Below are 57,671 nucleotides of genomic sequence, written 5' to 3'. Positions count from 1 at the left end.
TCTTTATTTTAAGTACCAAATCTACACCACTAATATCTGGCAGGTTTAAATCGGTAATTAAAAAATCTACTTCGTTATTTAGAACAATTTCTAAAGCTTCTTTTCCTCTAGTAGCTGGTGGTAACAAAATTAGACCTTCATAAGATTCTAGAATAGATTCTAGACCGTCTAAAAACAACATATGATCATCTACTAATAGTGTTTTTAACATTCTTTTATACATAGTTTAGAGATTAACGTATTTTAAATCTTAAATTAAAAACAGCAGTAATTACAGGAGAAAGAAATATTTTTTTATTGCACTAAAGCTTTACTCAAATGTAAGAAATATATCTCATATTTTTTATAGGATTTTTGGCAATTTAACAAGAAAAACAAAGAGATTTTACAAATTTATAATGATTAAAAAAACATCTTAACGTTAAGAAATTATTCTTAAGTAGTTCACTAACTTAAAAATCAATTTCTATCATAAAATGGTCTTATAGTGGAAAACCATGAGGCAAAATCATGGTTTAACACTATTCTTTTTGTCGTCATAAAGCTTCAATTTTACACCAAACAAATAAACAATAATTAACATGAAAAAACTTTTTTTAAACAAGCTTAACTTAGTGTTAGCTTTAGTCGTATTAACTCTGGTGAGTTGCGAAAAAGAAAATGATGAAACTACTTTGGCACAAGAGCAAACTACAGCTTCTATTGAAAATTTAAAAGCTTCTTTGTTACCACCATCTACTCAAAATTTACCACAACCAGTTAGTGAACAAATTACTAGTAGCAAAGCCAATCTTTTACAATACACCGATAAAAACATCGAAATTGTTGGAATTACAGTTTTAGGAACAATCGAAAGTACTGAGGCTTTAAATTTATCTAAAGAAATTGTATCTAGCCCAGAAACAGTTGTGGCTACAGGAGACATTACACAACCTACATCAGTAAGCGCTGGAAAATTAAAAAATTTATATACTGGAAGTGCGTTATTAGATATTCAGAAAAACATAACAGAGGTAATTAATAATGAAGTAAAAGTAAATGATCAAATCCTTGAAATTACTTGGAATATCAAAAATCAAAAAGTAAAATCTTTATGTTTTTATAGAAACGACGGTATCGTTTGGGATAATGTAATGGGTGGTTTAATCATCATGGAAAAACCACAAATTGAAGAAAGTAATACGACAGATTCACAATCTAAATTAGCATCTAAATGGAGAAGTTTAACTTGGACAGCAAACTGGCTTTGGGGTTCTAAAAGAGGTGAAATGGGTGCTAAAATAACCATCTACTATTCAGGTTCAACAGTAAGTAGTACAGATCGTTCTGATTGGGGATACATTTCTCTTGGTAAAGCTAAAAGCGAGAGTAAAACAGTTAAAAATAGTGGTTCGTATGGTAAAATACAGTACGCTTTAGGACTTTGTACTCCTGTAGGCTCCTTAAGTTTCAATAGTAGTAACTTCACAGTAAGCTTCTCTGGTTTAGGAAGTAATGTGGTTGCAAACGGAACAATAACGCTGTATCCATAATAATAAAAAATAGTATAAAAGGGCTGTTTAAAAGATATCTTTTAACAGCCCTTTTTTAATAGTACCCACTTTCAAAAATAATATTGATTTTATGCAAAAGCTTTGGTATTATTTTATGGTTCTCTCTAAAAAAGCTATATATTTATTCTTTTCAAATTGATAAAGCAACTGTATGATGCTTTTGAATTGTTACACTAGAAAAAAGCTGCTTCACGACCATTTAGTAAACAAGATTCTATAATTCTAAATTGTATGAAGAAATTATTTTTTTGGTTGATTATTCTCTCCTTTTTTTCTGGTTTATCCCAAACGAACGTCGATAAAAGCACCTTGTATTTAGACATTGACTCAATTAGTCATTTAATAAAAGAAAAACACATTGTAGAGGCGAATACTTTGAGTGAAACAGTGTTAAAAAATGTTCTTTTATTTGATACAAACACGCAATTAGATATCTATTATAAACTAAGTTTATCCTATTTACATTACAGCTATAATGACGAAGCTAAAAAAATATTACTAGCTGCAATTCCAAAAATCAAACAAAATAACAATCCTGAAATAAAGGGCAAATTGTACAAACAATTATGCTACATAGGCATGATCGAATACGACATTCCCTCAGCTACAAAATATTACGAACTTGCCAAACAAGAATTTAGTAAAACAAAACAATCAAACTTACTTTTTAATCTGGATTTATTAGCCTTTAAAATGTATTTGAATCTCAAAAAATACGATTCTGCTCTTGAAATTGCTACAAATAGTTATGCTAAAAGCATACAATCTAAAGATAGTGCGCAATCTATTAATGCGATATCAACCTTTATCGACTATTATAAAGCCATAAAAGATTACAAAAATGTGCTATATTACACTAAGAAAGGAGTAGAAATAAGCTCTAATGGCTATCAAAATTCCTATTCCTATTTCCTTGAAGAAGAAGCCAATGTATACATTCATCTCAAAAAATATGATTCTGCAACTTACTTTTTTAAGAAAGCGTATCGAGCTGTAGCAAACGATTCTTCATCTTTTCACGATTATAAAACTTGGCGAATTAATAAATTAGGAGCCGAATTGTATGCTTTATTAAACGATAAAGAAAACGCATTAAAATACCTTGCTTTAACTCGGGAATATCCTTTTGAAAATAACTTAAAAGAACAAAGTGAATATCTCTTTTTTAAAGCTAGCGTATATGAAAAAATAGGTGATTATGACTTAGCGTTAAAAAATTTAAGAGTATACCTTAATTTAAAAGAAGAAATTGACAAAAAAGAAGCGCAACGTTATTTAATAAAGTATACTTCTTTATATGAAAGTATTGAAAAAGAAAAAAAAATTAATACCTTAATAAAAGAGAATCATGAAAAAGAAAATCTAATTTACAAAAGCGATTTAAAGAGAAAATTTATCTTATTTTACTTTTCTTTACTTTTCCTGTTTTCCATTTTATCGCTATTCCTTTGGTATCAATTTAAGACAAAAAAAATAGTAATTAAAGCTGAAAATTTACGTTTTCAATCGGTAATAGACGCTCAAGAAAAAGAACGAATTCGAATTGCAAAAGATTTACACGACAGTTTAGGGCAAAATATTTGTGCCATAAAAATGATGTGTTCCAACAGTCTGAATCTAGAAGATAAATCTAACCAAAAACTAGTTCATATTATTGACGAAACATATGAAGAAATTAGAACTATTTCTCATAATATGATGCCCAATGCTTTTATCAAGAAAGGGTTAGTACCTGCTATAAAAGAAATGATACAAAAAATAGAAGATAGTAGTACCATTCATTTTAACTTTGAGTATGATTTTCCAGATACCATTGAAGAAAACATTGCTATTTCAGTTTATCGCATTATACAGGAATCGCTTTCTAACATTATAAAGCATGCCAAAGCAAGTCAGGTAAAAATAATACTAGGAAAAGAAAAAAAGAATTATGTATTACTCATTAAAGACAATGGAGTGGGTTCAAAAGAACTTTCTATGACTACTTTAATTAATGAAAATGAGAATACATCACAAAAGCTAGGCATTGGTTTAAAAAATATTTTATCTCGTACCAAAATGATTAAAGGCTCTATTTATATTGATAGTACTACTAAAGGAACGACGCTCAGAATCATCTTTTAAAATTGTTTAATTTCCTTCTTAAAAACGTTAGTTCGAGTATTTATGTAAAATAAATAGAACAAAATTGTATCGAGACCTGCTTTAATAGTCATTTTTCTTATTCTCGATATATTTTTCTAACGAAAAACACTCGAACTGACAAAAAAGTTTCATAAAGATAACAGGCCATGCTTCTTTAAAAATATAAAAGGTATAAAATACTATTTGAAACAGTACTTTATACCTATATATATAATTTGAAAGTAAAAGAATTATACCAATAATTTCTTTACAATTCCAGAAATTACTTTTCCTTCAGCTTGTCCACCAATTTGTGCTGAAGCTAAGCCCATTACTTTTCCCATGGAAGCAATTCCGTTTGCTCCTGTTTCCGATATAATTTTAGACACTATAGCTTCAATTTCTGCTTCAGATAACTGTGCTGGTAAAAACTTTTCAATAACTGCAATTTGTGCTAATTCTGGTTCGGCTAAATCTGCACGTCCTTGGCTTGTGTAAATTTCTGCACTGTCTTTACGCATTTTAACCAAACGTTGCAATAATTTAATTTCATCTGCTTCAGACAATCCTTCTGATGCTCCTGCCTCTGTTTTAGCTAAAATAATGGCTGCTTTAATGGCTCTTAAGGCTTCTAATGCTACAGCATCTTTTGCTTTCATGGCTTCTTTCATTTGATCCATGATTTTTGCTTCTAAACTCATGTTTTTATACGTATTAAATTAGTATCTTTTTAATTAAGTTAGTATTATTTAATTCTATTTCTGAACTATTTTCTCTTTGTACCCCAGATAGAAGTGGCATCCTTTTATTGCAAAAATGGCTATTTTTTTTACCCATTTTACTATTTTTTGCAATAAAAGATAGAACGAATAGCTGGAAATAGGTCCTAAAAAATTATGTGCAAAAATAGTAAAAAAAATCCCGAAAATGTTACTTCTCGGGACTAAGGTTAGGTTAGTTATAGCAGATTTTAATCTACATTGTCATGCAAGAATGAATTATTTGATCGCAATTGTAAATCATCATTGCTATCTGTCCCCAAAGACATTCTTGATTTAGCATTAGAATCGGTTGGTGCAGATGTTACATCAATTCCCATTCTCTTATATGCTGGTTGCTTCTCGATTTCATCGATATAAGTTGTACTATTATTGAACTTATAGTTGAACTCTTTCATTTTGCGTTTGCGCTCTTCAGAACGTGCTTTTAATGTTTCTTCAATCGTCATTTCGAAAGGAGATTCATTTTCCAGTTGTGGTGTTTTTTCTACTACTGGTTCTGTTTTTTTAACGGCAAAATTTAATTCTTCATCAACGGGTTCATTTACTTCGGCTACAGGCTTAGATGATAATAATTCATCTTCTTTTTGCAAGTAATCCTCTAATGAATATTTAATAACTCCTTCTTTATTTACTTCAGTAACAGGAACCACATTAATAGGATCTTTTACTTCCATTTGTTTGGTTTCTTCTGTTAATTGAAAGGTCTTTTTAGGAGTTTCTTCAATCGTTTCATTAGCAAATAAATCCAGTGAAAAAGAGAATTTATCTTCTTTCACAACAACTTCAGGATCTACTACTTCCATATTTTTAATTTGAGGAGTAATAATCTCGAAAACAGGATTTACCATATTTTCTTTTGGAGATACTACCTCAAAAGTAACATCTAAATCTTTTATCCACTCAGTGGTAGGAACTAAATCCATAGCAGGAGTTACGTTCTGAATTTCAAACTGAACTTCTTTTTCTGCTACTTCCTCTTCTTCTAAATTGAAAACAATTTTATCTGTTGCTTTTGTTTCTGCAATAGGTTTTTTTTCTTCTTCCTTAGGAGCATTAGTTTCAAAAACTGGATCATTAACTACCATATTTGCAATGGTTTTACTAGTTAAATCGTGCACAATTTTTTGATCGTCTTCTAATGAGTGAATAATTTTTTTAGGCTCCGAATTTACAATTTCTGCTTGTTGTTCTATATTAAAACCTGTTGCAATAATAGTAACAGCTACAGCATCTCCTAATGTTTCATCTTCACCCACACCCATAATGATGTTTGCATTGAAACCTGCTTCAGTTTGAATGTAATCGTTGATTTCACCAATTTCATCAATGGTAATTTCAGATGTTCCTGAAACAATTAACAATAATACATTTTTAGCACCTGTAATTTTGTTATCGTTTAATAATGGTGAATCTAAAGCGCTCATAATAGCTTCTTTGGCTCTGTCTTCTCCTGAAGCCATAGCAGAACCCATAATTGCTGTACCACTATCTGCTAATACTGTTTTAGCATCTTTTAAATCGATATTTTGAGTATAGTGGTGAGTAATAACTTCTGCAATACCTCTTGCTGCTGTGGCTAATACTTCGTCTGCTTTAGAAAATCCGGCTTTAAAGCCAAGATTACCATATACTTCTCTTAATTTGTTATTATTAATTACAATAAGCGAATCTACTTGTTTGCGTAGTCTTTCTACACCTAACATAGCTTGTTCTGAACGTACTTTTCCTTCAAACTGAAAAGGAATGGTAACAATTCCTACTGTTAAAATATCTCTTTCTTTAGCTAACTGGGCTATTACTGGTGCAGCACCGGTACCAGTACCACCACCCATACCAGCAGTTATAAATAGCATTTTTGTGTTAGTATCCAGCATTTTTTCAATGTCTTGGATACTTTCTAATGCAGATTGCTGCCCTACTTCTGGGTTAGCTCCAGCACCAAGACCTTCAGTTAAACTAACTCCTAACTGAATTTTATTTGGTACACCACTATTTTCTAGTGCTTGTGAATCAGTATTACAAACAATAAAATCTACTCCTTTTATTCCTTGCTTAAACATGTGGTTGATGGCATTACTACCACCTCCTCCTACTCCAATAACTTTGATAACGTTGGATTGGTTTTTCGGTAAATCGAATGATATGCTTTTAAAATCTTCCATAGTTGTACTTTTTATTCTGCGTTATCTAAAAACTCTTTAATTTTTTCTATATACTTATCAAAAAAAGATTTTTTGATTTTGTTTTCAGTTGTTTCTATTTTTTCTACTTGTTCTTCTTCCTGTTCTTCGATTGTTTCCACCACATTTTTTGGTTCGAAAACAGGCTCTTCTTTTTTCATCTCAACTAATGGTGTAGCACTCTTCGTATTGTTTCGAATACTATTCATAACTAAACCAACTGCTGTTGCATATAACGGACTAGATAATTCTTCATCAGAATTACCTGCTAAATGTTCGTTTGGATATCCTATCCTTGTATCCATTCCTGTTATATATTCCACTAATTGTTTGATATGTTGTAACTGAGAACCGCCTCCTGTTAATACAATACCAGCAATTAATTTTCTTTTAGGGTCTTCATGACCATACAATTTAATTTCTGCATAAACTTGTTCCACTATTTCTACGACACGAGCGTGAATAATTTTAGACAAGTTTTTTAACGAAATTTCCTTTGGTTCTCTTCCTCTTAATCCTGGAATAGAAACAATTTCGTTATCTTTATTTTCTCCAGGCCATGCTGAACCAAATCGTACCTTTAATAATTCGGCTTGCTTTTCTATAATAGAGCAACCTTCTTTGATATCTTCCGTTATTACGTTCCCTCCAAAGGGAATAACTGCTGTATGACGAATAATGCCATCTTTAAAAATAGCTAAATCGGTAGTTCCACCTCCGATATCAATTAAAGCAACACCTGCCTCTTTTTCTTCTTGACTTAACACTGCATCAGCCGAAGCCAATGGTTCTAAAGTAAGTCCCGATAATTCTAGTCCAGCACTTTTTACACATCGCCCTAAATTGCGAATAGAAGCAGCCTGTCCTACTACAACATGAAAACTCGATTCTAATCGCCCGCCATACATTCCGATTGGCTCTTTAATTTCGCCTTGACCATCTACTTTAAACTCCTGTGGTAAAACGTGAATAATTTCTTCTCCAGGCAACATGGCTAATTTGTGAACTTGACCAATTAAGGCATCGATATCGATATCGTTTATTACTTCCTCAGCATTAGGTCTACTGATATAATCACTATGCTGAATACTACGTATGTGTTGTCCTGCTATACCTACAACTACATCGTTTATTTTATATCCTGAATCGCTTTCTGCTTCTAAAATAGCTTGTTGAATAGACTGAATTGTTTGTGTAATATTGTTCACAACCCCTCTATGAACACCCAAACTTTTGGATTTTCCTACTCCTAGAATTTCCAGTTTTCCGTATTCATTTTTTTTTCCAATCATTACTACAATTTTTGTAGTTCCGATATCTAACCCTACTGCAATATTATCTTTGTTCATAATTCACTTCTATTTCTTACAAACTACTTGCTCAGTAAACATAACGTTTACTTCTTTATAATTCTTAATCAATGTATCTTTCACAGCATGCTGAAAAAAAGCTTTATAATTCTTTAGTTTTTTTTCAACATACACTGGTTTCCCAAAAATTATTTTATAATCATAATTTCTGTTTGTCATTATAACGTTACCAGATGGCAAAATCTTTATTCCAGTGATATTCTTTTTCAAGAAATCATCTTTATAAATTTCGTTACACAATATCATATATTTACCCATGTCTTTCTCTTCTAAAGTTCCCATAATAATAGGAACCCTTGCAGAAAAATTTTCAGACAAAGGTATTTTATAGCCTTTATTATCAAGATAATACATTGTATTTCCTGATACATATCGTACAATTGGGGTCTTTTGTGTAATGTTTGCATTTAGAGAACCATCTATAGTTGAAAAAATTTCACATTTTTCAATCATCTTGTGATTATTAAGAGCAGTTTCTAAAGACTTCAAATCTACCTCTTCTTTTTTAATTGTTAATGTACCTCCCAAATTTTGTTTCAACAAGTTATTAACCATTTCGTGAGTTATGAACAAATTCTCCTCTCCTCCATAAAAAGAAATGGTAATGTTTTTAACCGCTCTTTTAGCATTTCTATGCGTAGAAAAAGAGTACAAAAACACCATTACAAATAGTATTACTATTAACCGTATATTTTGCCAATTAATATTTTTCATGTAACGCTTTTTTTATGTCTTTGACCATCTCTCCTATATCTCCTGCTCCGATAGTTACATATACATCTGCAGAAGTTTCTACTAAAGTTTCTACTAAAGTTTCTTTAGTTACTAAACGCTTGTTTTTATTGGTTATTTTACCAAGCAACCATTCCGAAGTAACCCCTTCCATAGGCAACTCTCTTGCTGGATAAATATCCAATAATACAATTTCATCAAACTGAGATAAACTAGTTGCAAATCCATCAATAAAATCATTTGTTCTTGAAAACAAATGCGGTTGAAAAGCTGCGACAATTTTCTTATTAGGATACAATTCCCTTACCGCTTGATGCACTGCATTTATTTCTGTAGGATGATGTGCATAATCATCTATATAAACTAATTTTTCTGTTCGTATTTGAAAAGAAAAACGCCTTCTTACTCCTTTAAAAGAAGCCAAAGCCTCAATAATTTTTTGGTTTTCAACACCATAGTTTTTAGCCATGGCAAAAGCAATTAAAGCATTGGATAAATTATGGTGTCCTGGTAATCCAAATTTAACATTCGTAATCAATTCATTATTCGTTTTTACATCAAAAACATAAAAACCATTTTCGATGCGAATATTTTGAGCAGAAAAAGTAGCTTCTTCTTGTATACCTATAGTATTTCCTTCCAAAGACAAACCTTTGGCTACAAATAATTGTGAAGCTGAAACTTTATGTGCAAACTCTAGGAAAGAGGCCTCAATAGTTGCTGTATCTCCATAAATATCCAAATGATCTGCATCCATGGAAGTCACACACGCCAAGTTAGGATGCAAATGCAAAAAAGAACGATCAAACTCATCTGCTTCAACTACTGTTACTGATTTACCTTCCCCAATAAGATTGGAATTGTAATTTTCAACTATACCTCCTAGAAAAGCGGTTACATCTACACCACTTTGAAATAAAATATGTCCCAAAATACTAGATGTAGTTGTTTTTCCATGTGTACCTGCAATGGCAAAACAAAATGTATCTTTAGTAATTAAACCTAATACAGCTGCTCTTTTTTTAACCTCAAAACCATTTTCTAAAAAATAATTCCATTGTAAATGTGATTTTGGTACAGCAGGTGTAATAACCACTAAAGTTGTTTCCTTATTTAAGAATGCGGAATTAATTAACTCCAGTTTGTCTTCAAAATGAATAGGCATACCTAATGCTTCCAATTCATCCGTTAGTTGTGTTCTTGTTTTATCATAACCTGCTACATTTTTTCCTATATTCATAAAATAACGAGCCAGAGCACTCATTCCGATTCCTCCGATTCCTATGAAGTATATGTTTTGTATTTGGCTAAGATTCATTTTTTTTATTTGTTGTTGTTTTGTGATTTTTTATTGCTTTCAGAGCAATTTTTCTATTTCATCTACAATTTCATTGGTTGCATTTGGCAAGGCCAATTTGTGTATTTTTTTACTCAATTTGGCTTGTTTTTCATCGTTTGAAATAAGGTCGGCAAAGATATTCTTAAAATCGGTATCCAAATCCTTTTCTTTCAATAAAATTGCTCCTTTTTTATTTAAAATAGCTTGTGCGTTTTTAGTTTGGTGATCCTCAGACACATTAGGTGATGGTATAAACAGTGTAGGCTTTCCAACGATACACAATTCAGACACAGAAGAAGCACCAGAACGAGAAATAATAACATCAGCGGCTGCATATGCAAAGTCCATTTTATCTATAAAAGCAAAAACATGTACATTTTCTTTTGTATTAAAATGATTGTATTCTTCAAAATATAATTTTCCACATTGCCATATAATTTGAACTCCTAATTCTAGCAAGAAATCTATTTCTTGAGCAATTAACTGGTTGATTCTTCTAGCCCCCAAACTTCCTCCTAAAACCAGTAGGGTTCTTTTGGTACTATCCAATTCAAAATAAGTTAACGCCTCTAAACGTTTATCATCGCTATTTAATAAATCCTGACGTACTGGATTACCTGTTATCTTAATTTTTTCTTTGGGAAAGAATTTTTCTAAACCTTCATAAGCTACACAAATGGCATTTGCTTTTTTTGCAAGCAATTTATTGGTAATCCCTGGAAAGGAATTTTGTTCCTGAATTAATGTAGGTATTCCTAACATAGAAGCCACTTTTAAAACAGCTCCACTAGCAAAACCTCCTGTTCCTATAACCACATCTGGTTTAAATTTTTTTATGATTCTATATGATTTCCATAAACTAGATGACAACTTAAATGGGAACAATAGATTTTGCAAACTAATCTTTCTTTGAATTCCTGAAATCCAAAGTCCTTTAATATCATAACCAGCCTGAGGAACTTTTTGCATTTCCATTTTATCTTTAGCTCCGACAAAGAGAAATTCGGCATCATGAAAACGATACTTTAATTCGTTTGCAATAGCGATTGCAGGATAAATATGTCCTCCTGTTCCGCCACCACTGATAATAAATTTCAATTTCTTTTCCATACTATTGATTCAAAATAGGTTCTAAAGGATTTTTGATTTCTTCCTCTTTATGAGTATTTGCATCTTCTAATTCAATCTCTCTATCTATAATTCGCTGCAATGCCTCTTCTCGTTTTTGTTTTTCCTGTTCATCTAAAGCCACTTCAGCTTCCTTCTTTGTCACACTTAAAATTACACCTACTGCCACACAAGTCATCCAAATTGAAGTACCTCCACTACTTATTAGTGGCAAAGTTTGCCCTGTTACTGGCAATAGTTCGACAGCAACTGCCATATTAATTAATGCTTGAAACACGATTGGAAAACCTAATCCAATTATCAGCAATTTTCCAAATAATGTGGGCGCTTTTTGTGCATTAATTATAAATCTAAAAAAGAGCAATAAATACAAGAATAAAATTCCTAATGCTCCTAATAAACCATATTCTTCAACTATAATTGCAAAAATAAAATCTGAAGAAGATTGTGGTAAAAAGTTCTTTTGAACACTTTTTCCTGGTCCTAAACCATAAATTCCTCCAGATGCGATGGCAATTTTTGCTTTTTCAATTTGATAATCGTCTTCATTAGGCTTATCGTCTAAGAAGCGTTCAATTCTATTTCCCCAAGTGTTTACTCTACTAAAAAGTTTATTGGCTGGAAAAGCTTTCGCTAAAAGCAAAAACAACAATAAAGTTGCTACTCCTAACCCTATTACAGCGCCTAAATACTTTAACGGATAATATCCAACAAATATGAGCATACATACCATTGAAAAAATTAAAGCTGTTGTTGAAAAATTGGTAGGTAAAATTAAAACCAATACAGCGAAGACTGGTAGCCACAACTCTAATAAAGATTCTTTAAAAGTATATTCTTTATCGCTCACTTTTGCGAGATAACGAGCTACATAGACCATTAATACCGTAAAAGCTAGTGTAGATGTTTGAAAACTAACACCCACGAAAGGGATTTGAATCCATCGACTGGCATTTGCTCCTCCAATAGTTGTTCCTTGTACTAAAGTATACAACAATAAAACAACTACTATAGGAATTCCAAAAATAGAAAGCGCTCTAAAATAATGATAAGGTACTTTATGCACAAAATAGATAATGGCAAAACCTAAAAAAAGATGCCCTAAGTGTTTGATTAAATAACCTAGTGTAGAACCTTTTCCTATAACATATACTAAATTAGTACTAGCGCTATATACAGGTAAAAAAGAGATTAGAGCTAATAGAAAAACTATTGCCCAAATTACTTTATCTCCTCTTAATCTAGCTACTAATAATTTCATTTTTTGTTATAAATTATGTACTGCATTTTTAAATTGACGACCTCTATCTTCATAATTTTCAAATAAATCAAAACTCGCACAACATGGAGAAAGCAAAACAGTATCTCCTTTATCTGCCATACGTTGTGCAATTTTAACCGCTTCATCCATAGATGTTGTTTCAATCATAACATCTACTACTCCGTTGAAAGCTTGAAACAATTTTTGGTTATCAACTCCTAGACAAACAATCCCTTTTACTTTCTCTCTTACTAAAGACATTAATTCGTCATAATCATTTCCTTTATCTACTCCACCTACAATCCATACAGTAGGTGTATTCATACTATCTAATGCAAAAAAAGTAGCATTTACATTCGTAGCTTTAGAATCATTAATATATTGTACATTTTGAATTTTTAACACTTTTTCCAAACGATGTTCTGCACCTTGAAAGTTACTTAAACTTTCTCTTATTGTTTGTTTTCTTACTTTCATTAACTGAGCAACAGCTGTTGCTGCCATGGCATTTTTAAGATTGTGTTTTCCTTCTAAAGCTAATTCGTTGATTGGCATGGTAAATAGATCGTTATTAATTTTACTATTCAAATTGTTATTTCCTGTATATCCACCTTCTTCTAATTCGTTCAAAATAGAAAAAGAAAGTTTTTTTGCTTTTGTTTTATTCTTTTGAAACCATTTATTGATTTCTATATCATCATGGTCTACAATTAAAAAATCGTTTTCCGTTTGATTTTTTGTTATTCTAAATTTAGATGCGATGTACAAATTATAATCGTAAGCATAACGATCTAAATGATCTGGACTTAAATTAGTTATTACTGCAATATCAGGCTTGTAATTAACTATTCCGTCTAATTGAAAACTACTTAATTCTAATACATAGTAATCATGATTATTTTCTGCTACTTGCCAAGCAAAACTCTTTCCAATATTCCCGGCCAAACCTACATTTAATCCTCCTTGTTTTAAAATGTGGTAGGTTAACAATGTGGTGGTCGTTTTCCCATTACTCCCTGTTATTCCAATAGTTTTTGCATTGGTAAACGGATAGGCAAACTCTATTTCAGAAATTACAGGTATATTTAATGCCAATAACTTTTTTACAATAGGTGCTTTCTCAGGAATCCCAGGACTTTTCATAACAACATCAGCATCTAAAATTAAGGCCTCAGTATGCTTTTCATCTTCCCAAGCAATTTGATTAATTGTAAGAACTTCTTTATAATTTTCTTTAATTGTACCAAAATCAGATACAAAAACGTCATATCCTTTTTTCTTCCCTAAAATAGCAGTTCCAACACCGCTTTCCCCTCCTCCTAAAACAACTAATTTCATCTTATCTTAGTTTTAATGAGACTAATGAAAATATTGCTAAAAGGATTCCTACAATCCAGAAACGTGTCACAATTTTACTTTCATGAAATCCTTTTTTCTGATAATGATGATGTAAAGGCGACATTAAAAAGATGCGCTTCCCTTCTCCATATTTTTTCTTAGTGTATTTAAAATAACTTACCTGCAACATCACCGACAAATTTTCAGCTAAGAAAATACCACACAAAATAGGAATCATTAATTCTTTTCGAATAGCAATAGCAATTACCGCAATAATACCTCCTATGGTTAAACTACCTGTATCTCCCATAAACACTTGAGCCGGATAGGTATTATACCAAAGAAAACCAACCAAAGCTCCTACAAAAGCAGCTATAAAAATGGTCATTTCGCCTGAATTTGGGATGTACATTATATTTAAATAATCAGAAAAAATGATATTTCCAGATACAAATGCAAAAATTCCTAAAGTGAGTACTGATATGGCGGAAGTTCCTGCTGCTAAACCATCGATTCCATCGGTTAAATTAGCACCATTAGAAACCGCAGTTATAATAATAACCACCATTGGGATAAAAATTAACCAAGCCCAATTTTCATAACCATCTCCCATAAAAGAAAGTACTTCCGCATAATCAAATTCATTATTCTTTAAAAAAGGGATTGTAGTAGCTGTCGATTTTTCGTGTAAGCTAGTAGGATTAATATTTTCAATTTTCACACGTTCTCCAATAGTATCCTTCCTAATAGTTACATTTGGATGCAAATACAATACTGAACCTACGATTAACCCCAATCCAACTTGTCCAAACACTTTAAAAACACCTTTTAAACCTTGCTTGTCTTTCTTGAATACTTTAATATAATCGTCAATAAAACCGATTGTTCCCATCCAAAGAGTTGTAATAACTAATAAAATGATATATATATTTTCAAGTTTAGCCAATAAAAGCACTGGTATTAAAGTAGCCATAATGATAATGATTCCCCCCATAGTAGGTGTACCCGCTTTTTGACTTTGACCTTCCAAACCTAAATCCCTTACTGTTTCTCCAACTTGTTGTTTTCTTAAAAAATTGATGATTTTTTTTCCATAAATGGCCGCAATAAGTAAGGATAAAATAAAAGCAAAAGCCGAACGAAAAGTAATATATTGAAAAACTCCAGCGCCTGGAAAATCCACTGTACGATCTAAATATTGAAAAATGTAGTATAACATATTTTTATTTTTAAATTCCCTTATTAAAATTTACTTTCCTAATTGTTCTAATAATTCTTTTACTATTTTTAAATCATCAAAATCATGACGCACACCATTAATTTCTTGATAGGTTTCATGTCCTTTACCTGCTATTAAAATAATATCATTTGCCATTGCTAACTGACAAGCTGTTTTAATAGCTTGTTTTCTATCTAAAATAGAAAGTGTCTTTTTAAAATTTTGAGGTTCCACCCCTTTCTCCATTTCTTCAATAATCACTGCAGGATTCTCTGTTCTTGGATTATCTGAAGTAAAAATGGCTTTCGTGCTTAATTCAGATGCAATTTGAGCCATAATAGGTCTTTTCGTTTTATCTCTATCACCTCCACAACCGATAACCGTTATTAATTGTTCGTTTTTTGTACGAATATCTTCTATGGTACGTAATACATTCTCTAATGCATCTGGTGTGTGCGCATAATCTACAATGGCAGTAATTTTGGAGTCAGAAACTATATATTGAAATCTTCCAGATACACTTTCTAAATCGGAAAGTAAACGCAATGCTTCTTGTTCTTCCATGCCTAATTCTACAGCGGTAGCATAAATAGCCAATAGATTATAGGCGTTAAAAGAACCTATTAGTTTTGTCCATACTTCATTGTTATTAATTTTCAGCAATAGCCCCGTAAATTGATTCTCTAAAATTTGGGCTTTATAATCAGCATATGACTTTAAAGCATAAGTAACCTTTTTCGCTTTGGTATTCTGAAACATTATCGTTCCATTTTTATCGTCAATGTTTGAGATAGCAAAAGCGGTTTTTGGCAATCCATCAAAAAACTTCTTTTTTACATCTCTATATTCTGCAAATGTCTTATGATAATCTAAATGATCATGAGATAAATTACTAAAAATACCTCCTTTAAACTGAAGTCCTTCTGTTCTTTTTTGATGAATACCATGAGAACTTACCTCCATAAAACAAAACTCACACCCTGTTTCAACCATTTCATTTAAATAATAATTGATAGTTAAAGAATCTGGTGTGGTGTGCGTAGCTTTATGTACTATCTCATCTACTAAAATTTTCACAGTGGAAAGCAATCCTACTTTATACCCAGCATTTTTAAATAATTGATATAACAAAGAAGCAATGGTTGTTTTACCGTTGGTTCCTGTAACACCTACTAGTTTGATTTTTGCAGCAGGATTTTCAAAATAGTTAGCCGCTATAAAAGCTAATGCTTCGTTTGAATTTGCCACTTTAATATAAGTTACGCCATTCACAATAACTTCAGGAAAATCTTCACAAATAACAACACTTGCTCCTTGACTTAATGCTTTATCTATAAAGTTATGCCCATCAGAAACTGCTCCTCGAATAGCTACAAAAACATCATTTAATTCTATCTTTCTAGAATCAAATTCTATTTTATTGACCACGACATCTGTAGCTCCTTTGACAGCTTCAATACTTACTTTATATAATATGTCTTTTAAGACTTTCATGACAACTCCAATGTTATAATTTGATTTTTTTCGATTTTTTTTCCTGGCTCAATAGATTGAAAAGTAACTCTTCCAATACCTCTAACATTTACTTTTATACCTAAATTCTCTAATAATGCGATTGCATCCATCCCGTCCATGCCTTTTAAATTAGGTATTGAAGTATCTTCCTTATCTACTTTTTTATAATACGTGTTATAGGTTTGTTCCGTAATTGCAATTTTCTTTTCTAAATCTTGAATATGATTTGTGGGTGGAGAATCAGTATAGATTTTTTGAGCAATTCTCTTAAAAACTGGTCCAGCAACATCTGCTCCATAATATCCTGCAGAAACATTAGGCTTATGCACGATTACTATACAAGAATATTTTGGATTATTCGCTGGAAAATACCCTGCAAAAGACGACACATAGTGTAATTTTGATTTGTCGCGATAGTTTGCTTGAGCTGTTCCTGTTTTCCCTGCCATAGAGAAATCTTTAGAATATAACTTTGACCCAGTTCCTTTTTTTACCACATTTTCCAATACAGCTCTAACCTTATCTAAGGTTTCGTCTGATGCAATCTTAGGATTGATAATCTCTGTATCATATTTTGCAATTGTTTTATTCCATTCTTTAATTTCTTTGACAAAATAAGGTTTTACCATAACACCATCATTCGCAACAGCATTATACAAGGCTAAAGTTTGTAAAGGTGTTAATGAAATATTATATCCAAAAGCCATCCAAGGCAAAGTAGTACCATACCATTTTTTATCGCCTGGTTGTGGCACATATGGCTTTCCTTCACCTATTATTTGCAATCCCAAAGGTTTGTTTAAACCATAACTATTAATTCTATCCACAAATTGCTTTGGATTATCTTTATAATTATCGTACACAGCTTGAACTAAAACTGTATTGGAAGAAACTTCAAAACCACGAGCCAATGAAATTTTACCATAACCTCCCGTGCGTGAATCTCTTACTTTTCTTTTATAATATTCAACTACACCATCATGAGTATCATATACTTTGCTTGTATCAACTTTTTCATCTTCAAGTAGAGCAATTAAATCAAACAATTTAAACGTAGAACCTGGTTCATGAGATTCTGCTACCGCATAATTTTGCGTTTCATAATACGACCCATTATTAGCCCTACCTAAATTTGATATTGCTTTTATTTCACCTGTTTTGGTTTCCATAACAACCACACAGCCATGATCTGCTTGATAGTATTCTAATTGTTTTAATAATGCATGATGAGCTATATCTTGAATATATACGTCTATAGTAGAAACAATATCATAACCATCTTGGGGTTCTAATTCATTATTATCGTTAATAGGCTTCCATTGATTTTTGGCAATTTTCTGCATCATGCGATGCCCATTCTTCCCATTAATATACTCTTTAAATGCATACTCCAATCCTTTTCCATCATTATCAGCTCTTTCATAACCGATAGTTCTTTGCGCAATCAAACCAATTGGATGTTCTCTAACCGTTTTTTGTTCCACAATAATACCTCCTCGGTAAGGTCCTTTGTTAAATAATGGAAAACTTTTTATTCTCATGTAATCTGTATAACTTAATTTACTTGCAATTAAATAATACCTATTCTGATTCGATCGTGCCTTTTGTAATGCTGACTGATAATATCCTGTAGGTTTCCCAAACATGACAGATAAAGAGTCGCTTAATGGTTTTATGTTTTCCTGAAAACTTTCTTTAGAAGGAGATAATGCATCAAAACGAATAGTATATTCAGGAATAGAAGTAGCCAACAAACTACCATCTGCAGAATATACATTCCCTTTATTTGCTGGAATCACAAAATTTTTAACCGTTCGTTCTTTAGCTAGTTTACGATAATAATCCCCTTCTAACCATTGAATATTGTTAAGTTTTATCATAACCAAAACAGCCATCACAAACATTGTGAAAGCTACTAAATACATACGGTAGTTACTATTTTTGTTCTTTACTGCCATATTTTCAGTTTGTCTATAAAACTTTTCTCTTCTTCTTTTTTATTTTTAACAATAATCTTTGTTGGGGGAACATTAGCTGGAAAAATGGCTCTTTTTTCCATTTTCTTAGCAACAGTCGACTCCATTTTTAATTTCATTAATTCTGAACGTCTATCTACAAATTCCGAACGCAACTCTTTAACCTTATTTGTCAATTCGGTGATTTTGTAATTTTTAGCATCATATCTGTGATTGTTTGCAATCATAATCATCGCAAGAAAAATTAAGAAAACAATAAATTTCCAATTCTTTAAAGCATCATCGCTTACCAGAAATTTTGCTTTTAGTAAACTGTAAATACTTTTTTTCATTTTCTATTATTTTACTTTTTTTCTGCTACTCTTAACTTTGCGCTTCTAGCTCTATTGTTACTTGCTATTTCATTAGCATCAGGAACAATTAATTTTTCAATGATTTTAAACGGAACTTCATAGTTTCCAAAAAAATCTCTTTCAGGCTCTCCTTCAAACAAACCATTTCTAAAAAATCTTTTTACTAATCTATCTTCTAATGAATGATAAGAAATAACACTCATTCTTCCTCCAACTTCTAATATCTCAAGTGATTGTTCCAAAAATTCTTTTAGAACCTCCATCTCCTGATTGACCTCTATCCGAATGGCCTGGTATATTTGTGCTAAAATCTTATTACTTTTATGTGGAGGTAAAAACTTAGCCAATACTAATTTTAAATGTTCTGAATCTTTAATTTGCTTATCCTTTCTTGCTGAAACAATTACATTGGCCATAGCACCACCATTTTTCAACTCACCAAACTCTAAAAAGACACGTTTTAATTCCTGTTCCTCATATTCATTAACTACATGATAGGCACTAATCTCTCCTTTTTGATTCATTCTCATATCCAACTCAGCATCAAATCGAGTAGAAAAACCTCTTTCAGCTACATCAAATTGATGAGACGAAACACCTAAATCTGCCAAAACCCCATCTACTTTTTTTATTCCATGAAAGCGTAAAAATCTTTTAATATTTCTAAAATTCTCATTTATCAATAGAAAACGATTATCATCAATAGCATTACGCAAAGCATCTTCATCTTGATCAAAAGCTATCAATCTTCCTTTTTCGCCCAATCGAGACATAATCTCTCTTGAGTGACCACCACCACCAAAAGTTACGTCCACATATACCCCATCTGGTTTTACATTAAGACCATCCACTGTTTCTTTCAATAATACAGGATTATGATATTCCATCTTCATCATCATTTAAATTACCCATAACTTCTTCCGCTAAAGCTGCAAAATCATCAGCAGCATTTTCTATTACATTTTCATACAAGTCTTTGTCCCAAATTTCCACAATATTTACCGCTGAAGACAACACAATATCTTTGTCAATTTTAGCAAAAACAACCAAATCTTTTGGAATTAATAATCTTCCGTTATTATCAATCTCTACCATTTTTACTCCCGCAGTAAAACGACGAATAAAATCATTATTTTTCTTTACAAAACGGTTCAGTTTATTAATTTTTTGCATCATTTTATTCCATTCAAACATAGGATACAATTCTAAACAAGGCTGAAAGACAGATCTTTTCAATACAAAACCATCCTCTAAAGAACTAAATTGTTTCTTTAGAGAAGTAGGCAGCATCAATCTTCCTTTAGCATCTACCTTGCATTCATATGTACCAATAAACGACGTCAATGATCCATTTTTAATAGATTATGGACAAATTTAAAAAAAAATTACCACTTTTTACCACAAAGTACCACTTTGTTAATAAGTTTTCCACTTCAATATTTCAAACAAAAACATTCAAAACGAACAGTTTACTATTAAATTAAGTACTCTGTATTCTTTTTTAGTGAAATAATATTCCAAAAAAACAATTCAAATTCTATAAAAAAACCATAAAAAAACAACGAAAAATGTTGAAAACTAAAAACTTAACAACAGAAACAACAAAACAAATTAGGCTTTTTAAATAGTTTTTCCAATTGCTTTTAATTCCTATATAAAATCTTATATTTGTCAAAATTTCAGAAATAAATTTGAAATTCATTTTATGTTAAAGAAAGAAAGTAAGTATACCTATTTTGAATCTGGAGAGGGAACACCAATAATTGTTTTACACGGATTAATGGGTGGTTTAAGTAACTTTGAAGCGGTGGCTGATTTTTTTCCTACAAAAGGATATAAAGTTGTCATTCCAGAGCTTCCATTATACACTCAAAACATCTTAAAGACTAATGTAAAAGCATTTTCAAAATTTGTGAAAGATTTTATTATTTACAAAGGTTTTGAGAAAGTCGTTTTATTAGGAAACTCTCTTGGTGGACATATTGCGTTATATCATGCAAAAATGTACCCTGAATTAATGAAAGGATTAGTAATTACTGGTAGTTCAGGATTATACGAAAGTGGCATGGGTGAAAGTTATCCCAAAAGAGGTGACTATGAATACATCAAAAAGAAAAGCGAAGATGTATTCTATGATCCAAAAATTGCTACTAAAGAAATTGTAGATGAAGTTTTTGCAACAGTTAATGATCGAATCAAATTGATTAAAACACTTACTATTGCTAAAAGCGCTATTCGTCATAATATGGCAAAAGATTTACCAAAAATGCAAACTCCTACTTGTATTATTTGGGGTAAGAACGACAAAGTTACACCACCTGAAGTAGCAGAAGAATTTGATAAATTATTGCCTAATTCTGAATTATTCTGGATAGACAAATGTGGCCATGCTGCCATGATGGAGCACCCAGAAGAGTTTAACAGACTGCTTTTACATTGGTTAGACAAAAATAACATATAATAATTCCCCTACATGGGGAATTTCAGTTTTTAAAGAAGATGAAAATAACAAGTGCTGAATTTATAATTAGTAATTCGGATGCCAGTAAGTGTCCTAACGAACCTTTACCGGAATATGCATTTATAGGAAGATCCAATGTTGGCAAATCTTCTCTTATAAACATGCTTACCAATCATAAGAATTTAGCTAAAACGTCTGGAAAACCTGGAAAAACGCAATTAATTAATCATTTCAAAATAAATCAAAACTGGTTTTTAGTAGACTTACCTGGTTATGGCTATGCCAGAGTTTCTAAGAAAACAAAAGAAGTATTTCAGCAATTTATAACTGATTATTTTGAAACCAGGCAGCAATTAGTTTGTGCTTTTGTATTAATTGACATCCGACTTGAAGCACAAAAAATAGATCTGGAATTTATTAACTATCTCGGTGAAGCTGGTGTTCCTTTTTGCATCATTTTTACTAAAGCTGACAAAATTGGAAAAGTTAAAGCTCAACAAAATGTAGCCGCATATAAAAAGAAAGTACTAGCTAATGGATGGGAAGAAATGCCTCAACATTTTATCACTTCTTCATCTGATGGAACAGGAAAAGAAGAACTATTGGTTTTTATAGACCAAATTAATTCCGATTTCAGAAAAGAGACTTTTTAGTTCTGTTTTATTTTTTAATAGTATATTTACTACATCAAACAAAATAACAATTTATATACTATGAAAAAAATCATCCTAAGTGCTTTGCTATTTAGCACACTATTGGCATGTAAAAACAATTCTACCTCTCCAAACGGAAGTCTGTTTGAAACTACAAATGAAGCAAACGCAAATGAAAGTGCTAATAGCGTAATTAGCTATTACAATGCTTTTATTGAATACGATTCTAGCACTTCAAAAAAGATTGATAATCTTTTAAACAGCGACTACAGTAAGTTTGAAAAAATGGTTACGACCAAACAAAAATCGAATTCCATATTAACCTGGATTGCCTTCACTGGCCTGAAAACATCAACAACTGTAGGATATGGTACGAACCAAGTAGATCTTTTAACACCTGAATCTTATTTAGACACTTCTCTTGCTTCAAAAATAAAACCTTTAATCGTAGAAATGTCTGAATCGTTTGCAGCTACGAAAAACACATACGAAGAATTTAAAAAATATTATGTTAATGAAGACTATAAAGACGACAATTGGGAAAAAGGAAGTCAATTTTTAAATGATATAGACAAAAATACCATAACTTTTTATAAAAATAGAGATGAATTTCTTAAAGTAATTGATGCCAATGTATCAAGTGCTGAAGAAAAGATTTTAGAAGACCACCCAATAAAAGAAGCCATTTTACATGCTAAAAAAACCTTAAAAACAGTAGACGAAATGGTAGTTCAAGTTGCTGATGAAGCCACATCAATGGAAACAATAGAAAAAACATATGCTACGCTAGAAGAAAGAGTAAAAACAAGCAAAGAGATAAACCAAGAGAAATTAAAAGAACAAAACAAATTAGATTCTTTTACTGATTTCTACGATGAAATCGAAACAATGTTAGGAAGCATTAGAAAAGCAAAAAGAGATGGAGCCATTTCTGACAATGATTATAGAGACATTAATTACAAATACAGCAATGTTATTTCAAATTATAATCGATTTGTTAAATAAATAAAAAAGGGAGAATTTAAATTCTCCCTTTTTTATTTATTTAAGCTCCATTTTTTCTGCAAAATAGTCACAGAAATCTTTCATTGTTGCCGACATCTTTTCATCATTCGTTGCTCTTTGAAAGGTGTCTGCCATAGCTACTAAAGTTTGATGAAAGAAAATTTTCATTTCATCTACGGGCATCTCTTTGGTCCACAAGTCAATTCGAAGCGTTTCTTGTGCTTTAGCATCCCAAAGAGAAACCATCATTGCTTTTGCCTCTTCCTTATCAACACCGCCATCTTGAGCCGTCCAAGTTAATTTCTCCGGCACTCGGTTTTCATCAAGTTCAACTAAAAATTTTATTTCTGAGGTTATTGTTTTAGACATTATTTATTAGGTTTATATTTCGATTTTTCAAAGATTGTTTTTGCATCAGTTACTAACAACTGATCTAGAGAAATAGAATTATTTTCCATGTAACTTCTTACTATTTGCCATCCGAGCCATTGCCCTACTCTTCCTGGAGATTCATTATCTATTTCTAAATAGAATTTTGAAAAAGGTGCTTCGTTTATAAAACGAAATTCATTTTTTACATTACTTTCGTAAAGCAAATTATTCTCAATAAAATAACTCCACATCTGATATTCATTTTCTTTACACCAAGCTAGTTGTTGTTCTGTATAACCAATTTTAGTTGCATCAGAGTATTCCGGAATTAATTTATCTTTCAAATACAATTCTTTACCATAATATATCATTATAGATAACAAAGTTCTATCTAAAGGTCTGCTTATTTTACCATAACTAAAACTTGTTACTAAATCGGGTAAAATTTGATTCTCCTCAAAACCAATACGCTGATATTCTGAAAAATCAACATAAAAAGGATGATCTTTTCCTAAATAACAGTCTAAAGCAATAAAAACAAGCTGATCGGCATAAATTGCTTTTGCTTCACGATCTACTTCCGAAATTACTGTAATTACTCTTGGTGTTTTATAATCAGGAAAATAATACTGAATATGCTGAAACAAATGCTCTAATTCAGGTTCAATTTTAGCAGTTGTAGGATACTTTTTTTGTACTTCTTTATACAAATCTTGCAATAATGGATTTTTCAATTTATTCGTCCAAACAGAATCCTCATTCCCTTCAGGAAATAAAAAAGGATAAGCTGCTTTAACAGTATTAATATTTGAAGAATCTGATTCATAGAATTGTTTATCAAAACGTTCTACTTTAAAAGTTACTGGAATTTCAGACACTTTCTCTTCCACTTTATTTTCAGGTTTGCAAGCGAATAACAGCAGTATTATAGAAGCCAAAAAAAGCTTTTTCATATTGGGTATTTTTTTTATAATTTTATGCAAAAATAGAATTTTAAATTCTTTAAAAATAAAAGCGCAAATATACAGTTTACCAAATTAAATTTTCTTAAAAAAATGACAAATTCAACTTCCTTCAATGCCGAAAAAATCAACCAACATATTGTAAAATGGTTACTTGACTATGCTACTAACGCAAAAGTACAAGGATTTGTTGTGGGAATTTCTGGAGGAATTGATAGCGCATTAACATCTTCCTTGTGTGCTCAAACTGGATTACCTACTCTTTGCATCGAAATGCCCATACATCAAGCAGAAAGTCATGTTTCTAGAGCAAATGAACATATCGATCAATTAAAACAACGTTTTTCAAATGTAAGCAGTGAAAGAGCCGATTTAACTCCTGTATTTGAAACTTTTAAAAACCAAGTAAGTACTAGTACAAATGAGAAAGCATTGCATTTATCATTAGCCAATACTCGTGCTCGCTTAAGAATGGCGACTTTATATTATTTTGCTGGTATTCATGGTTTATTAGTTGCTGGGACGGGTAACAAAGTAGAAGATTTTGGTGTTGGTTTTTATACTAAATATGGTGATGGAGGCGTAGATTTAAGTCCAATTGCCGATTTAATGAAAAGCGAAGTCCGTTTACTGGCTAAATATGTAAATGTCCCTGAAAGTATTTTACAAGCTAAACCCACGGATGGTTTATTTGGTGATGACAGAAGTGACGAAGACCAATTAGGAGCTAATTATGACGAATTAGAATGGGCGATGAAAGAAGATGAAAAAGGAAAAACTGCAGCTGATTTTTCAGGAAGAAAAGCCACTGTTTTTTCGATTTATAAACGCCTAAACACCATCAATCAGCACAAAATGAATCCTATTCCTGTATGCATCATTCCTGAGACTTACAAATGATTTTCAGGATATTACTATCTAATTAACAAGTAATTACATTTTTTTTCTTAACTTTGAAGTATAAGTTCACTGTTTTTTAATTAACACTTTACAGTCATGATAAAAATTTGTGTTGCTGATAATCAACCAGTAGTGGTTCAAGGGATAAAATCGTATTTTAATGATCATTCCACCATACATGTTATGGCAAGTGCTTTCGACTTAAAAAGTCTGACTACTATTTTACAATCTAAAGCAATTGATATAGTAATAATGGAATTTGAGCTTGCTGGAATAACAAGTATTCGAGATATAAAAGTGCTTCTAAAAGACTACCCTACTACAAAATTTATTCTTTTCACCTCTGTTTCCGAGAAAATGTATGCTCCAACTGCTATTAAAGCAGGAGTAGCCGCTTACCTACAAAAAGACATCCGTTTAGAGGAACTTGAAAATGACATTATCAAAGTATACCAAGGTGTTGTTATTTTTAGTGAGGCTGTTCGTAAAAACATCGATATTTTGTCGAAAGGAAAAAAATCGGATCGCTTATTTAAAAAATTATCCACTCGAGAAATTGAAGTACTTCGCTATTTGAATGAAGGTAAAAAAAACAAAGAAATAGCCGAAATTTTAAGTTTAGACGAAAAAACAATCAGTACTTACAAATTACGTTTATTAGCCAAATTAAATGTAACTAATTTAGTTGACCTACTCACCAAAGCAAAAAGTTTAGATATTATTTAAGAATACCTACTCATTACTCGTCCTAATTTCTTAGAAAACATATTTGTTAACCCTAAATAATCCATAACCATAGATAGAACTTCTGAATTATCAACCTCTTGATTGGTATTTGTTATTTCAGATTTTAATTCTTCGATAATTTTATTTACCCAATACCACCTTAAGGTTAAAATGGTTTCGGTAACATATTGACCAATGGTTTTATCTTTCAATTTTACCAAAATTTGTTGCGATTCCCAATTGTGAAGCACTTCTCGTTCTTCATTCATCAAAATAGAAGTTACTTCATTTGCAATTTCAGGATTAATTTGTTTCAGATATGTTTCTAATTCAAAGTTTTCGGTTTGATTATAATAAGAAATAATATCAGAATAAATCGCTTGAAAAACAGGATTAGCTAGCTCAATTTCGTCTTCTTGTAAACTTAAATAAATTCGATTAAATACTTTGTAATTATTCATCTCCTTTACTTCTATTAATTCACCTTCTTCATTTGCCTTTATAAGCACATCTTCAAACTCTTCGGTAACATCACCATACAACAAGAGTATTTCAATAATTTTACGCTCTAATTCGTCTTGTATATCTAATTTAGATTGTGGTGTAACAGCTTCATTTTTATGAACTTCAAAAGCCTTTTGTTCATCTTTAAATTTTTTATTAGCATCATTAACTTCTTTTTTATCAATTTGTGCCAATGTATTAAATAAGACATCTTCAGAAATATCCATTATTCTGGAACATTCTTGTAAATATATTTCTCTTTTAATTCGATCTGGTATTTTAGAAATACTAATCACCATATCACGAATTAATTCTGCTTTTTTAATAGGATCATTTTGAGCCTCTTTCATTAAAAGTGAGGCCCTAAATTGTATAAAATCTTTTGCGTTTTCTTCTAAAAAAACTACTAATTTTTCATGAGGTGTTTTTTTAGCAAAACTATCTGGATCTTCACCATCAGGAAACGCACAAACCTTTACGTTCATTCCCGCTTCTAAAATCAAATCGATACCTCTAATAGACGCTCTTAGTCCTGCTGCATCTCCATCAAAAAGTACGGTAATATTTTTGGTTAACCGACTTACTAAACGAATCTGATCTGGTGTTAAAGCTGTTCCTGAAGAAGCTACAACGTTTTCAATCCCAGATTGATGAAATTGAATCACATCGGTATATCCTTCCACTAAATAACAATTATCCTGTTTTGCTATTGCTTGTTTGGCATGATAAATACCATACAACACCTTACTTTTGTGGTAAATTTCGCTTTCTGGAGAATTTACATATTTAGCTACCTTTTTATCATTGGTTAAAATACGTCCTCCAAAACCTAAAACACGACCACTCATGCTTAAAATGGGAAACATTACTCTGCCTCTAAAACGATCAAAATGTTTATCGTCTTTCACAATCGTAAGTCCCGTTTTTTCTAAAAATTCTAATTTATATCCTTTTCCAAGTGCTTCTTTGGTAAAAGCATCCCAAGAATTTGGAGAATAACCTAAATTAAATTTTGAAATAGTATTATTAGTAAATCCTCTTTCTTTAAAATAAGTTAACCCTATAGCTTTACCTTCTTCCGATTGCAATAAAGTTTGATGCAAGTATTTACTAGCAAATTCAGAAACTAAGTACATACTTTCTTTTTCATTGGCTACAGCCAAATCTTCATTGGTTTGAATAGTCTCTTCTACTTCAATATTATACTTTTTTGCCAAATATTTGATGGCTTCAGGATAACTAAAATGTTCATGTTCCATTAAAAAGGTAACTACATTTCCGCCTTTTCCAGAAGAAAAATCTTTCCAAATTTGTTTTACAGGCGAAACCATAAAAGAAGGGGATTTTTCATCCACAAACGGACTTAATCCTTTTAAATTACTACCTGAACGCTTTAATTGAACAAAATCGCCAATTACCTCTTCCACTCTAGCCGTTTCAAATACATTTTCTATGGTTGCTTTTGAAATCAAATTTTTTGAATTTTATAGTGGACAAAGATACAAAGTAGAAATAAAAAAAGCACCTATTTTTAATTAGGTGCTTTTTTTAAAATATGTTTTGTTATTATTTATTGTTTAACACAACATTGCTGCTGTTTCTTTCAATTTTAAGATATCTGAAATCTGGTGTAATTGAAAAATCGGTACTTTTAAAATAATCGTTGATAGCTCCATCAGAAATTGTAATTGCATTTTTAGAAGCTATGAAATCAGTATCCATTTTTGAAGAAGAAGAATCATCTAAAATTGAAAACGTATTAGTACAATGCGCTACAACTAAATTTTTAAGTTTTACATATTTTTCAAACTCATCTGTCATTGAAAATTGATCTAACATTAAGAAATCTCTAAAACCATAAACCACACTATTTGTTAAAGTTAGATTTGCTTCTTTAGAAACATAAACCGCTTCTTTGATAAGACCTTGTTTATTGTCTTCAATATTAACTAATGTAATATTTGCTGCTTTTACATTTGTTTTACTTCTTTGTGGATCAAACTTTTCGATATCATTGTAAGATTTAATTTCCATACATCTAGGTTTGCCAGGATTAGATGAAAATGGATGTCTAATAGCAATACTATTGGTAAAATCAGCCTGAACTCCTTGTGTAAAATCAAAATCATCATCTGCGGCTCTAAAAGATATTAATTTTTGTGCTTTTACGTTTCCACCAAAAAACTCAAAAGAATCATTATCTGAATAACTTACTTGTATACCTTCAATTATTGTTTCACTACCAACACCTGCAAATGTAATTCCTGCAATTTGTTTTTTAGACGCTGATTTTCTTCCTGCATATTCAACTCTAATATTTTTCAAAACTCCAGCAGAACCAACCTTGTTTTCTCCACCAAATCTGTTGTATTGAGGGTCCAAATCAAAATTAACTACACCCATACCACCAAAACCACTAACTGGCGCATCTCCCATTACGATGATACCACCCCAATCACCAGGTTTTCTAGAATATTCATCATTGTTAGAAGTAAATACAATAGGAAAACTTTCGCTACCTTGAGCGATTATTTTTGCTCCTTTAGTAATGATTAAAGTACCACATGTTTTAGAGTCTCCTCTTAACAAAGTACCTTCTTCAATTGTTAAAGTAGCATTGTTTGTTACATAAACATTTCCTTGGATTAAATAAGTGTCTCTGTTAGATAAAGTCATATTTTCAGAAATAGACCCCGTAAGAATTCTTTGAGGTTCTCTATAGTCTTCTTTTTTAGGATTAAATTCTGTCCAATATCCTAACCAATTTTCTTTTTCATTAATTCCTAATCCTGACTGCGCATAACTTGCAAAACAGAAGTTGCAAATAACTGCTAATAAAAGTAGGTTTCTTTTCATAATAACAAATTTTTGTAATTAGACAATTAATGTATCATTACAAATCCCTTTCAGACTTAACTTTGTTGTAACAAGTACATTAAGCTTTTTTCTAATTCCAAAAGTATGGGCAACTATACTTTTAGGGAACTTTATTAAGCTGTAACGAAGATAGCGAATTTTTTCCAGAAAATCAAATAAAAAAATCGAAGAAATGCATTTTTTTTCGTTGACCTGCATTTTTCACCGCTATATTCTTACAAAAACAAAGGCTTTGTATATTATGAAAAGAAAGTTTTACAGAGCTAAAATTTTTATTTATTTACTAAATTAATGGTATTTCTTTCAATTTTAAGATATCTAAAATCTGGAACTTCATGAAGATTAGTATTCATAAAATAATCTTCAATCTTTCCTTCTGAAACAGCTATATTATTTTTAGAAAAAATATAATTTACATCCATTGCTAAAACATCTTTTGGTTTTAAGCTTGAAATCGCATTCTCACAGTGTCCGACAACAACATCTTTTATTTTTATGTGTTGTTCAAACTCTTCTGCAATTGAAAAATCTTTTAACATTAAGAAGTCTTTAAATCCAAATACAACACTGTTACTAAAGTATAACTTACTTTCGTTAGACACAAAAATAGCTTCTTTTATCAATCCTTGATTATTGTCTTCTGTATTTACTAAAACTAAGTTTGTAGCATTAACGTTAGTTTTATTTCGTAAAGGATCAAATTTTTCTACATCATCATTAGAGTTTACCTCAAGACATCTAGAGTTTTCTAAATCAGAAGAATAGGGATTTCTAATAGCAATACTGTTTGTAATATCTGCTTGCACTCCTTGTGTAAAATCAAAATCATCATCAGATGCTCTATAAGAAATCAGGTTCTTCATTTTTACATTTCCACCATAGAATTCAAAAGAATCATCATCGGAATAACTCACTTGTATGTTTTCAATTTTGGTTCCATTTCCAACACCCGCAAATGTAATTCCATTAAATTCTTTTTTAGAGCTTATTTTTTTTCCAGCATACTCCACCCTAACATACTTTAAAGATCCTGAAGAGCTTTCCGTATTATTTCCTCCATAACGACTATAAGCAGGATCCAAATCATAATTTAGAATTCCAACACCTCCAAAGTTGTTTATTGGCGCATCTCCCATGATTACGATTCCTCCCCAATCACCAGGTTTTCTAGAGTAAGTATCTTTATTGGTAGTAAATACTATTGGAAAGCTTTCGGTTCCTTCAGCAATAATTTTTGCCCCTTTTGTAATTACTAAAGCTCCACCTGTTTTAGCATCTCCACGAATGATAGTTCCTGGTTCAATGGTTAAAATGGCATTATTTGTTACATAAACAATCCCTTCTAATTGATAAGTATCTCTGCTGTATAAAGTTGTGTTTTGAGTAATGTAACCTGCAAGAATTTTTTTAGGCTCTCTGTATTCTTTCTTTTTAGGATCAAATTCTGTCCAATATTCTAACATATTTGTTTTTTCGCTCAAGCCTAAACCTGATTGCGCAAATACAGACACACAGAAATTCAATACAACTGTTAGTAGTAGTAGGTTCGTTTTCATGATAATTTTTTTTATAGTTTTTTGCTTTTAATTTTCAACTTACAATCGATTGGGCAATTTCAATTATAACTCGTTATGACTAACAAATAAAGCTTCAACAAAATAAGTAAAATCGTACGATTTGATTTTACAACAAAAATGGAAAAAATGTTAAATTTACATCCGTTTTTTGTAGTATATATAACACAAAAACTAAACGCTTAAAATTCAGTTGTTTAAAATAAAAAACTTGAAACAAATTCGTTTTTTATATGTTTTTTCCTTTTTAATATCTTACAAAAAACATCTTGCTTTATCTATTTTTTAGATAAAGCAAAATGCATACTCTTATTATTAAGGTAAAAACTATCTTTTACTTATTTACATTTACTACTGGATTTCCGTTTCTTTCAATTTTAAGATATCTAAAATCTGGTGTTTCATCAAAATTAGGTTTTTTGAAAAAATCTTGAATAGCACCATCTGAAATTGTAATACTGTTTTTAGTTATAAAGAAATTTTTATCCATACCAATCGTTCCATCACCTCTCATAGATCCAAAGGCATTATCGCAATGTGCAATAACCATACTTTTTAATTTTATAAACTCTTCAAAATCATCGATAACGGTATAGTCTTTTACTAATAAATAATCTTTAAAACCATATACTACGCTATTTGTCATAGTAAAATAACTCTCACTTCCAACGTAAACTGCTTCTTTTACTAACCCTTGGTCATTATCTTCTGTATTAACGAAAGTAACATTGGTTGCTTTAACATTCGTTTTATTTCTTTGAGAATCAAATTTCTCAATCATATCGTAAGAATCAATTTCCATACATCTTGATTTTTCAGCATCTGAAGAGTAAGGATGACGAAGAGCCAAACTGTTTGTAATTGTTGCTTGCACGCCTTGGGTAAAATCAAAATCATCATCTGATGCTCTATAAGAAACTAATTTTTCTAGACGCACATTTCCTCCGTAAAACTCAAAAGAATCGTCATTTGAATAACTAATTTGTATGTTTTCAATTTTAGTTTTATTACCTACACCTGCAAATGAAATACCATTTAATTCTTTTTTAGCACTTAATTTTCTACCCGAATATTCTATTCGAACAAACTTTAATGCTCCTGATGAACTTTCTACATTATCACCACCATAACGATTGTATTTTGGATCCAAATCAAAATTTAAAACACCAATCCCTCCAAATGTATTTACAGGTGCGTCTCCCATAACAATAATACCACCCCAGTCACCAGGTTTTCTAGAATAAGTATCTTTATTAGTGGTAAATACAATAGGGAAACTTTCTGTTCCTTCAGCCATAATTTTTGCTCCTTTTGTAATTACTAACGTTCCACAAGTATTATAATCGCCTCTAATAACGGTACCTGGTTCTATAGTTAAAACTGCATTATTAGTTACATATACTACTCCTTGTAACAAATAAGTATCTCTACTATATAATGTTGTATTTTCAGTAATATATCCTGTAAGAATTTTTTTAGCTTCTCTATATTCTTTTTTCTTTGGGTTAAATTCTGTCCAATAGTCTAATCCATTTTCTTTTTCACTAATTCCCATACCAGATTGAGCTTGAAGCGAGGTGAAAACAGAATAAATAAAAACGAATAGGTATACGTATTTTTTCATGATAAAAAAGTTGGTTTAATTTTGCATCCCAAAACTACTCTCCTATCTTTATTATAATCTTTACTTTATTTTATGGTTTTGTTACTTTACTATTCGAATGTGAAATAATTATTAAATTGAAAAGATGCCCTATTATTATAAGACATCTTTTCGTATGAAACCCTAACCCAAATTTATATTAGTTAAAATCGAAACGCACTCCTAATGAAATATTATTTTGATCTGTCGTATTATTTTTAAAGATTGGATTTAAGTCATATTTTACATAAATACTAGTTTGACGGTATCCTATGTAAGTACTTAAACCATAATTCCAATCTGGAACGTTCCAATTTCCTTTTTGACGAGTTCTAATATCATAACTCTCTTCGTTATAATTTAGAAATTGTTTAGAATTAATATTATACCCTACAAAACCACCGATACCTAATCGAAATCCTGTATGAGAAGCATAGAATTTCCTATTATTTTTTTCTTTTACTTTTGAAAAATCAAATTCAAGATGCAATGGAACAGTCATGAATACATTTTTAAAATAAGTTTTTCTATCTTTTAAATCTACAGGAAAAATTTCTAAAACTGTTTGATCGCCGTTATCTACAAAATAACGATTATCTGTCGCATGCAATTGATTGTAAACAAAAGTCAAGCCATACTTAACATTTAAAACTTTTCTGTCTTTTAATAAATTGGTTCTCCAAGTAATTCCAATTTCTGAAAACATCGAACGCATGTATCCAAAATCTGAATTTGCAACTGCTCCATCTGTTACCACATTATTTAATCCAAATGCAATTACAAATTGGGAGGTTGTTCTTTTTTCAACATACAAAGAATCTCTTTTAAAAATCCTTTTGAAATCTGTAATAACATGAGTCGAGTCGGTTACTTGATAGGTTACTTCATATTTTTTTCCTTTAATTAGGATGCTGTCTTTTTGCGTAACTTCCATTCGTTTTTCATTTTTAACCGTAGTATATTTACCATCTACTTTATCTTGGATTAGTTGTTGCAATTTAGCTTCTTCAATTGCTACTTTTTGCTCAATATTTGCAGCTCTTCTCTCAGCAGCTTTTAATTTTAAACTATCTGCTTCTTCTTTAGACAACAAACCTTCATTTAATTGCACTTCGATTTGTTCAACTTCTGCTTTTAAAGCTTTTTTTTCTTCGTTTGTAATGATTTCAATTCGAGTAGCAATTGCTTTCGCTTTTTCTTCAAAAGTCCCTTCTTGAGCATACACTTTTGAGACAAGTGTAAGCAATAGTATCCCAATGTAAAAAATAATTTTTTGCATAACTGTTCGCTTTTTGATTATTAATATTTGATAATGATGATGATTATTCTTCGTAGTTTCTATTAGCTAAAGCTGATTTAATTAGTTGAAATCTTTTAGTTACTTTATCAATTTTACTTTCTCTAAATTCTAAATCGAGTTCCGATTCTACAACAGTTAATAGAGAATTTGTATTTACTTTTATGGTAGTTTTTGAAACCTTATCTTTTATTGCATTTTTTTCCGCATCTCTATTCTCTATGGAAGCTAATAATTTTTCAGCTGTCATATATTTATGTTCCGTAATTTCTTCTACTATTGGTACTATTGATACATTTGAATCTTTACCATCTAATGTTACGTGAGCACTAATTAATGAATTTTCAGCAATTGCAGTTGTTTTATTATCCCAAGTATTTTCTTTTAGCTTCTTAGTATTCATTTTCGCGACATCATTTCTAACCATTATTTCATCGTTGATTAATAACTGGTTCTCAATATGACTTGAATCAGTTTTTAAAGTATCCTGTGTTAAATTAGCCGTATTCTCTTGATTAATAAAAGCATTTTCAATATTTTTTTCTACTAATGTAGTAGCATCATTTTGGTATAACCAAAACCCCAAAGCAATAAAAAGCAAAACAGAAGCAGCGATTCCTATATATTTATATAGGCTAAAAACTTTTTTAGGTTCTTTTTTTTCAGCCAAAGAAAGCATCGCATCTAATCGATCCCAAGCTTGGTCGGTTGGCTTAATTTCTCTTGAACCTAACTGCTCTCTAATTTTAGTATCTAATTTATTTGGTTCCATTTTCTTTTAGCTTTAATAGGTTAATTTGATTTTGAAGCATTTTTCTGGCATGCGACAATTGCGATTTTGAGGTTCCTTCACTAATATGTAGCATCTTAGCAATCTCATGATGCTTATAACCTTCGATAGCATATAAATTGAAAATCATTCGATATCCATCTGGTAAGCTATCAATTAACAATTGTATGTCATCTACTGAAAAAGTATCCATTTCAATACCACTTTCACTTTCAGACACAATTACAGTTTCAATTTCCTGATAATTAAAAATATTTTTTTTAACTCTAACAAAATCAATACACTCATGAATCATAATGCGTCTTATCCAACCTTCAAAACTTCCTTTATGTTCAAACTTATTTAAATTAGTAAAGACTTTCATAAAAGCAGTAATCATAACGTCCTCTGCATGGTGCACATCTTTTATGTATTGTCTACAAACACCTAACATTTTAGGAGAAAATTGAGTGTATATTTGATGTTGGGCTTGCCTATTATTTAAAACAGCTTGCTCAATCAATTGTTTTTCTTCTCTATGTAAGTGTATGACTTTCATTTTTAATTTCAATATTAATTCCAAAAATCAATATCAATTTATAACTATTATTGTTTCTTTTTTATATAGACGAGATGGTTTTAAAAAAGGTTGTATCAAAATTAAAAAAAATGAATCACCTCTTACAAATCCTTTCTAATACTATAGACGTGTTTGTTTTTAAAATGGTTGTATAGTGTATTTTTATTTTTTTAAAGTGATACCAATTGTTTTTAGGAGGATAAAAACAATCAAAATAGATTTTTTACCTTAAACTTATTTCTTACGTTCAATAACGTAATTTACCATAAGCTCTAATGCTTCTTTATAAGGTGTAGGTGGAAAATTTTGTATTAAAGCTAGTGCTTCTTGCTGAAATTGAACCATTTTTTGTTCTGCGTAAATCAATCCGTTTTTATTTTTTACAAATTGAATAACTTCTTTTACTCTTTTTTTGTCTTTGTTGTGGTTTTTAACGGAATTAATTACCCAACTTTTCTCTTTGGGTGAGCAATTATTCAAAGCATAAATTAAAGGCAATGTCATTTTTTGCTCTTTAATATCGATACCTGTAGGTTTACCAATAGCATCATCTGTATAATCAAATAAGTCGTCTTTAATTTGAAATGCCATTCCGATAAGCTCTCCAAATTTTCTCATTTTTTCAACAGTTTCTTTATCTTCAGGCACTACTGAACAAGCGCCAAGTGAACAACAAGCTGCAATTAATGTTGCTGTTTTTTGACGAATAATTTCATAATAAACTGCTTCTGTAATATCTAATCTTCTAGCTTTTTCAATTTGCAATAATTCTCCTTCGCTCATTTCTCTTACGGCCACAGAAATAATTTTTAACAAATCGAAATCGCTATTATCTATAGACAATAAAAGTCCTTTTGACAATAAATAATCGCCCACTAAAACTGCAATTTTATTTTTCCAAAGTGCATTAATGGAGAAAAAACCGCGTCTTTTATTACTATCGTCTACCACATCATCATGAACCAATGTGGCCGTGTGTATTAATTCGATAACAGAAGCTCCGCGATAAGTTCGGTCGTTAACCTCATGATGGTTTGCCACCATTTTTGCAGTAAGAAAAACAAACATCGGTCGCATTTGTTTTCCTTTTCGGTTGACAATATAATGAGTAATTCTATTGAGCAAAGCTACTTTTGAAGACATCGATTCGCGAAACTTCTTTTCAAAAAGTTCCATTTCTTTAGCTATAGGTAGTTTTATTTGCTCAACTATTTTCATCGCGATAGCAAAAGTAACTAAAACATAATTTGTAACAAAGCAAAAAAAGATTTTATAGCCCAGATAGAAATGAAAAGTTTTTATTACAGCACGCTTTTTTTTGTTGCTTTATAAAAGCGACGGTTAGAAGCTCTTTATAAGGCTTACAAAAAAAGTGTGAAGTGTAAAAAACTTGAAATGTATAGCTGGAAATAGCTTCTATAAAAAAAGAAATGCTAAAACAAGGTCAGCATAACAATCTACTTTAGGATTTATTTGCCAATTGACCGCAAGCCGCATCGATATCTTTACCTCTACTTCTTCTAACTTTTGCTACAATATTGTTTTTTTCTAGAGCAGTAATATAAGCGTCTATTACTTGAGGAGCTGCTTGTTGAAATTCGCCATCATCGATAGGATTGTATTCGATAAGATTGACTTTACAAGGCACATATTTACAAAATTTCACTAAAGCATCAATTGATTTTTTGTCATCGTTGATTCCTTTCCAAACCACATATTCATAGGTTACTTTACTTTTGGTTTTTTTGTACCAATATTCCAAAGCTTCCCGCAATTCGTCTAACGGAAAACTTTTCGTAAAGGGCATAATACGATTTCGGGTTGCTTCGATAGCAGAATGCAACGAAACTGCTAGTTTAAACTTCACCTCATCATCTGCCATTTTTTTTATCATTTTGGAAACTCCGGAAGTAGAAACCGTGATTCTTTTTGGTGACATCCCTAATCCTTCTGGAGAAGTTATTCGATCAATGGCTTTCATGACATTAGGATAATTCATTAACGGTTCTCCCATCCCCATAAAAACGATATTAGAAAGCGGTCGATCATAATACAAACGACTTTCATTATCAATAGCCGCAACTTGATCGTAAATTTCTCCTGGTTCTAAATTGCGCATTCTCTTTAAACGAGCTGTGGCACAAAAATTACAATCTAAACTACAACCAACCTGGCTTGAAACACAAGCTGTAGTTCTGGTTTCTGTTGGGATTAAAACAGATTCTACAATTAAATTGTCGTGCAAACGAACCGCATTTTTTACCGTTCCGTCTTCACTGCGTTGCATGGTATCGACTTTGATATGATTGATAACAAAATTAGCTTCTAACATGGCACGTGTTTCTTTTGAAAGATTCGTCATGTCTTCAAAAGTATGGGCCCGTTTTTGCCAAAGCCATTCGTATACCTGATTCCCTCTAAAAGCCTTGTCTCCATTAGAAACAAAAAAATCTCTTAATTGTTCTTTGGTTAACGCTCTAATATCTTTCTTTGTCGTTTGCATGGTGCAAAAGTAATGAATTTAGAGTTTAAAAATAAGCCCTCAAGTAATGTTTAATGTTTCAAGAAAACGAAATTTTCGATTACCAAAACATCTAACGCTGTTTCTCTAAACAAATCAAATGCTTCTTTAGGTGTTTCTACAATTGGCATTCCTTTTTTATTGAAACTTGTATTTAAAAGAACTGCAATGCCACTTAATTCATAAAAAGTTTGTATTAAATTATAAAATTTAGGGTTCCAAGAGGCTTCAACTGTTTGTACTCTAGCCGAACCATCTTTATGAGTGACATTTTTTAAGTTTTCCAAATGCTCTTCTTTAGTCTTATCTACTAAAATCATATAGGGACTACTCCTTCCTACTTCAAAATATTCATGCCCTTTTTCCTGTAAAACAGCTGGTGCAAAAGGACGGAAATCTTCTCTAAATTTAATAGTAGCATTAATATGATTTTTCATGTTTTCCATTCCTGGATGTGCCAAAATACTTCTTCTTCCTAATGCTCGAGGTCCAAACTCAGAACCCGATTGAAACCAGCCAATAGTTTTTCCGTGAAGCAAAGCTTCTGCACTATAATGTAAGAGTTCGGATTCTTCAAAGAAGTCTATCATTTTCAATTCTGGTTTATATTCTTCATACGCTTGTAGAATAGTTTCCTTTGTATAGTGCTTACCAAAACATGTATTGCCATTAGCTTCTTTTTTAGGCTGTTTTAAATAGGACAACCATCCATAAAAAGCACAACCAAGTGCTAAACCATTATCACTTGCTGCAGGTTCAAAATAGATCGATTTTGCCACATTACTATCCTCTAATTTTGCATTAGCAACAGCGTTTAAAGCTACACCACCACTATAACATAAATGAGTATGTGGAAATCGTTTTGTTCTTACTTTTATACATTGCAAAACTGCTTTTTCTACTTGCTCTTGTGCCCATTTTGCTACATTGGCATAATATGCAAAATGCTCTTTAAAAAAAGTGTATCCTTGCGAAGGTTGGTTTAAAAATGTTTTCCAATCTTCTTTTACAAACAATCGGTCGTTTATGAATTCAAAAACTTCATAATTATATACACCACTTTTCCCGTAAGGTGCTAATCCCATTAATTTACCCACATCGTCCATATTTCCAAAAACATAATTACTAATGGCTGCATAAAATCCTCCTATGGAATGTTTGGTTGTTGGCAAGGCTATTTCAGATTGAGATAAATTAGACATCTCGCTAAAGTCTTTAAACAAAGGAATCATGTCTTGACCATCAAAATGATAAAAGCTGTCTTTTTCGCATTGCATTTGTATGGAATTGAAAACATCTGACACTATACTTTCTTTTTGATTTTGATGCAATAGTAAATACTGTTCTAATGGACTTCCACAACCATCAATTACCATTACATTACTAGTAGTAAAAGGAGAAGTTCCAACTGCACTATAAGCATGGGCTAAGTGATGTGAAATACTAATGAGTTTGGGTTCCTTATTCCCTTTAAATATTCTTTCACCTCTAAAAGTATCTCTTGAAGGAATTTCAAAATTTTCACATTGCACTACTAAAGCCACATCAGATAACTGTATTCCTTCAGCTTCTAAACAATATTGAATAGCTTCCGTATCATTACCACCATCATGTTTGATTCTGGTAATTCGCTCTTTTTCTATGGCCACACATATTTGTCCATCTTTTAACAATACTGCCGAACCATTATGCGAAAGACCCGTACCTAAAATATAAATAGGTTTTTTGTTCATGGTTATCTTTTGATAATTTACCGAAAACTACAAAAAATAATTTGATAACTTTGACTAAAATTAAAACTCAGCGTTATCATGCATTTTATTTCAGAAGAACTAGAGAATTATGTTGCCCATCATAGTCAGGACGAACCCGAATTATTAGCAAAGTTAAACCGAGAAACCTATCAGAAAATTTTACAACCAAGAATGCTAAGTGGTCATTTTCAGGGTCGTGTTTTAAGTATGTTATCCAAAATTATTTATCCGAAACATATTTTAGAAATAGGTACTTACACAGGTTATGCCACTTTATGCATGGCTGAAGGTTTAGCTCAAAACGGTACGATAGACACTATAGATATTAATGAAGAATTAGCTGATTTTCAAAAAAAATATTTTGATGCTTCGGAATGGAAAGACCAGATTTTTCAACATATTGGAAACGCTTTGGAGATTATTCCAATCTTAAACAAACAATTTGACTTGGTTTTTATTGATGCCGATAAAGAAAATTACATCCATTATTTTCATTTAATAGTTCCAATGATGCGTAAAGGAGGTATTATTTTATCGGATAATGTACTTTGGAGTGGAAAAGTAATTGAAACTTTGAATCCAAAAGACACTAGTACAAAAGTATTACTAGAATACAACGCTTTATTAAAAAACGACCCAAGAGTAGAAACTGTTTTATTACCCATTCGTGATGGCTTAACAGTCAGCAGAATAATTGGCTAGCCTTGAATTAACGAAGGGAAATATTTTCTGAGAAAATAAATATATAGTTTATAAAAAGTAATCCCAGTTAGTAAACCATACGTATACCCAACTAGAATATCTAACGGAAAATGTAGTCCAAGATAGATTCTACTATAAGCAAACACTAGCGGAAACAAATAGATTACAAATGCGTATTTATAATATTTTCTTAGAATTAAAAATAAAAACGTCATAGAGGCACAAGAACTAGAGGCGTGTCCTGAGAAAAAACTGAGTGTATCACTATGCTTTACAATTCTTATAATTGATTTAATCTCGAAATCATTACAAGGTCTCAACCGCTGAAAATAGTATTTAAACATATTCGTAGTTTGATCTGTAAATGCAATTAAAAGTGCAATAAAAAGAAGTGCAATACCTAAGTTTTTCCATCCAATTCTTCTTTGAAGAATAAAAAGTAAAAGTAAAAAATAAGGCGTCCAATTAAATTGTTTTGTAATAATTAACCAAAACGCATCATATTTTTCAGAACCTAAACCGTTCAGAAAAACCAGTAATTCTTTGTCTAACGATATTAAATATTCCAGCATTAAAATTGTCTTTTTATAGGACCTGAAAGATTTTCAATATCCTCTTTTACTTCTTCAATTGGTTTTTTAATATCGTCAACAATACTATTAGACATATCTTTTAATGGGTTCATTGTATTCGCTATCTCTTCTTTTGCTTTTCTAATTTCATCAGAAATACCACCAGTAAGCGAATTCACATCCACTCCAGTATCTTTTGCACTATTCTGAATTTCATTTTTAATTTCATTGGTTGCATTTTTCAACTGAGCCATAGTTTTCCCTAAAAACCTAGCCACTTGAGGAATCTCTTTAGACCCAAAAAGCATCAGTACAGCTACAAGTACAAACAAAAGTTCTGAAAATCCAATACCAAACATGTGTTATTCTATTATTTGAGACAAAGTTACAAAGAAAAAAATAACCTATGCCAAAGTTTTACATTTTGACATAGGTTTTAACTATTTTTTACATTTAGATTAAGGTTATTTATCTAACTCATCAAATTTCGATGTCGCTGCTTCTGCTGGCCAAACATTATTTGTGATATCAATATCTGCTGTTTCTAATTTTGGATCCAATTGTATTTTTACAATTTTCTTATCGGTTGCAAAAACACGTTTTGCAGTATCATTATTTTTTCTCCAAATTTGTACTGGAAACTTATGCATTTCTGTAGTACCGTCTTCAAAATGTAATTCTACAATAATTGGCATCATTAATCCTCCTGGTTTACTAAATTCAACCTCGTAGAAATATTTTGGATTAGCTAATTTTTGTTTCTCTTCAGACGAATAATTTTTAGCCACATAATCCTCTAAAATCTGAACATCTTTTACTTCAAAAGCCTTTTTTGTATCTTGATTAAATTCTTTGTGATTTTCGTCAATTAAATAAATAAATGGCCCTGTATCTCTTAGAAATCTACCTCTTCTGGCTACAAAATCTTTCATTTCTTGTGTTGGTTCCAAAGAAACATAATATTGTTTCACGTCATTAATACCTAAATCCACATAATCTGTTGAATAAAACCATCCTCTCCAAAACCAATCTAAATCTACCGCAGAAGCATCTTCCATCGTTCTAAACAAATCTTCTGGAGTTGGATGTTTAAACATCCATCTTTGTGCATACGTTTTAAATGCGTGATCAAATAATTCTCTTCCCATAATCGTTTCACGAAGGATATTTAGACCAGTAGCAGGTTTTCCATAAGCATTAGATCCAAATTGGAAAATATTTTCAGAATTTGACATAATTGGTGCAATAAATTGTTGATTTCCTTTCATATAAGGAACAATTTTAGCTGCTGGCCCTCTATCTGTAGGAAAGTTTGGATCAAATTCTAATTCTGTTAAATATTCCAAGAACGTATTTAATCCCTCATCCATCCAAGTCCATTGTCTTTCATCAGAATTGACAATCATTGGAAAGAAATTATGACCTACTTCGTGAATGATAACACCTAACATACCATATTTTACACGATCTGAATATTTACCATCTTTATCAGGACGTCCAAAGTTCCAACAAATCATAGGATATTCCATTCCTTGGTCTTGAGCCGAAACAGAAACGGCTTTAGGATAAGGATAATCAAAAGTATGCTTAGAATATGTTTTTAAAGTTTGCGCAACCGCTCTTGTAGAATATTCTCCCCATAAAGGATTTGCTTCTTTTGGATAGATTGAAATTGCCATTGGTTTTTTGGTTTCCAATTGAACAGCCATAGCATCTAACATTAATTTTCTTGATGTTGAAAAACCAAAATCACGTACATTCTCAGCTTTAAATTTCCACGTTTTTTTAGCGTCAGAAAACCCTTTTTCAGCTCTTTCAGCTTCTTCTTGAGTTACGATAATAACAGGTTTATCAAACGTGTTTTCAGCTTGCGCCCATCTTTTCATTTGTTCTGCAGTAAACACATCTTTTCTATTTATATTAACCCCCGTTCCTTCCATGATATGATCAGCAGGAACTGTAATACTTACATCAAAGTTTCCAAAAGTGAGTGCAAATTCACCTCTTCCCCAAAATTGCATATTTTGCCAACCTTCTACATCGCTATAAACAGCCATTCTAGGATAAAATTGAGCAATTACATACAAACGATTACCATCTTCAAACTGCTCGTATCCCGAACGACCACCATCTACTTGGTAATTATTGATGTTGTACCACCATTTAATAGAGAACGTTACTTTTTGTTTCGATTGTAAAGGCTTATCTAAATTAATACGCATCATGGTTTGATTGATCGTATAACTGATATCTTTCCCTGATTTATCTTTTACATATTCAATATGAAAACCACCTTGAAAAGGTTCTTCCATAAAACGTTTAGCAAATTTATCTGGAGCTAATGCAGGATCCATTCTTTGACTCTCTACTAAAGGTGTTTTAGAATCTGCGGCTCTTATATTTTGATCTAATTGAACCCAAAGATATTCTAACGGTTCTGGAGCGTTATTATAATAGGTTATTGTTTCTGAACCGTATAATTTTTTGTTTTTATCATCTAGTTCGATATTCATTTTGTAATCTGCTTGCTGCTGATAGTAAGCAGGTCCAGGAGCTCCTGATGCAGTACGAAACATATTTGGAGTAGCCATTAAGTCGTACATCTGACGAAATTTATTTTCGTTATAATGACCTGGTTCTCTTTTCTTATCCTCAGTTTTATTGTCTTGAGCTGTAGTTGTAAAAACAGCTAAAAAAAGAAAAACAGAAGAAAATAAAATCTTTTTTTTCATGGTAGGTTAATTAATTTAAAATTCTAAAAAAGCAGTAGTTTCTGAATTGGTTAATAGAAAACTACTCTTTTCATCATTAATATTTGTATGCAATAAATTTTGCTGTTCTTTAAACATTTCAGTTAATACTGAATTTTCGATTTCGAAAGTAGTGATTTTTTCAGAAAAATTAACTTTTAAGTAACAAATTAACACATCATTATCAATTTCGGTTCCTAAAAATTGTAAATCGTAAGTTTTTTGGTTAATTCTTACTTTCATTTTTTCTTTAAGATAAGTTTCAACCAACTTTGTAGCTCCTTCTATTTGTCTATTAGATGCCAAATAAATTTTCTTATTGTATTTCTTTTCTAGTACCTTATTAAAATCATCAATAAAAAGTCTAGAGGTTATTTCTACTCTACTTTTAGTTTTAACATAATCGACCTGAGTTACAGAGACATAAAACTTATGTAAAACAAATGAGGACGATATACATAAGAGAAATAAACTTAAAATGAGGACATTATTCTTTTTCATTTGGCAAAAGTATTGAATCTTCTTTGTTTTCTTGATGAAACGCTGCTGCTTTTTTCACTAAATACTCAATTAGTTGCAACTCATTTTCTGTTTTCAAAAATTCTGCCAATGTTTTACTAGGCATCTCTGCATAGGCTAAAAAAACAGTAATATCCTCTTTTTTTAATTTTAAATCCGAAACAAAAAAATGGTATGAAAATCGCTCTTTCATATGATCGGCAAAGGATTTTACTTGAATATCATGCAATCTCCTTTCTTCCATTACTTCTAAAGCATTTTTTTTAGAATTCTTTTTTATCCCTAACCACTTCCCTATTTGCTCCCCTATTAATTTTAGATTGATTCCTGTACCATTAGGAGCAAAATGATCTGGGGATGTGGTTATTTTATTTCCCGACGAAAATCGGGCATCTTCATAATGCACCACTTTATTCATGTCAATTGGATTTAATTGATAGATTTTTATTTTTCTGGTATCTTCTTTTAAATTCCCTGTTAAGCTAGTAGGAGTAATTACAACTTCATCTAATTCATTTACATTCATATTCAATCTAATTTCTAATTCATCTACAAAAAAATCATTTTCAGTTATAATATACTTTTTAGAGACAAAAGATAGAGCTTGAAAAAACAAGGTATCAGAAACACGAACTCTTATAGCAAACTTACCTTTAGCATCGGAAACCGCCCCTATATTTGAAGACATATTAAAAACGGTAATATTTTCTACATCTAAAGAATCGGAAATAATTTTTCCATTTACTAGTTCCCTTTCTTTATTTTGATTCTGAGAAAACAAAAACTGCGTCAAAACAAGAAACAAAACAACAATACTACTATTTGGCTTCATATTTAGTTTCATTTATTTCAGTTGCTTTCAATTTCAAATATTCATCTGCTAATTGACTCAGAATAAAGGTTGCCATTGTTTTATTATCTCTTTTCATCTCGTTAGCAAACCTAGTATCTTCAACAGCATAAAATAAAAAACCATCCACATAATCTTCTGGAATATGCAAGGTATTGATGATATATTCTTTTGTAAACACACTTGTAATTTTCTCTTGTAGTACTTCTTTCCCTTCTATGACCAATTCCTTCTTAAGCATAGCAGTTCTTCCACTAATTGCATTTAAAAGACCATCAACACTCATTCCACCTATTGGGATTAATAGTGGACTATACCATTTAAAATCTCCAGCTGTAGCTAATTTTCTTTCCGCAGGAGTATATCTTTTTTGTCCTTTTGGCACAATTCCCAAAGATTCTGCATTGATATTCTGGTATTTTGTAAGCGTAACACCTGCCAATTGGTTTTCATAAACCTCCATTGGTATAAAAACCAAATCTCTTTCGAAATCTTGCTTTATAACCACTCTTTGATACCCTTTTAAATGAACTGCACTGAACATTAAAGTATCATTAACAGAAGCAATGATTTTAAAATAACCACCTCTTTCAGACAAAACACCTGTTTTTTGAGAAACATTTATAATATGTATTTCATCTAATTCCTTTGATTCTGAAACAATTTTACCTTTAAAAATAGAATCGTTTTGAGACCAAATTAGAAGCGGAAAAAAAAGAAATAATACAGGTATTTTTTTTATCATAGAATTTCTATTAAAAAGTATTTTGTAAAAGTAATCGAGAATGCTGCCAATTAAATACTAATAAGATTATAAACTTTTGTTAATTGAAAATAGTAATTTTGAAAAAAAATCAAAATAAGCCATGAAAAATATAATCATAGCAAGTACTTCGACTCTATACAATGGAGGTTATTTAGAGTATTTATTACCCGTTTTAGAAGAGCATTTTAAAACAGCTACATCCATCCTTTTCATCCCTTATGCAAGACCTAATGGCATCACTCATGAAGAGTATACAACCAAAGTTAGACAGGCTTTTGAAAAAATAAACAAAAAAGTAACGGGTATTCATGAATTTGAAAACCCTATGAAAGCTGTAGAAAAAGCAGAAGCCATTTTTACAGGAGGCGGAAATACCTTTGTTTTAGTAAACGAACTTTATAAAAACAACATTTTAGATGCTTTAGAAAATACAGTAAAAACAGGAATACCATACTTAGGTACTAGTGCAGGAAGTAATATTTGTGGTTTAACAATGCATACAACAAACGACATGCCGATAGTTTATCCTCCTAGCTTTAGAACATTAGGATTTGTACCTTTTAATATTAATCCACATTATTTAGATCCAGACTCTACTTCTACTCATATGGGAGAAACAAGAGAAACCCGAATTAATGAATTCCATGTTTTCAATCCGCAACCAGTGATAGGACTTCGAGAAGGAAGTTGGCTAGAAGTAAAAGGAGACTCTATAAAACTAAAAGGGCAGTTAACAGCGCGTTTATTCCGCAAGAACCAGATTCCTGAAGAAATCAACCCAGAAACCGAACTTAATAATCTAAAATAAAAAAAAAGCCTCAAACTTTGTTTGAGGCTTTTTTTTTGAGCGGAAGACGAGGCTCGAACTCGCGACAACCAGCTTGGAAGGCTGGAGCTCTACCAACTGAGCTACTTCCGCAATGATTTTTTTTAAAACTTTCATCAAAGTTTAGAGCGGAAGACGAGGCTCGAACTCGCGACAACCAGCTTGGAAGGCTGGAGCTCTACCAACTGAGCTACTTCCGCATTAAAAATTCAGCATTTAATTGTTGAATTCCTTTTGTGGGTGCAAATATACTCTAAAAGTTTTTTTACATGCAAATTTTTTTTAGAAAATTTTACACTTTATTTTTAATCCTAGTCATCCCTTGTCAATCAAGCAATTCAACAGTCTAATAATGAATATTTTACAAAAAAAGCAGTATCACTTCAAAAGCAGTATAGAATGACTATCTCATCATTATAACTTTGAAAAGGCAAAATAATCAGACACTTTTAAAAAAAAGAAATCAAAAATGGCATGCTTATAGCTATTGTAAAATAGCAAAGTGATACAGCAAATGTTAAAATTTTAAAAAAGTAAATAAAAAACAAAGCAAGAAGCTTTTTTATAATTATTCTAATTACACGACGAAAGGTATAAAATTATTGATGAAAACCCTTAAAACTGCTGTTTTAAGAATAAAAAAAACACTATATTTAAATGAAGTAATTTTGGATTCCTAAAATCACTATTTCTAATGATTAGAAGATTCAATTTAGTATGTATTTTTGCAAAGTATAATTTAAGATTCCTTAACGAAAGCTAACAGCAATGTATTGTAAAAGGAATTTAAAAATTCAAATGAGAACAAGTTTATGACAAAATTAATACACTATATTTTTATCGTCTTCTTAATAATGAGTTGTAAAAACAATACTGATGCTGCTGTTTTAGACGATAGTTTATTAAAAGATGCCACCACTCAAGAAGTAGTAAGACCTTTGCTTCCAGAACATATAGCCACATTAAAAGACAGCATCAAATTATATTACAGCAAATTAAATAATTATGAAATTTGGTACAGTTTAAAAAACAGAACCGATTTAATTAATGAAATAAAAGACAGCTATAAAGATGGCTTAAACCCATCGGATTATAATTTAGAAACGATTATAGCTTTAGAAGAAAAAAGAAAAAATTTAGATGATGAAGAAGTTCTAAAATATGACATTTTATTAACTGAAAGCTTTGAAAAACTAGCCTTACATCTTTTTAGAGGCAAACTCAATCCTAAAAAATTATACAAAGATTGGGATTTAAACCCAAAACCAATTGCTTTATCTAATTACTTAGAAAAAGGAATAAAAGATAAAGCCATAGCTACCACTTTTGACGAGTTAAGACCTAAGCACTATGTTTATTCTAAAATAAAAGAGAGCTTAATCGTAATAGACCAATACCCAGAATACAATTTTGACAAAATTGATATTAAAAATAAAATTCAGTTGCATGACACATTAAACGAGATTATTACTATTAAAAAGAAATTAGCTTACTGGAAAGATTATACAAGAAAAGATAGTGTTATAACTGCCGTTTATGACACCATTACTTTTTTAGCTGTTAAGAAATTTCAAGCTAGACATGGTTTAAAACCTGATGGAGTAATAGGTCGAGGTACTATACAAGCTTTAAATTTTACCAAAGAAGAAAGAAAACATCAAATTATTGCCAACTTAGAAAGATGGAAATGGTTCCCATCTGATTTTGGTACTGAATATTTATTAGTTAATTTACCCGATTATAATCTTGTGTATGTTGCCAAAGAAGACACTATAGCCAAACATAATATTGTAGTAGGAACTCCAAAAAGAAACACCCCTGTTCTTATCTCTAAACTATCGAATTTAGTATTTAATCCAACTTGGACTGTTCCTCCAACTATCATCAAGGAAGACTTAACACCTTCCGCAAAGAAAAGTTTAGAATATTTCAAAAGAACTCGATTGACTATCTATGATTCTTCAGGAAGTGTAATTACTCCAGAAGAATGGAATCCTGAAAACTCAAAATCTTATCGTTATGTTCAAGTTTCTGGCTATAACAATTCATTAGGTTTAGTTAAATTTAATTTTCCAAATAGACATACAGTTTATTTACATGACACCAATCATAGAGATTATTTTTCAAGAGAATATAGAGCACTAAGCTCTGGATGTGTTCGAGTTGAGAACCCTTTAATATTGGCTGAAAAAATACTTTTACATGAAGATGAAGGTTGGACATCGAAAGAAATAGACACCATTATAAGCAAGAAAAACATTAAGACCATTCCCGTGAAGAACGATATTAATGTTTATCTATTATATTGGACAAATTGGCTTGATAAAGACGAATTACAATTTCGTGAAGACATTTATAATCTAGACAAAAATTTATATACTGCTTTACGAAACTAATTTAGATTTTACTATATAATTTCTTGATGGATGATAAATAAATAAACAAGATTTATCTTTTATCAATTCGATTAATTCTTTAGAAATTTCGTTTGGAACTGCTGGACAACCTTGGCTTCTTCCTAAACGACCATTTTCTTTTACAAATTTCCCTGAAACATAATCCGCACCATGAATTACAACAGCGCGATCTCTTGCATTATCGTTAATACCATACTCTAAACCGTCTAATCTAAGAGATAATCCATGTTTCCCTACATATGTTTCTCCTGTAGTATAAAAGCCTAAACTACTTTGATATGATTCCGATTTATTAGAAAATTCTGTAGCAAATAATTCTCCAGAATTTCTCCCATGTGCTACTAATGAACGAAGTACGACTTCCTTTGTCGTCATATTAATTACCCACATTCTCTCTTCGTTTGAAGATAAACTAAAATCTACAATGGTTAAATAATCTTTTTCTATTATACCTTGATTTTTCAATTCATTATACCCTTCAAATGCTTTTGAAAAACTTTCATATTTAGGTAAAGAAAGCTCATTTGATTCTATAGAATTATAAAAATTCTTACATTTGACTTCTAAAGCGACTTTAACATTAGCAGCTACTAATTTTGGATCTGTATTGTTACTTATTTCTTCTTTAGAATTGCCTACAGAATTGAAGCTAGAGAAAAGAAAAGTAAGGGCAAAAAGAGTTAAAAATTTGTAATTCATTGTAATTCTAATAGTTATTCGTTTGATTTGAGGTTTCAAATATATTTAAAAAATTTAACCAAACAAATTTTTTTATGCTTTTTATCGAAAAAAAACGCATTTAGTCGATATGTTATCAAAAAGTTAAAGATTTTATAATTTATTTCCTCCAAAAATGAATAATCCTAAATTTGTAAAAAAGATTTCATGCATAATAACTTCATTTTTTGCCTTTTATTGTTCTTATTTTCAAATATTTCATTTGGACAAGAACTTTTAGACACAAAAAGTGTTAAAAAAATCACAAAAGCAGAAAACAAAACATCAGAAATTTCAATTGATGGGCAACTCGATGAAGAAGATTGGACCAAAGTAGTAGCAGCAAAAGATTTTTTTACTTTTTCTCCAGACAACGGAAATCCTGAAGCTAAAGAATTAAGATCTGAAGTAAAAGTGCTTTACGATAACGATGCTGTATACATCGGTGCCACATTATATGACAATCATCCTGAAAAAATATTAAAAGAAATTACGGAAAGAGATAATTTTGGAACCTCAGATTTATTTGGCGTTTTTATCAATGGTTACAATGATGGTCAGCAAGACTTTCAATTTTATGTTACTGCGGCAAATGGACAGGCTGATTGTAATTTCACTTCACAAGATGGAGAAGATTATTCTTGGAATGCAATTTGGTCTAGTAAAGCAAAAATAACCGATTTTGGCTGGGTGGTGGAAATGAAAATTCCTTATGCAGCCTTACGATTTCCTAAAAAAAACATTCAAACATGGGGTATTAACTTTTTTAGAGAAGTCAGGCGTACCAGACAAAAATACACTTGGTCACCGGTCTATAATAATACTGGAGCTTTCTCTCAACAAGCAGGTATCTTAACCGGAATAGAAAACATTGAAACACCTACTCGATTATTCTTAATTCCTTACACTTCCGCTTACTACAACACAAATAAAGACGATTCTGAACTTACTCTGAAAGGAGGATTAGATATTAAATATGGAATTAATGATGCCTTTACTTTAGATGCTATTTTAATTCCAGATTTTGGACAAACTAAATTTGATAATGTAGAATTGAATCTTGGTCCTTTTGAACAACAGTTTAATGAAAACAGACCCTTTTTTACAGAAGGAACCGATTTATTCAATAAAGGAAATTTACTTTACACGAGAAGAATTGGTGCTTCACCTATTTTCTCACCTGATTTAAACAGTAATGAAGTTATTGAAGAATTCCCTAAAACGACCAACTTACTTAACGCGATTAAAATTTCGGGAAGAAACAACAAAGGTTTAGGCATTGGTTTTTTAAATGCGATTACCGAAGAAACAAAAGTAATTATAAAGGATAATACAACTGGAAATTCAAGAGAAGCAATAGTCTCTCCATTAACAAATTATAATGTAACCGTATTAGACAAACGTTTCAATCAAAATTCTTCAGTTACTTTTATCAATACTAATGTTACCCGAAACGGAAGCTATAGAGATGCTAATGTAGCTGGATTAGTTTTCGACTTAAATACTCCGAAAAACACTTACAATTTGTCTGGTAAAATAAATTTAAGCAATACTTTTGATATAGAAAATAAAGACGGAATTGAAGCGACACTAGCTCTTGGAGAAACCTCTGGAAATTATCGTTTTAGTATTGGGGGAGAATATTTATCTAAGGATTTTGATAAAAATGATTTAGGAATTATTTTCTTAAACAATTATTATAGCTACTATGCTAATGCTACCTATCGTATCCTAACTCCTACCAAAACATTCAACTCATTTAATATTGGTTTATACACCTATATGGAACATAATAACGGTAGCAATGAAATACAAAACAATAATTTTAGCTTGGATGTAAACACCACTTCAAAAGACAACCATTATTTTGGTTTTGGATACCGAATAAAACCATTCGAACGATTTGATTATTACGAACCGAGACAAGATGGAAAATTCCTTATTTTACCAAGATTGCAAAGCTACTGGGCTAGTTTTTCATCTAACTACAATTATAAGTTTGCTTTCGATTTACAAATATCAAATTTATTTTACGACCAAAGCGGCCGTTCAGATTTTGACATCTTTATTAGTCCTAGATATCGTTTTAGTGATAAATTCTCTTTGATATATTCTATCAATCCCTACATCCAAAAGAACAACATTGGTTATGTAGACTACTTAAGTGCTACAGACGAAATTATAATGGCACAACGAGATCGTAATACAATTAACAATTCATTGACCAGTAAATTTTCTATTAATAGCCAAATGAATTTTAATTTATCTGTAAGACATTATTGGTCCATAGCAGAGAATAATACTTTCTTTACACTACAAAATAATGGAAGGTTAATGGAAAAAACCAATTACACAGACAATAAAAATTCAAATTTCAGCACTTGGAATTTAGACCTTTCTTATTCTTGGTGGTTTGCGCCTGGTAGTCAAGCTACTGTATTGTATAGAAACAATGCCGCTAATTATTCTAACGAAATAGACAAGAATTTCCGAAGTAATTTTAATAGTTTACTTACAGACAATTTAAACCATACTTTTTCAATAAGCATCCGCTATTTTATAGACTACAATCAAGCTAAAAACTGGCTAAAGAAAAGCTAATATTCTTTACAAATTACTCAATCGTTTTCGCAATTTTCTTGACAAATTCAATCTTGTTTTTCCTTGCTGAATTTATCAAATACTTATATTTGTAGAAACACTTCAAAAATGAATAAGAAAGTAATCTTAATGATATTAGATGGTTGGGGAAAATCTCCTGACCCAAAAGTTTCTGCAATAGATAATGCTCACACCCCTTTTATAGATAGCTTATATACAAAATACCCAAATGCACAACTAAGAACTGATGGCTTAAATGTAGGTTTGCCAGAAGGTCAAATGGGAAATAGCGAAGTGGGTCATATGAACTTAGGCGCTGGAAGAATTGTCTATCAAGATTTAGCTAAAATAAATTTGGCTGTAGCCAATAAAACGATGCAGCAAGAAAAACCGTTAACAGAGGCTTTTGAATATGCAAAGAAAAATAACAAAGCGGTACATTTTTTAGGATTAGCTTCAGATGGAGGTGTTCATAGTCATACCTCACATCTAAGAGAATTAATTGATGTAGGTCAAAGTTTAGGCGTTCAAAATATGTTTGTTCATGCCTTTACAGATGGAAGAGATGTCGATCCTAAATCTGGAGTACAATATATCGAAAACCTAGAAAGCTATTTATCACATACTAATGCTAAATTAGCTTCAATAATAGGAAGATATTACGCTATGGATCGAGATAAAAGATGGGAAAGAGTAAAATTAGCCTATGACTTAATGGTAAATGGTCAAGGATCACCTTCTACGAATGCTACGCTTAGTATTTTAGATAGTTATACAAATAACATAACTGATGAGTTTATTCAGCCGATTCTAATGACCGATTCTAATGACCAACCTATAGCAACAATTAAAGAAGATGACGTTGTTATTTTCTTCAATTTTAGAACAGATAGAGGTCGCGAATTAACAGAAGCATTATCGCAACAAGATTTTCATGAACAAAACATGCACAAACTAAACTTGTATTATGTTACCATGACAAACTATGACGAAACCTATAAAAATGTACATGTAATATATGACAAAGACAACATTACAGAAACACTAGGGGAAGTTTTAGAAAAAGCGAACAAAAAACAAATTCGTATTGCCGAGACAGAAAAGTATCCTCATGTTACATTTTTCTTTTCGGGTGGTAGAGAAGAGCCTTTCGATGGAGAAAGTCGTATCCTTAAAAATTCTCCAAAAGTAGCCACATATGATTTGCAACCTGAAATGAGTGCTTATGAATTAAAAGACGCATTGATTCCAGAATTAAAAAAAGGATTGGTTGATTTTGTATGCCTAAACTTTGCTAATGGAGACATGGTAGGACATACTGGTGTTATGGAAGCGGCCATTAAAGCTTGTGAAGCTGTCGATATTTGCGTAAAAGAAGTGGTAGAAACAGCCTTACAAAATGGTTATACTACACTATTAATTGCAGATCATGGCAATTGTGAAACAATGATTAACCCAGATGGTACGCCAAATACTGCTCACACAACTAATCCAGTACCTCTTATTTTAATTGATAACGAATTAAAATCAATTCATGATGGTGTTTTAGGAGATATAGCGCCTACAATACTAGATTTAATGGGCATTCAGCAACCAGAAGCTATGAGTTGTAATTCCTTGTTGTAAATGAAAAAACCCTTTCTTTTATTATTCTTATTACTACTTTTTCTCAGTGGGTTTACTCTTCTCAAAAACACACAGAAAGAAGAACGGTTTGTTACTTATCGAGTAAACCCTAATAAAGAAGAGGTCATTTTTTATTGGAAAAATGAAGATAATTTAAATTTTGGAAGTATTAACAACTTAAAAAAGTGGTTATTTACAAAAAATAAGGAATTGATTTTTGCAACCAATGGTGGAATGTATACAAAAGACTTTTCTCCTCTTGGTTTGTTTGTTGAAAATTCCAAAATAAAAAAACCTTTAGATACTACAAGTGGAAAAGGTAATTTTTATTTAAAACCAAATGGTGTTTTTTATCTTACCAAACAAAATAAAGCTTATATTCATACAACTGAAAGCTTCAATTATTCTGAAAACATTAAGTATGCTACACAATCAGGCCCAATGCTTGTTGTAAACAATCAAATTCACAAAGCTTTTAACAAAGAATCTAAAAATTTAAACATTAGAAATGGTGTTGGCGTTTTAGAAAATGGTGAAATTGTTTTTGCTATGTCTAAAAAAGAAATTAATTTTTATGATTTTGCTTCTTACTTTAAACAATTAGGTTGTAAAAATGCCTTATATTTAGATGGTTTTGTATCACGAACCTATCTGCCTGATAAAGATTGGACACAAACCGATGGCAATTTTGGCGTTATAATAGCCGTTTCTAAAAACAAATAAATTATGAAAAAAATTAGCATTATCCTTTTACTTATAGTCTTGAATAGTTGTGCCCTTCATTCTAAAGGAGAAGAAGGAAAATCGAATCGCAATGACAAAAATAGTAGTCATACTGATGAATCTTCAGTAAAAGAAATAACAGAAGACGGCATTCTTGTGGGTAAAACTAAAAAGAAAGATCTACTACAAGAGCCTTTTAATGAATGGTTTGAAGCTGGATTTGCTGATTATCAACCTAACTCAGAACTCATTAATCAAATAAAGAAATTAAATATCGACTATACTATTACCATTTTTATGGGAACATGGTGTGAAGATAGTCAGAATCAAGTACCCAAATTCTATAAAATTTTAAAAGAACTTAACTTTTCTGAAGAAAAAACAACTCTAATTACCATGCTACGAGATAAAACAACCCCTGACCTATTTGAAAAAGGGTTAAAAATTACCAATGTTCCTACTTTTATTTTCTTCGAAAAAGGAAAGGAAGTAAACAGAATTGTTGAATCCCCAGTTGAAACTTTAGAGGCAGACATACTACAAATCTTATCTAAACAACCATACCGACATACGTATGCTGAATAAGTATCATTAAATAAACATACTAAAATGAATCCCGATTGTATCGGGATTTTTTGTTTACAATTCTAAAATAAAAGTTAAACTTTCATGCATTAATAGTATTACTATTATATTTGTAAGTATAAATTTCAACTATGGATAACTTACTGGCAAATTTAAACATTACAGTTAACGAAAACCTATATGTTAAAAACCCTGAAACCACAGATTTAGGAAAAAAAATTATAGAACATAGTATTTTATTAATACATGAAATTGGTTTTGAAGCTTTTACTTTTAAAAAATTAGGAGAAAAAATCCAATCCAATGAAAGTTCTATTTATAGGTATTTTGAAAGCAAACACAAATTATTATTGTATTTATCTTCATGGTATTGGTCTTGGATTGAATACAAACTCGCTTTTGCAACAACAAACATATCGGATCCAATAGAAAAATTATCCAATGCCATAATTGTTGTTACTGAAGAAATAAAAGATGACATTTCCACCAGACATATTAATGAGTCTATTTTAAACAAAATCATCATTTGTGAATTCACTAAAACATTTTTAACCAAAGAGGTAGACGAAGAAAACAAAAAAGGTTTTTTCTTGGTATACCAAAGTGTCGTAAATAGAATTATTACAATGATAGAAGAAGTAAACCCCAATTACAAGTATGCTAAAACATTAGCTTCTTCCATTGTGGAAGGTTCTTTACATCAACATTATTTAAAAGAACATTTCCAAAACATTACAAACCTATCAGAATCAAACTGTTTACCTGCTTTTTATATAGATTTAATTAAAAAAACATTGCTATGACACCTTTAGAAAGATTTAAAAATTTAATACTCATAGATAAACAAGATATTTATCAAATATTTTTGTATTCTATTTTTGGTGGGTTAATTAGTTTAACCTTACCTCTTGGAATTCAGTCTATTGTTAATTTTCTTCAAGCTGGAAAAGTTTCCACCTCTTGGGGAATTTTAGTTATTGTTGTGGTAATTGGGGTTATACTAGTAGGTGTATTTAAAATTATGCAATATCGAATTACCGAAAATTTACAACAAAAAATATTTGTACGTTCTTCTTTTGATTTTGCCTATCGCTTTCCTAAAATTAAATTCAATCAACTATACAATCAATATCCTCCAGAATTAGCCAACCGTTTTTTTGATACTTTATCAGTACAAAAAGGATTCTCAAAATTACTCTTAGATATTTCTACCGCTATGCTACAAATCTTTTTTGGAATGATATTGCTATCCTTATATCATCCTTTCTTTATTATTTTTGGAATTCTACTTTTAGGTCTACTATACATCATTTTTAAAGCAAATTTTAATGTAGGTCTTGAAACGAGTTTAAAAGAATCCAAGTTTAAATATAAGGTAGCGCATTGGATACAAGAAATTGCTAGGAATCATTTGAGTTTTAAAAATGAAAATCTTTTCGAGTTTTCTCTAAACAAAAACGATGTTTTGGTAAATGATTATTTGAATTATCGTGAAAAACATTTTAAAGTTCTAAAAAAACAATTCGTTCAATTAGTAGGTTTTAAAACTATTATTACTGCTGGTTTATTAATTATAGGTGGTATTTTAGTATTAAGCGAACAAATGAATATTGGTCAGTTTGTAGCCGCAGAAATCATCATCTTAACCATTATAACTGCAGTAGAAAAATTGTTTGGAGGTTTAGAATTATTCTATGATGTACTTACTTCTTTAGAAAAATTAGGTGCTGTGGCTGATTTGGAAATTGAAAAAGAGCACAATCCTCAAAACTTCTCCTTAGATAACGAAGGAATTACCCTAGAAGCAAAAAATATTTGTTATAAATATCCTGAATCGGAAACACCTACTTTAACCAATATTAATTTAACTATTAGACCAAAGGAAAGAGTAGTAATTAAAGGAGAAAATGGTTCTGGAAAAAGTACTCTAATCCGATTACTAGCAAAAATAGTTGAACCAAGCACAGGAACTTTATTTGTAAACAACATTAATATCGACAAAATAAACATAGGTAATTATAGAGCTAAAGTAGGACTAATTACACGTGATGATTCTACATTTGAAGGCACTATTTTAGACAATATTACCTGTCAAAATGAAAATCTAAAAATGAATGAGATTAATTATGTTTTGGAAAAAGTGGAATTAATTGATTTTATTAAATCATTACCTCTTGGTTTAGACACTCCTTTATTTCCAGAAGGAAAACAGATTAATGCATCTGTAGTACAAAAAATAATTTTAGCACGTTGCATTTTATCCAAACCAGAAATTCTATTATTAGAGGATCCTATTACCAAAATTGATACAAAACAATCGGAAAAAATCATTGCTTTTTTAATGGACAAAAAAAATCCTTGGACGGTAGTTGTTTCATCAACAAGTAATGATTGGGAGAAACTTGCTACACAAACAGTTGTTTTAGAAAATGGAAAAATTGTTTAACTCTAAATTTTACACAAATGCTTAATATCACAAAAAACAGAGTTGATAATTACATCGATTTATCAAAATATAAATCAAACAGTGTTTTTGCTGAAAACAAAGGC

51 protein-coding genes and 2 tRNA genes (2 of these 53 running past the window's edge) are annotated in these 57,671 nt (G+C 30.9%); 17 read left to right on the top strand and 36 right to left on the bottom strand.

All coding sequences use genetic code 11. The annotated features are described in order from the left end of the window. Positions 1-211, bottom strand: partial view of a response regulator transcription factor gene (locus CX675_RS11520; protein ID WP_165396027.1) — the start only. It extends 428 nt beyond the left edge of the window; 211 of the gene's 639 nt are visible here — the first part of the coding sequence; it begins with the start codon at positions 209-211; its stop codon lies off the left edge, out of view. Positions 212-581: 370 nt separating this feature from the next. On the opposite strand from CX675_RS11520, the gene CX675_RS11515 reads away from it, so the two are divergent. Next, positions 582-1,532, top strand: a complete 951-nt coding sequence (locus tag CX675_RS11515; RefSeq protein ID WP_130735385.1) for a hypothetical protein — start codon at positions 582-584, stop codon at positions 1,530-1,532. Between the two features lie 252 nt (positions 1,533-1,784). Continuing rightward, positions 1,785-3,677 carry a sensor histidine kinase gene (locus CX675_RS11510; RefSeq protein ID WP_130735384.1) on the top strand — a complete coding sequence of 631 codons (1,893 nt, stop codon included), beginning with the start codon at positions 1,785-1,787 and terminating at the stop codon, positions 3,675-3,677. A gap of 251 nt (positions 3,678-3,928) precedes the next feature. Here CX675_RS11510 and CX675_RS11505 read toward each other — a convergent pair whose 3' ends face one another. From CX675_RS11505 to mraZ, 14 genes are all read right to left on the bottom strand, one after another. Next, positions 3,929-4,378, bottom strand: coding sequence for a GatB/YqeY domain-containing protein (locus tag CX675_RS11505; RefSeq protein ID WP_130735383.1), 450 nt, complete (start codon positions 4,376-4,378; stop codon positions 3,929-3,931). Positions 4,379-4,647: 269 nt separating this feature from the next. After that, on the bottom strand, positions 4,648-6,621 hold the full coding sequence (gene ftsZ, locus CX675_RS11500) for a cell division protein FtsZ (protein WP_130735382.1): 1,974 nt from the start codon (positions 6,619-6,621) through the stop codon (positions 4,648-4,650). A gap of 11 nt (positions 6,622-6,632) precedes the next feature. Further along, a complete protein-coding gene (gene ftsA / locus CX675_RS11495) occupies positions 6,633-7,988 on the bottom strand; it encodes a cell division protein FtsA (RefSeq protein ID WP_130735381.1) in 1,356 nt (451 codons plus the stop codon). A 9-nt stretch (positions 7,989-7,997) separates the two neighbouring features. Next, positions 7,998-8,723, bottom strand: a complete 726-nt coding sequence (locus CX675_RS11490; protein ID WP_130735380.1) for a cell division protein FtsQ/DivIB — start codon at positions 8,721-8,723, stop codon at positions 7,998-8,000. After that, complete coding sequence (murC, locus tag CX675_RS11485; RefSeq protein ID WP_130735379.1) at positions 8,710-10,059, bottom strand: UDP-N-acetylmuramate--L-alanine ligase; 1,350 nt, start codon at positions 10,057-10,059, stop codon at positions 8,710-8,712. Before murC ends, CX675_RS11490 begins: the two co-directional genes overlap by 14 nt. A 39-nt stretch (positions 10,060-10,098) precedes the next feature. Beyond that, positions 10,099-11,190 (bottom strand): undecaprenyldiphospho-muramoylpentapeptide beta-N-acetylglucosaminyltransferase, encoded by a 1,092-nt coding sequence (gene murG / locus CX675_RS11480; protein ID WP_130735378.1) that lies wholly within the window; start codon positions 11,188-11,190, stop codon positions 10,099-10,101. Position 11,191: 1 nt separating this feature from the next. Next, positions 11,192-12,469, bottom strand: a complete 1,278-nt coding sequence (locus tag CX675_RS11475; protein WP_130735377.1) for an FtsW/RodA/SpoVE family cell cycle protein — start codon at positions 12,467-12,469, stop codon at positions 11,192-11,194. Positions 12,470-12,475: 6 nt separating this feature from the next. Next, a complete protein-coding gene (gene murD / locus CX675_RS11470) occupies positions 12,476-13,807 on the bottom strand; it encodes a UDP-N-acetylmuramoyl-L-alanine--D-glutamate ligase (RefSeq protein ID WP_130735376.1) in 1,332 nt (443 codons plus the stop codon). 1 nt (position 13,808) lies between these two features. Continuing rightward, the gene (gene mraY, locus CX675_RS11465; RefSeq protein WP_130735375.1) at positions 13,809-15,026 is read right to left on the bottom strand and encodes a phospho-N-acetylmuramoyl-pentapeptide-transferase; all 1,218 of its coding nucleotides are present in this window, start codon (positions 15,024-15,026) and stop codon (positions 13,809-13,811) included. A gap of 30 nt (positions 15,027-15,056) precedes the next feature. Further along, the gene (locus tag CX675_RS11460; RefSeq protein ID WP_130735374.1) at positions 15,057-16,520 is read right to left on the bottom strand and encodes a UDP-N-acetylmuramoyl-L-alanyl-D-glutamate--2,6-diaminopimelate ligase; all 1,464 of its coding nucleotides are present in this window, start codon (positions 16,518-16,520) and stop codon (positions 15,057-15,059) included. Beyond that, a complete protein-coding gene (locus tag CX675_RS11455; protein ID WP_130735373.1) occupies positions 16,517-18,499 on the bottom strand; it encodes a penicillin-binding protein in 1,983 nt (660 codons plus the stop codon). Before CX675_RS11455 ends, CX675_RS11460 begins: the two co-directional genes overlap by 4 nt. Beyond that, on the bottom strand, positions 18,490-18,849 hold the full coding sequence (locus CX675_RS11450; protein ID WP_130735372.1) for an FtsL-like putative cell division protein: 360 nt from the start codon (positions 18,847-18,849) through the stop codon (positions 18,490-18,492). The genes CX675_RS11455 and CX675_RS11450 overlap by 10 nt, the downstream gene beginning before the upstream one ends. A gap of 11 nt (positions 18,850-18,860) precedes the next feature. After that, on the bottom strand, positions 18,861-19,769 hold the full coding sequence (gene rsmH / locus CX675_RS11445) for a 16S rRNA (cytosine(1402)-N(4))-methyltransferase RsmH (protein WP_205728633.1): 909 nt from the start codon (positions 19,767-19,769) through the stop codon (positions 18,861-18,863). Continuing rightward, positions 19,744-20,214, bottom strand: coding sequence for a division/cell wall cluster transcriptional repressor MraZ (mraZ, locus tag CX675_RS11440; protein ID WP_130735370.1), 471 nt, complete (start codon positions 20,212-20,214; stop codon positions 19,744-19,746). Before mraZ ends, rsmH begins: the two co-directional genes overlap by 26 nt. Before the next feature lie 361 nt (positions 20,215-20,575). Between mraZ and CX675_RS11435 the strand changes: the two genes are divergently transcribed. From CX675_RS11435 to CX675_RS11425, 3 genes are read left to right on the top strand one after another with little or no spacing between them, the layout of a single operon-like run. Beyond that, entirely contained in the window at positions 20,576-21,331 is a 756-nt protein-coding gene (locus CX675_RS11435; RefSeq protein WP_130735369.1) for an alpha/beta fold hydrolase, read from the top strand. A gap of 38 nt (positions 21,332-21,369) precedes the next feature. Beyond that, on the top strand, positions 21,370-21,984 hold the full coding sequence (gene yihA, locus CX675_RS11430) for a ribosome biogenesis GTP-binding protein YihA/YsxC (RefSeq protein WP_130735368.1): 615 nt from the start codon (positions 21,370-21,372) through the stop codon (positions 21,982-21,984). Positions 21,985-22,044: 60 nt separating this feature from the next. Then, on the top strand, positions 22,045-22,989 hold the full coding sequence (locus CX675_RS11425) for a DUF3829 domain-containing protein (RefSeq protein ID WP_130735367.1): 945 nt from the start codon (positions 22,045-22,047) through the stop codon (positions 22,987-22,989). Positions 22,990-23,025: 36 nt separating this feature from the next. Here the strand turns inward: CX675_RS11425 and gldC are convergent, their stop codons facing one another. Together gldC and gldB are read right to left on the bottom strand one after the other, a co-directional pair. Then, entirely contained in the window at positions 23,026-23,358 is a 333-nt protein-coding gene (gldC, locus tag CX675_RS11420; RefSeq protein ID WP_130735366.1) for a gliding motility protein GldC, read from the bottom strand. Next, complete coding sequence (gldB, locus tag CX675_RS11415) at positions 23,358-24,314, bottom strand: gliding motility lipoprotein GldB (protein WP_130735365.1); 957 nt, start codon at positions 24,312-24,314, stop codon at positions 23,358-23,360. The genes gldC and gldB overlap by 1 nt, the downstream gene beginning before the upstream one ends. Before the next feature lie 102 nt (positions 24,315-24,416). Here gldB and nadE point away from each other — a divergent pair, with 102 nt between their 5' ends. Next, positions 24,417-25,223, top strand: coding sequence for an NAD(+) synthase (gene nadE, locus CX675_RS11410; RefSeq protein ID WP_130735364.1), 807 nt, complete (start codon positions 24,417-24,419; stop codon positions 25,221-25,223). A gap of 96 nt (positions 25,224-25,319) precedes the next feature. Further along, a complete protein-coding gene (locus CX675_RS11405; RefSeq protein WP_130735363.1) occupies positions 25,320-25,949 on the top strand; it encodes a response regulator transcription factor in 630 nt (209 codons plus the stop codon). Here CX675_RS11405 and dnaG read toward each other — a convergent pair. The 10 genes from dnaG to CX675_RS11355 all read right to left on the bottom strand — a co-directional run bounded on the left by dnaG (position 25,946) and on the right by CX675_RS11355 (position 39,446). Beyond that, positions 25,946-27,925: a DNA primase gene (gene dnaG, locus CX675_RS11400; protein WP_130735362.1), complete on the bottom strand. Its 1,980-nt coding sequence runs from the start codon at positions 27,923-27,925 to the stop codon at positions 25,946-25,948. The two genes, CX675_RS11405 and dnaG, sit on opposite strands and share 4 nt — an antisense overlap. A 94-nt stretch (positions 27,926-28,019) precedes the next feature. Further along, positions 28,020-29,309, bottom strand: coding sequence for a hypothetical protein (locus CX675_RS11395; protein WP_130735361.1), 1,290 nt, complete (start codon positions 29,307-29,309; stop codon positions 28,020-28,022). 293 nt (positions 29,310-29,602) lie between these two features. Next, a complete protein-coding gene (locus tag CX675_RS11390; protein WP_130735360.1) occupies positions 29,603-30,886 on the bottom strand; it encodes a hypothetical protein in 1,284 nt (427 codons plus the stop codon). A gap of 352 nt (positions 30,887-31,238) precedes the next feature. Then, positions 31,239-32,528 (bottom strand): hypothetical protein, encoded by a 1,290-nt coding sequence (locus tag CX675_RS11385; protein ID WP_130735359.1) that lies wholly within the window; start codon positions 32,526-32,528, stop codon positions 31,239-31,241. Between the two features lie 178 nt (positions 32,529-32,706). Further along, positions 32,707-33,825: a hypothetical protein gene (locus CX675_RS11380; protein WP_130735358.1), complete on the bottom strand. Its 1,119-nt coding sequence runs from the start codon at positions 33,823-33,825 to the stop codon at positions 32,707-32,709. A 43-nt stretch (positions 33,826-33,868) separates the two neighbouring features. Next, positions 33,869-34,615: a hypothetical protein gene (locus tag CX675_RS11375; RefSeq protein ID WP_130735357.1), complete on the bottom strand. Its 747-nt coding sequence runs from the start codon at positions 34,613-34,615 to the stop codon at positions 33,869-33,871. Then, entirely contained in the window at positions 34,602-35,171 is a 570-nt protein-coding gene (locus CX675_RS11370; protein WP_130735356.1) for an RNA polymerase sigma factor, read from the bottom strand. Before CX675_RS11370 ends, CX675_RS11375 begins: the two co-directional genes overlap by 14 nt. Positions 35,172-35,426: 255 nt before the next feature. Continuing rightward, positions 35,427-36,410, bottom strand: a complete 984-nt coding sequence (locus CX675_RS11365; RefSeq protein WP_130735355.1) for a polyprenyl synthetase family protein — start codon at positions 36,408-36,410, stop codon at positions 35,427-35,429. Positions 36,411-36,654: 244 nt separating this feature from the next. Further along, the gene (gene rlmN, locus CX675_RS11360; protein ID WP_130735354.1) at positions 36,655-37,695 is read right to left on the bottom strand and encodes a 23S rRNA (adenine(2503)-C(2))-methyltransferase RlmN; all 1,041 of its coding nucleotides are present in this window, start codon (positions 37,693-37,695) and stop codon (positions 36,655-36,657) included. Between the two features lie 50 nt (positions 37,696-37,745). After that, positions 37,746-39,446, bottom strand: a complete 1,701-nt coding sequence (locus CX675_RS11355) for a carbamoyltransferase C-terminal domain-containing protein (RefSeq protein WP_130735353.1) — start codon at positions 39,444-39,446, stop codon at positions 37,746-37,748. A gap of 78 nt (positions 39,447-39,524) precedes the next feature. On the opposite strand from CX675_RS11355, the gene CX675_RS11350 reads away from it, so the two are divergent. Further along, positions 39,525-40,169 (top strand): O-methyltransferase, encoded by a 645-nt coding sequence (locus CX675_RS11350; RefSeq protein WP_130735352.1) that lies wholly within the window; start codon positions 39,525-39,527, stop codon positions 40,167-40,169. On the opposite strand, the gene CX675_RS11345 is transcribed toward CX675_RS11350, so the two are convergent. The 6 genes from CX675_RS11345 to CX675_RS11320 all read right to left on the bottom strand — a co-directional run bounded on the left by CX675_RS11345 (position 40,166) and on the right by CX675_RS11320 (position 45,605). After that, positions 40,166-40,741 (bottom strand): phosphatase PAP2 family protein, encoded by a 576-nt coding sequence (locus tag CX675_RS11345; RefSeq protein WP_130735351.1) that lies wholly within the window; start codon positions 40,739-40,741, stop codon positions 40,166-40,168. The two genes, CX675_RS11350 and CX675_RS11345, sit on opposite strands and share 4 nt — an antisense overlap. Continuing rightward, positions 40,741-41,100 carry a twin-arginine translocase TatA/TatE family subunit gene (locus tag CX675_RS11340; RefSeq protein WP_130735350.1) on the bottom strand — a complete coding sequence of 120 codons (360 nt, stop codon included), beginning with the start codon at positions 41,098-41,100 and terminating at the stop codon, positions 40,741-40,743. Before CX675_RS11340 ends, CX675_RS11345 begins: the two co-directional genes overlap by 1 nt. Positions 41,101-41,205: 105 nt before the next feature. Next, the gene (locus tag CX675_RS11335; protein ID WP_130735349.1) at positions 41,206-43,473 is read right to left on the bottom strand and encodes a M1 family metallopeptidase; all 2,268 of its coding nucleotides are present in this window, start codon (positions 43,471-43,473) and stop codon (positions 41,206-41,208) included. Positions 43,474-43,488: 15 nt separating this feature from the next. Next, positions 43,489-43,992 (bottom strand): DUF6702 family protein, encoded by a 504-nt coding sequence (locus CX675_RS11330; protein WP_130735348.1) that lies wholly within the window; start codon positions 43,990-43,992, stop codon positions 43,489-43,491. Next, the gene (locus CX675_RS11325; protein WP_130735347.1) at positions 43,979-44,842 is read right to left on the bottom strand and encodes a carboxypeptidase-like regulatory domain-containing protein; all 864 of its coding nucleotides are present in this window, start codon (positions 44,840-44,842) and stop codon (positions 43,979-43,981) included. Before CX675_RS11325 ends, CX675_RS11330 begins: the two co-directional genes overlap by 14 nt. Then, complete coding sequence (locus CX675_RS11320; RefSeq protein ID WP_130735346.1) at positions 44,829-45,605, bottom strand: hypothetical protein; 777 nt, start codon at positions 45,603-45,605, stop codon at positions 44,829-44,831. The genes CX675_RS11325 and CX675_RS11320 overlap by 14 nt, the downstream gene beginning before the upstream one ends. Positions 45,606-45,726: 121 nt before the next feature. Here CX675_RS11320 and pepE point away from each other — a divergent pair, with 121 nt between their 5' ends. Next, positions 45,727-46,434, top strand: a complete 708-nt coding sequence (gene pepE / locus CX675_RS11315) for a dipeptidase PepE (RefSeq protein WP_130735345.1) — start codon at positions 45,727-45,729, stop codon at positions 46,432-46,434. A 38-nt stretch (positions 46,435-46,472) separates the two neighbouring features. Here the strand turns inward: pepE and CX675_RS11310 are convergent. Both CX675_RS11310 and CX675_RS11305 read right to left on the bottom strand, forming a co-directional pair. After that, positions 46,473-46,545, bottom strand: a tRNA-Gly gene (locus tag CX675_RS11310). A 34-nt stretch (positions 46,546-46,579) separates the two neighbouring features. Further along, a tRNA-Gly gene (locus CX675_RS11305) sits at positions 46,580-46,652 on the bottom strand. Between the two features lie 612 nt (positions 46,653-47,264). Between CX675_RS11305 and CX675_RS11300 the strand changes: the two genes are divergently transcribed. Next, complete coding sequence (locus tag CX675_RS11300) at positions 47,265-48,848, top strand: murein L,D-transpeptidase (RefSeq protein WP_130735344.1); 1,584 nt, start codon at positions 47,265-47,267, stop codon at positions 48,846-48,848. On the opposite strand, the gene CX675_RS11295 is transcribed toward CX675_RS11300, so the two are convergent. Then, on the bottom strand, positions 48,837-49,568 hold the full coding sequence (locus CX675_RS11295) for a murein L,D-transpeptidase catalytic domain family protein (RefSeq protein WP_130735343.1): 732 nt from the start codon (positions 49,566-49,568) through the stop codon (positions 48,837-48,839). The genes CX675_RS11300 and CX675_RS11295 overlap by 12 nt on opposite strands. 186 nt (positions 49,569-49,754) lie before the next feature. Here CX675_RS11295 and CX675_RS11290 point away from each other — a divergent pair, with 186 nt between their 5' ends. The 7 genes from CX675_RS11290 to CX675_RS11260 form a co-directional block, all read left to right on the top strand. Next, on the top strand, positions 49,755-52,187 hold the full coding sequence (locus CX675_RS11290) for a DUF5916 domain-containing protein (RefSeq protein WP_130735342.1): 2,433 nt from the start codon (positions 49,755-49,757) through the stop codon (positions 52,185-52,187). 108 nt (positions 52,188-52,295) lie between these two features. Continuing rightward, complete coding sequence (gpmI, locus tag CX675_RS11285; protein ID WP_130735341.1) at positions 52,296-53,813, top strand: 2,3-bisphosphoglycerate-independent phosphoglycerate mutase; 1,518 nt, start codon at positions 52,296-52,298, stop codon at positions 53,811-53,813. After that, a complete protein-coding gene (locus CX675_RS11280) occupies positions 53,814-54,536 on the top strand; it encodes a phosphodiester glycosidase family protein (protein WP_130735340.1) in 723 nt (240 codons plus the stop codon). 3 nt (positions 54,537-54,539) lie between these two features. Beyond that, positions 54,540-55,121 (top strand): thioredoxin family protein, encoded by a 582-nt coding sequence (locus CX675_RS11275; RefSeq protein ID WP_130735339.1) that lies wholly within the window; start codon positions 54,540-54,542, stop codon positions 55,119-55,121. 131 nt (positions 55,122-55,252) lie between these two features. After that, on the top strand, positions 55,253-55,924 hold the full coding sequence (locus CX675_RS11270; RefSeq protein WP_130735338.1) for a TetR/AcrR family transcriptional regulator: 672 nt from the start codon (positions 55,253-55,255) through the stop codon (positions 55,922-55,924). Next, a complete protein-coding gene (locus tag CX675_RS11265) occupies positions 55,921-57,567 on the top strand; it encodes a peptidase domain-containing ABC transporter (RefSeq protein WP_130735337.1) in 1,647 nt (548 codons plus the stop codon). The genes CX675_RS11270 and CX675_RS11265 overlap by 4 nt, the downstream gene beginning before the upstream one ends. 17 nt (positions 57,568-57,584) lie before the next feature. Next, positions 57,585-57,671, top strand: the 5' end (the start) of a protein-coding gene (locus tag CX675_RS11260; RefSeq protein WP_130735336.1) for an HlyD family secretion protein. Its footprint extends 1,266 nt past the window's final position; the window shows 87 of its 1,353 coding nt (coding positions 1-87); it begins with the start codon at positions 57,585-57,587; the stop codon falls past the right edge of the window.

Source organism: Flavobacterium sp. J27 (assembly GCF_004303025.1).
Classification (GTDB): domain Bacteria; phylum Bacteroidota; class Bacteroidia; order Flavobacteriales; family Flavobacteriaceae; genus Flavobacterium.
Note: the sequence above shows the minus strand (reverse complement) of the source record. Positions and strands in the feature narration are given on the sequence as shown.

Coding starts and splice junctions, on each gene's coding strand:
- CX675_RS11515 (WP_130735385.1), top strand. CDS start 582: ATGAAAAAACTTTTTTTAAACAAGCTTAACTTAGTGTTAGCTTTAGTC.
- CX675_RS11510 (WP_130735384.1), top strand. CDS start 1,785: ATGAAGAAATTATTTTTTTGGTTGATTATTCTCTCCTTTTTTTCTGGT.
- CX675_RS11505 (WP_130735383.1), bottom strand. CDS start 4,378: ATGAGTTTAGAAGCAAAAATCATGGATCAAATGAAAGAAGCCATGAAA.
- ftsZ (WP_130735382.1), bottom strand. CDS start 6,621: ATGGAAGATTTTAAAAGCATATCATTCGATTTACCGAAAAACCAATCC.
- ftsA (WP_130735381.1), bottom strand. CDS start 7,988: ATGAACAAAGATAATATTGCAGTAGGGTTAGATATCGGAACTACAAAA.
- CX675_RS11490 (WP_130735380.1), bottom strand. CDS start 8,723: ATGAAAAATATTAATTGGCAAAATATACGGTTAATAGTAATACTATTT.
- murC (WP_130735379.1), bottom strand. CDS start 10,059: ATGAATCTTAGCCAAATACAAAACATATACTTCATAGGAATCGGAGGA.
- murG (WP_130735378.1), bottom strand. CDS start 11,190: ATGGAAAAGAAATTGAAATTTATTATCAGTGGTGGCGGAACAGGAGGA.
- CX675_RS11475 (WP_130735377.1), bottom strand. CDS start 12,469: ATGAAATTATTAGTAGCTAGATTAAGAGGAGATAAAGTAATTTGGGCA.
- murD (WP_130735376.1), bottom strand. CDS start 13,807: ATGAAATTAGTTGTTTTAGGAGGAGGGGAAAGCGGTGTTGGAACTGCT.
- mraY (WP_130735375.1), bottom strand. CDS start 15,026: ATGTTATACTACATTTTTCAATATTTAGATCGTACAGTGGATTTTCCA.
- CX675_RS11460 (WP_130735374.1), bottom strand. CDS start 16,520: ATGAAAGTCTTAAAAGACATATTATATAAAGTAAGTATTGAAGCTGTC.
- CX675_RS11455 (WP_130735373.1), bottom strand. CDS start 18,499: ATGGCAGTAAAGAACAAAAATAGTAACTACCGTATGTATTTAGTAGCT.
- CX675_RS11450 (WP_130735372.1), bottom strand. CDS start 18,849: ATGAAAAAAAGTATTTACAGTTTACTAAAAGCAAAATTTCTGGTAAGC.
- rsmH (WP_205728633.1), bottom strand. CDS start 19,769: ATGATGATGAAGATGGAATATCATAATCCTGTATTATTGAAAGAAACA.
- CX675_RS11435 (WP_130735369.1), top strand. CDS start 20,576: ATGTTAAAGAAAGAAAGTAAGTATACCTATTTTGAATCTGGAGAGGGA.
- yihA (WP_130735368.1), top strand. CDS start 21,370: ATGAAAATAACAAGTGCTGAATTTATAATTAGTAATTCGGATGCCAGT.
- CX675_RS11425 (WP_130735367.1), top strand. CDS start 22,045: ATGAAAAAAATCATCCTAAGTGCTTTGCTATTTAGCACACTATTGGCA.
- gldC (WP_130735366.1), bottom strand. CDS start 23,358: ATGTCTAAAACAATAACCTCAGAAATAAAATTTTTAGTTGAACTTGAT.
- gldB (WP_130735365.1), bottom strand. CDS start 24,314: ATGAAAAAGCTTTTTTTGGCTTCTATAATACTGCTGTTATTCGCTTGC.
- nadE (WP_130735364.1), top strand. CDS start 24,417: ATGACAAATTCAACTTCCTTCAATGCCGAAAAAATCAACCAACATATT.
- CX675_RS11405 (WP_130735363.1), top strand. CDS start 25,320: ATGATAAAAATTTGTGTTGCTGATAATCAACCAGTAGTGGTTCAAGGG.
- CX675_RS11395 (WP_130735361.1), bottom strand. CDS start 29,309: ATGAAAAGAAACCTACTTTTATTAGCAGTTATTTGCAACTTCTGTTTT.
- CX675_RS11390 (WP_130735360.1), bottom strand. CDS start 30,886: ATGAAAACGAACCTACTACTACTAACAGTTGTATTGAATTTCTGTGTG.
- CX675_RS11385 (WP_130735359.1), bottom strand. CDS start 32,528: ATGAAAAAATACGTATACCTATTCGTTTTTATTTATTCTGTTTTCACC.
- CX675_RS11380 (WP_130735358.1), bottom strand. CDS start 33,825: ATGCAAAAAATTATTTTTTACATTGGGATACTATTGCTTACACTTGTC.
- CX675_RS11375 (WP_130735357.1), bottom strand. CDS start 34,615: ATGGAACCAAATAAATTAGATACTAAAATTAGAGAGCAGTTAGGTTCA.
- CX675_RS11370 (WP_130735356.1), bottom strand. CDS start 35,171: ATGAAAGTCATACACTTACATAGAGAAGAAAAACAATTGATTGAGCAA.
- CX675_RS11365 (WP_130735355.1), bottom strand. CDS start 36,410: ATGAAAATAGTTGAGCAAATAAAACTACCTATAGCTAAAGAAATGGAA.
- rlmN (WP_130735354.1), bottom strand. CDS start 37,695: ATGCAAACGACAAAGAAAGATATTAGAGCGTTAACCAAAGAACAATTA.
- CX675_RS11355 (WP_130735353.1), bottom strand. CDS start 39,446: ATGAACAAAAAACCTATTTATATTTTAGGTACGGGTCTTTCGCATAAT.
- CX675_RS11350 (WP_130735352.1), top strand. CDS start 39,525: ATGCATTTTATTTCAGAAGAACTAGAGAATTATGTTGCCCATCATAGT.
- CX675_RS11345 (WP_130735351.1), bottom strand. CDS start 40,741: ATGCTGGAATATTTAATATCGTTAGACAAAGAATTACTGGTTTTTCTG.
- CX675_RS11340 (WP_130735350.1), bottom strand. CDS start 41,100: ATGTTTGGTATTGGATTTTCAGAACTTTTGTTTGTACTTGTAGCTGTA.
- CX675_RS11335 (WP_130735349.1), bottom strand. CDS start 43,473: ATGAAAAAAAAGATTTTATTTTCTTCTGTTTTTCTTTTTTTAGCTGTT.
- CX675_RS11330 (WP_130735348.1), bottom strand. CDS start 43,992: ATGAAAAAGAATAATGTCCTCATTTTAAGTTTATTTCTCTTATGTATA.
- CX675_RS11325 (WP_130735347.1), bottom strand. CDS start 44,842: ATGAAGCCAAATAGTAGTATTGTTGTTTTGTTTCTTGTTTTGACGCAG.
- CX675_RS11320 (WP_130735346.1), bottom strand. CDS start 45,605: ATGATAAAAAAAATACCTGTATTATTTCTTTTTTTTCCGCTTCTAATT.
- pepE (WP_130735345.1), top strand. CDS start 45,727: ATGAAAAATATAATCATAGCAAGTACTTCGACTCTATACAATGGAGGT.
- CX675_RS11300 (WP_130735344.1), top strand. CDS start 47,265: ATGACAAAATTAATACACTATATTTTTATCGTCTTCTTAATAATGAGT.
- CX675_RS11295 (WP_130735343.1), bottom strand. CDS start 49,568: ATGAATTACAAATTTTTAACTCTTTTTGCCCTTACTTTTCTTTTCTCT.
- CX675_RS11290 (WP_130735342.1), top strand. CDS start 49,755: ATGCATAATAACTTCATTTTTTGCCTTTTATTGTTCTTATTTTCAAAT.
- gpmI (WP_130735341.1), top strand. CDS start 52,296: ATGAATAAGAAAGTAATCTTAATGATATTAGATGGTTGGGGAAAATCT.
- CX675_RS11280 (WP_130735340.1), top strand. CDS start 53,814: ATGAAAAAACCCTTTCTTTTATTATTCTTATTACTACTTTTTCTCAGT.
- CX675_RS11275 (WP_130735339.1), top strand. CDS start 54,540: ATGAAAAAAATTAGCATTATCCTTTTACTTATAGTCTTGAATAGTTGT.
- CX675_RS11270 (WP_130735338.1), top strand. CDS start 55,253: ATGGATAACTTACTGGCAAATTTAAACATTACAGTTAACGAAAACCTA.
- CX675_RS11265 (WP_130735337.1), top strand. CDS start 55,921: ATGACACCTTTAGAAAGATTTAAAAATTTAATACTCATAGATAAACAA.